Annotated in this window: 54 protein-coding genes (1 of these 54 only partly in view); 23 read left to right on the top strand and 31 right to left on the bottom strand. The window is 65.7% G+C overall.

Annotated features, from left to right (window positions below; genetic code table 11):
* From ugpC to ugpB, 4 genes are all read right to left on the bottom strand, one after another.
* Positions 1–739, bottom strand: a 739-nt coding sequence (gene ugpC, locus AC6LJW_RS03420; RefSeq protein WP_498086510.1) for a sn-glycerol-3-phosphate ABC transporter ATP-binding protein UgpC, incomplete at its 3' end; no start/stop codon positions are given.
* Between the two features lie 50 nt (positions 740–789).
* Positions 790–1,641 (bottom strand): sn-glycerol-3-phosphate ABC transporter permease UgpE, encoded by an 852-nt coding sequence (gene ugpE / locus AC6LJW_RS03425; protein ID WP_056561049.1) that lies wholly within the window; start codon positions 1,639–1,641, stop codon positions 790–792.
* Positions 1,642–1,662: 21 nt separating this feature from the next.
* A complete protein-coding gene (gene ugpA, locus AC6LJW_RS03430; protein ID WP_056561051.1) occupies positions 1,663–2,544 on the bottom strand; it encodes a sn-glycerol-3-phosphate ABC transporter permease UgpA in 882 nt (293 codons plus the stop codon).
* Positions 2,545–2,765: 221 nt separating this feature from the next.
* Positions 2,766–4,079 carry a sn-glycerol-3-phosphate ABC transporter substrate-binding protein UgpB gene (gene ugpB / locus AC6LJW_RS03435; protein ID WP_056561054.1) on the bottom strand — a complete coding sequence of 438 codons (1,314 nt, stop codon included), beginning with the start codon at positions 4,077–4,079 and terminating at the stop codon, positions 2,766–2,768.
* 129 nt (positions 4,080–4,208) lie between these two features.
* Here ugpB and AC6LJW_RS03440 point away from each other — a divergent pair, with 129 nt between their 5' ends.
* The 7 genes from AC6LJW_RS03440 to AC6LJW_RS03470 all read left to right on the top strand — a co-directional run bounded on the left by AC6LJW_RS03440 (position 4,209) and on the right by AC6LJW_RS03470 (position 10,552).
* A complete protein-coding gene (locus AC6LJW_RS03440) occupies positions 4,209–4,607 on the top strand; it encodes a hypothetical protein (RefSeq protein WP_498086511.1) in 399 nt (132 codons plus the stop codon).
* Positions 4,604–5,158, top strand: coding sequence for a queuosine precursor transporter (locus AC6LJW_RS03445; protein WP_056561057.1), 555 nt, complete (start codon positions 4,604–4,606; stop codon positions 5,156–5,158). The genes AC6LJW_RS03440 and AC6LJW_RS03445 overlap by 4 nt, the downstream gene beginning before the upstream one ends.
* A gap of 460 nt (positions 5,159–5,618) precedes the next feature.
* Positions 5,619–6,734: a high-affinity branched-chain amino acid ABC transporter substrate-binding protein gene (locus AC6LJW_RS03450; protein WP_056561060.1), complete on the top strand. Its 1,116-nt coding sequence runs from the start codon at positions 5,619–5,621 to the stop codon at positions 6,732–6,734.
* 191 nt (positions 6,735–6,925) lie between these two features.
* Positions 6,926–7,852, top strand: a complete 927-nt coding sequence (gene livH, locus AC6LJW_RS03455) for a high-affinity branched-chain amino acid ABC transporter permease LivH (RefSeq protein ID WP_056561063.1) — start codon at positions 6,926–6,928, stop codon at positions 7,850–7,852.
* Positions 7,852–9,087, top strand: coding sequence for a high-affinity branched-chain amino acid ABC transporter permease LivM (locus AC6LJW_RS03460; protein ID WP_056561065.1), 1,236 nt, complete (start codon positions 7,852–7,854; stop codon positions 9,085–9,087). The genes livH and AC6LJW_RS03460 overlap by 1 nt, the downstream gene beginning before the upstream one ends.
* Complete coding sequence (livG, locus tag AC6LJW_RS03465; RefSeq protein ID WP_056561068.1) at positions 9,084–9,851, top strand: high-affinity branched-chain amino acid ABC transporter ATP-binding protein LivG; 768 nt, start codon at positions 9,084–9,086, stop codon at positions 9,849–9,851. Before AC6LJW_RS03460 ends, livG begins: the two co-directional genes overlap by 4 nt.
* A complete protein-coding gene (locus AC6LJW_RS03470) occupies positions 9,851–10,552 on the top strand; it encodes an ABC transporter ATP-binding protein (RefSeq protein WP_056561071.1) in 702 nt (233 codons plus the stop codon). Before livG ends, AC6LJW_RS03470 begins: the two co-directional genes overlap by 1 nt.
* 518 nt (positions 10,553–11,070) lie before the next feature.
* Here the strand turns inward: AC6LJW_RS03470 and cuyB are convergent.
* From cuyB to AC6LJW_RS03485, 3 genes are read right to left on the bottom strand one after another with little or no spacing between them, the layout of a single operon-like run.
* Positions 11,071–11,814, bottom strand: a complete 744-nt coding sequence (cuyB, locus tag AC6LJW_RS03475) for a cysteate racemase (RefSeq protein ID WP_056561074.1) — start codon at positions 11,812–11,814, stop codon at positions 11,071–11,073.
* A 16-nt stretch (positions 11,815–11,830) separates the two neighbouring features.
* Complete coding sequence (locus AC6LJW_RS03480) at positions 11,831–13,282, bottom strand: N-acyl-D-amino-acid deacylase family protein (protein WP_498086512.1); 1,452 nt, start codon at positions 13,280–13,282, stop codon at positions 11,831–11,833.
* A gap of 9 nt (positions 13,283–13,291) precedes the next feature.
* Positions 13,292–14,269 (bottom strand): Bug family tripartite tricarboxylate transporter substrate binding protein, encoded by a 978-nt coding sequence (locus tag AC6LJW_RS03485; protein ID WP_056561092.1) that lies wholly within the window; start codon positions 14,267–14,269, stop codon positions 13,292–13,294.
* 119 nt (positions 14,270–14,388) lie between these two features.
* Here AC6LJW_RS03485 and AC6LJW_RS03490 point away from each other — a divergent pair, with 119 nt between their 5' ends.
* Complete coding sequence (locus AC6LJW_RS03490) at positions 14,389–15,345, top strand: LysR family transcriptional regulator (protein ID WP_427986991.1); 957 nt, start codon at positions 14,389–14,391, stop codon at positions 15,343–15,345.
* Between the two features lie 33 nt (positions 15,346–15,378).
* Here the strand turns inward: AC6LJW_RS03490 and AC6LJW_RS03495 are convergent, their stop codons facing one another.
* Entirely contained in the window at positions 15,379–15,990 is a 612-nt protein-coding gene (locus AC6LJW_RS03495; RefSeq protein WP_056561100.1) for a glutathione binding-like protein, read from the bottom strand.
* Between the two features lie 150 nt (positions 15,991–16,140).
* On the opposite strand from AC6LJW_RS03495, the gene AC6LJW_RS03500 reads away from it, so the two are divergent.
* Both AC6LJW_RS03500 and AC6LJW_RS03505 read left to right on the top strand, forming a co-directional pair.
* A complete protein-coding gene (locus tag AC6LJW_RS03500; RefSeq protein WP_082578803.1) occupies positions 16,141–17,304 on the top strand; it encodes a PQQ-dependent sugar dehydrogenase in 1,164 nt (387 codons plus the stop codon).
* A 5-nt stretch (positions 17,305–17,309) separates the two neighbouring features.
* The gene (locus tag AC6LJW_RS03505; protein ID WP_498086513.1) at positions 17,310–17,948 is read left to right on the top strand and encodes a glutathione S-transferase family protein; all 639 of its coding nucleotides are present in this window, start codon (positions 17,310–17,312) and stop codon (positions 17,946–17,948) included.
* A 24-nt stretch (positions 17,949–17,972) separates the two neighbouring features.
* Here the strand turns inward: AC6LJW_RS03505 and AC6LJW_RS03510 are convergent, their stop codons facing one another.
* Both AC6LJW_RS03510 and AC6LJW_RS03515 read right to left on the bottom strand, forming a co-directional pair.
* Positions 17,973–18,881: a DMT family transporter gene (locus AC6LJW_RS03510; protein ID WP_056561103.1), complete on the bottom strand. Its 909-nt coding sequence runs from the start codon at positions 18,879–18,881 to the stop codon at positions 17,973–17,975.
* A gap of 58 nt (positions 18,882–18,939) precedes the next feature.
* Positions 18,940–19,317, bottom strand: coding sequence for a DUF423 domain-containing protein (locus AC6LJW_RS03515; protein WP_056561106.1), 378 nt, complete (start codon positions 19,315–19,317; stop codon positions 18,940–18,942).
* 207 nt (positions 19,318–19,524) lie between these two features.
* Here AC6LJW_RS03515 and parS point away from each other — a divergent pair, with 207 nt between their 5' ends.
* Together parS and AC6LJW_RS03525 are read left to right on the top strand one after the other, a co-directional pair.
* Positions 19,525–19,995: a type II RES/Xre toxin-antitoxin system antitoxin gene (gene parS / locus AC6LJW_RS03520; protein ID WP_056561109.1), complete on the top strand. Its 471-nt coding sequence runs from the start codon at positions 19,525–19,527 to the stop codon at positions 19,993–19,995.
* A complete protein-coding gene (locus AC6LJW_RS03525) occupies positions 19,992–20,504 on the top strand; it encodes an RES family NAD+ phosphorylase (protein ID WP_056561112.1) in 513 nt (170 codons plus the stop codon). The genes parS and AC6LJW_RS03525 overlap by 4 nt, the downstream gene beginning before the upstream one ends.
* A gap of 73 nt (positions 20,505–20,577) precedes the next feature.
* On the opposite strand, the gene AC6LJW_RS03530 is transcribed toward AC6LJW_RS03525, so the two are convergent.
* Both AC6LJW_RS03530 and AC6LJW_RS03535 read right to left on the bottom strand, forming a co-directional pair.
* Complete coding sequence (locus AC6LJW_RS03530; protein WP_056561115.1) at positions 20,578–21,639, bottom strand: alcohol dehydrogenase; 1,062 nt, start codon at positions 21,637–21,639, stop codon at positions 20,578–20,580.
* A gap of 13 nt (positions 21,640–21,652) precedes the next feature.
* Positions 21,653–22,861 (bottom strand): ABC transporter substrate-binding protein, encoded by a 1,209-nt coding sequence (locus AC6LJW_RS03535; RefSeq protein WP_056561116.1) that lies wholly within the window; start codon positions 22,859–22,861, stop codon positions 21,653–21,655.
* A 224-nt stretch (positions 22,862–23,085) separates the two neighbouring features.
* On the opposite strand from AC6LJW_RS03535, the gene AC6LJW_RS03540 reads away from it, so the two are divergent.
* Positions 23,086–23,826, top strand: a complete 741-nt coding sequence (locus AC6LJW_RS03540; RefSeq protein WP_056561119.1) for an IclR family transcriptional regulator — start codon at positions 23,086–23,088, stop codon at positions 23,824–23,826.
* Between the two features lie 13 nt (positions 23,827–23,839).
* On the opposite strand, the gene rocF is transcribed toward AC6LJW_RS03540, so the two are convergent.
* On the bottom strand, positions 23,840–24,760 hold the full coding sequence (rocF, locus tag AC6LJW_RS03545) for an arginase (protein ID WP_156395176.1): 921 nt from the start codon (positions 24,758–24,760) through the stop codon (positions 23,840–23,842).
* Positions 24,761–24,839: 79 nt separating this feature from the next.
* Positions 24,840–26,075 (bottom strand): ornithine--oxo-acid transaminase, encoded by a 1,236-nt coding sequence (rocD, locus tag AC6LJW_RS03550; RefSeq protein ID WP_498086514.1) that lies wholly within the window; start codon positions 26,073–26,075, stop codon positions 24,840–24,842.
* A gap of 192 nt (positions 26,076–26,267) precedes the next feature.
* Here rocD and AC6LJW_RS03555 point away from each other — a divergent pair, with 192 nt between their 5' ends.
* Together AC6LJW_RS03555 and AC6LJW_RS03560 are read left to right on the top strand one after the other, a co-directional pair.
* Positions 26,268–27,059, top strand: a complete 792-nt coding sequence (locus AC6LJW_RS03555; RefSeq protein WP_498086560.1) for a MetQ/NlpA family ABC transporter substrate-binding protein — start codon at positions 26,268–26,270, stop codon at positions 27,057–27,059.
* Positions 27,060–27,156: 97 nt separating this feature from the next.
* Positions 27,157–27,612 carry an Lrp/AsnC family transcriptional regulator gene (locus AC6LJW_RS03560; RefSeq protein WP_056561122.1) on the top strand — a complete coding sequence of 152 codons (456 nt, stop codon included), beginning with the start codon at positions 27,157–27,159 and terminating at the stop codon, positions 27,610–27,612.
* Between the two features lie 46 nt (positions 27,613–27,658).
* Here the strand turns inward: AC6LJW_RS03560 and AC6LJW_RS03565 are convergent, their stop codons facing one another.
* From AC6LJW_RS03565 to AC6LJW_RS03600, 8 genes are all read right to left on the bottom strand, one after another.
* On the bottom strand, positions 27,659–28,828 hold the full coding sequence (locus AC6LJW_RS03565) for a metallophosphoesterase (protein WP_056561125.1): 1,170 nt from the start codon (positions 28,826–28,828) through the stop codon (positions 27,659–27,661).
* A gap of 135 nt (positions 28,829–28,963) precedes the next feature.
* Positions 28,964–30,205 (bottom strand): alpha-hydroxy acid oxidase, encoded by a 1,242-nt coding sequence (locus tag AC6LJW_RS03570; RefSeq protein WP_498086515.1) that lies wholly within the window; start codon positions 30,203–30,205, stop codon positions 28,964–28,966.
* Between the two features lie 107 nt (positions 30,206–30,312).
* Positions 30,313–31,182, bottom strand: coding sequence for an archaetidylserine decarboxylase (gene asd, locus AC6LJW_RS03575; RefSeq protein WP_056561132.1), 870 nt, complete (start codon positions 31,180–31,182; stop codon positions 30,313–30,315).
* 135 nt (positions 31,183–31,317) lie between these two features.
* Positions 31,318–32,949, bottom strand: a complete 1,632-nt coding sequence (locus AC6LJW_RS03580) for an ATP-binding cassette domain-containing protein (protein WP_056561135.1) — start codon at positions 32,947–32,949, stop codon at positions 31,318–31,320.
* A 241-nt stretch (positions 32,950–33,190) separates the two neighbouring features.
* Positions 33,191–34,060, bottom strand: coding sequence for an HpcH/HpaI aldolase/citrate lyase family protein (locus tag AC6LJW_RS03585; protein WP_498086516.1), 870 nt, complete (start codon positions 34,058–34,060; stop codon positions 33,191–33,193).
* 10 nt (positions 34,061–34,070) lie between these two features.
* The gene (locus AC6LJW_RS03590; protein WP_427986981.1) at positions 34,071–34,793 is read right to left on the bottom strand and encodes a response regulator transcription factor; all 723 of its coding nucleotides are present in this window, start codon (positions 34,791–34,793) and stop codon (positions 34,071–34,073) included.
* A gap of 318 nt (positions 34,794–35,111) precedes the next feature.
* Positions 35,112–35,606, bottom strand: a complete 495-nt coding sequence (locus AC6LJW_RS03595; RefSeq protein ID WP_056561145.1) for a hypothetical protein — start codon at positions 35,604–35,606, stop codon at positions 35,112–35,114.
* A 116-nt stretch (positions 35,607–35,722) separates the two neighbouring features.
* Entirely contained in the window at positions 35,723–36,856 is a 1,134-nt protein-coding gene (locus AC6LJW_RS03600; protein WP_498086517.1) for a 3-deoxy-7-phosphoheptulonate synthase, read from the bottom strand.
* Positions 36,857–37,135: 279 nt separating this feature from the next.
* On the opposite strand from AC6LJW_RS03600, the gene AC6LJW_RS03605 reads away from it, so the two are divergent.
* Positions 37,136–38,320 (top strand): EAL domain-containing response regulator, encoded by a 1,185-nt coding sequence (locus AC6LJW_RS03605; RefSeq protein ID WP_498086518.1) that lies wholly within the window; start codon positions 37,136–37,138, stop codon positions 38,318–38,320.
* A gap of 17 nt (positions 38,321–38,337) precedes the next feature.
* Here the strand turns inward: AC6LJW_RS03605 and AC6LJW_RS03610 are convergent, their stop codons facing one another.
* Together AC6LJW_RS03610 and AC6LJW_RS03615 are read right to left on the bottom strand one after the other, a co-directional pair.
* Positions 38,338–39,984: a mucoidy inhibitor MuiA family protein gene (locus AC6LJW_RS03610; protein ID WP_498086519.1), complete on the bottom strand. Its 1,647-nt coding sequence runs from the start codon at positions 39,982–39,984 to the stop codon at positions 38,338–38,340.
* 149 nt (positions 39,985–40,133) lie between these two features.
* Positions 40,134–41,033 (bottom strand): LysR family transcriptional regulator, encoded by a 900-nt coding sequence (locus AC6LJW_RS03615; protein ID WP_056561155.1) that lies wholly within the window; start codon positions 41,031–41,033, stop codon positions 40,134–40,136.
* 104 nt (positions 41,034–41,137) lie between these two features.
* Here AC6LJW_RS03615 and AC6LJW_RS03620 point away from each other — a divergent pair, with 104 nt between their 5' ends.
* From AC6LJW_RS03620 to AC6LJW_RS03630, 3 genes are all read left to right on the top strand, one after another.
* On the top strand, positions 41,138–42,418 hold the full coding sequence (locus tag AC6LJW_RS03620; RefSeq protein ID WP_498086520.1) for an MFS transporter: 1,281 nt from the start codon (positions 41,138–41,140) through the stop codon (positions 42,416–42,418).
* 99 nt (positions 42,419–42,517) lie between these two features.
* Positions 42,518–45,514, top strand: a complete 2,997-nt coding sequence (locus tag AC6LJW_RS03625; RefSeq protein WP_056561161.1) for a PAS domain S-box protein — start codon at positions 42,518–42,520, stop codon at positions 45,512–45,514.
* Between the two features lie 129 nt (positions 45,515–45,643).
* Positions 45,644–46,009 (top strand): hypothetical protein, encoded by a 366-nt coding sequence (locus AC6LJW_RS03630; protein ID WP_056561164.1) that lies wholly within the window; start codon positions 45,644–45,646, stop codon positions 46,007–46,009.
* Positions 46,010–46,240: 231 nt separating this feature from the next.
* Here AC6LJW_RS03630 and AC6LJW_RS03635 read toward each other — a convergent pair whose 3' ends face one another.
* Positions 46,241–47,683, bottom strand: coding sequence for an RNA polymerase factor sigma-54 (locus AC6LJW_RS03635; RefSeq protein WP_498086521.1), 1,443 nt, complete (start codon positions 47,681–47,683; stop codon positions 46,241–46,243).
* 157 nt (positions 47,684–47,840) lie between these two features.
* A complete protein-coding gene (locus tag AC6LJW_RS03640; RefSeq protein ID WP_056566476.1) occupies positions 47,841–48,761 on the bottom strand; it encodes a sigma-54 interaction domain-containing protein in 921 nt (306 codons plus the stop codon).
* 257 nt (positions 48,762–49,018) lie between these two features.
* Between AC6LJW_RS03640 and AC6LJW_RS03645 the strand changes: the two genes are divergently transcribed.
* Positions 49,019–50,404 (top strand): sigma-54-dependent transcriptional regulator, encoded by a 1,386-nt coding sequence (locus AC6LJW_RS03645; protein ID WP_498086522.1) that lies wholly within the window; start codon positions 49,019–49,021, stop codon positions 50,402–50,404.
* 6 nt (positions 50,405–50,410) lie between these two features.
* Here the strand turns inward: AC6LJW_RS03645 and AC6LJW_RS03650 are convergent, their stop codons facing one another.
* Positions 50,411–50,785, bottom strand: coding sequence for a hypothetical protein (locus tag AC6LJW_RS03650; protein WP_056561170.1), 375 nt, complete (start codon positions 50,783–50,785; stop codon positions 50,411–50,413).
* 151 nt (positions 50,786–50,936) lie between these two features.
* Here AC6LJW_RS03650 and AC6LJW_RS03655 point away from each other — a divergent pair, with 151 nt between their 5' ends.
* Positions 50,937–51,152, top strand: a complete 216-nt coding sequence (locus tag AC6LJW_RS03655; protein WP_498086523.1) for a hypothetical protein — start codon at positions 50,937–50,939, stop codon at positions 51,150–51,152.
* Between the two features lie 96 nt (positions 51,153–51,248).
* Here AC6LJW_RS03655 and AC6LJW_RS03660 read toward each other — a convergent pair whose 3' ends face one another.
* Together AC6LJW_RS03660 and AC6LJW_RS03665 are read right to left on the bottom strand one after the other, a co-directional pair.
* Positions 51,249–51,593, bottom strand: a complete 345-nt coding sequence (locus AC6LJW_RS03660) for a DUF378 domain-containing protein (protein WP_082578806.1) — start codon at positions 51,591–51,593, stop codon at positions 51,249–51,251.
* Between the two features lie 61 nt (positions 51,594–51,654).
* A complete protein-coding gene (locus tag AC6LJW_RS03665) occupies positions 51,655–51,921 on the bottom strand; it encodes a hypothetical protein (protein WP_056561174.1) in 267 nt (88 codons plus the stop codon).
* 181 nt (positions 51,922–52,102) lie between these two features.
* Here AC6LJW_RS03665 and AC6LJW_RS03670 point away from each other — a divergent pair, with 181 nt between their 5' ends.
* Both AC6LJW_RS03670 and AC6LJW_RS03675 read left to right on the top strand, forming a co-directional pair.
* Positions 52,103–52,693 carry a hypothetical protein gene (locus tag AC6LJW_RS03670; protein WP_427986967.1) on the top strand — a complete coding sequence of 197 codons (591 nt, stop codon included), beginning with the start codon at positions 52,103–52,105 and terminating at the stop codon, positions 52,691–52,693.
* Positions 52,694–52,726: 33 nt separating this feature from the next.
* Positions 52,727–53,347, top strand: a complete 621-nt coding sequence (locus AC6LJW_RS03675) for a DUF4142 domain-containing protein (protein WP_498086524.1) — start codon at positions 52,727–52,729, stop codon at positions 53,345–53,347.
* Between the two features lie 45 nt (positions 53,348–53,392).
* Here the strand turns inward: AC6LJW_RS03675 and AC6LJW_RS03680 are convergent, their stop codons facing one another.
* The gene (locus tag AC6LJW_RS03680) at positions 53,393–54,283 is read right to left on the bottom strand and encodes an SDR family oxidoreductase (protein ID WP_056561180.1); all 891 of its coding nucleotides are present in this window, start codon (positions 54,281–54,283) and stop codon (positions 53,393–53,395) included.
* Between the two features lie 83 nt (positions 54,284–54,366).
* Positions 54,367–54,501, bottom strand: partial view of an ElaB/YgaM/YqjD family protein gene (locus tag AC6LJW_RS03685; RefSeq protein ID WP_056561182.1) — the final stretch only. The gene runs 207 nt beyond the window's last position; only the last 135 of its 342 coding nucleotides appear in the window; its start codon lies off the right edge, out of view; the stop codon is at positions 54,367–54,369.

Raw genomic sequence — 54,501 nt, forward strand, 5'->3', positions numbered from 1 at the left:
CCTGCACTTCCATCAGGTTCATCGGGGGCGAGCCGATGAAGCCGGCGACGAACGTCGAGGCGGGTTTTTCAAACACTTCCATCGGGGTGCCGATCTGCTCGGGAACGCCTTGGTACATGACGATCATGCGGTGCGCGAGCGTCATGGCCTCGACCTGGTCGTGCGTCACGTACAGGCTGGTCGTGCCAAGGCGGCGATGCAGCTTCATGATTTCCAGGCGCATCGCCACGCGCAGCTTGGCGTCCAGGTTGGACAGCGGCTCGTCGAACAAAAACACCTTGGGTTCGCGAACGATGGCGCGGCCCATCGCGACGCGCTGCCGCTGGCCGCCCGAAAGCGCGCGCGGACGGCGGTCGAGCAGGTGGCCCAGTTCCAGGATCTGCGCGGCAATGTCGACGCGCTTCTTGATCTCGTCCTTGGAGAACTTGCGGATCTTCAAGCCATAGGCCATGTTTTCGAACACGGTCATGTGCGGGTAGAGCGCATAGTTCTGGAACACCATCGCGATATCGCGCTCGGCGGGTTCCAGCGTGTTGACGACCTTGTCGTCAATGACGATTTCGCCGCTGGTCACGGTTTCCAGGCCGGCGACCATGCGCATCAGCGTGGACTTGCCGCAGCCCGAGGGGCCGACGATGACGATGAATTCACCGTCCTTGACGTCCATGTCGATGCCATGGATGACCGGCACGTTGCCGGCATAGGTTTTCTTGACGTTACGGAAGCTGAGAGTAGCCATGAGTTATTCGTGTTCGGAGTCGTGTTCGGGTGGGCGCGCGGGGGGGGCGATCATTTTTCAGTGTCGACCAAACCCTTGACGAACCATTTCTGCATCAGGATGACGACCAGCGCCGGCGGGATCATCGCGAGCATGGCGGTGGCCATGGTGATGTTCCATTCGGTCACGCTGTCGCCGCCGCTGATCATCCGCTTGATGCCGATGACGACGGGGTACATGTCTTCCTGCGTGGTGACGAGCAGCGGCCACAGGTATTGGTTCCAGCCGTAGATGAACTGGATCACGAACAGCGCGGCGATGCTGGTCTTGGACAGGGGCAGCAGCACGTCGCGGAAGAAGCGCACGGGGCCCGCGCCGTCGATGCGCGCAGCCTCGATCAGCTCGTCCGGCACCGTCAGGAAGAACTGGCGGAACAGGAATGTGGCCGTGGCGGACGCGATCAGCGGCAGGGTCAGGCCCGCATAGCTGTTGAGCAGGCCCAGATCGGCCACGACCTTGTAGGTGGGCGCGATGCGGACTTCGACCGGCAGCATGAGCGTGACGAAGATCATCCAGAAAAAGAACATGCGGCCCGGAAAGCGGAAGTACACGACCGCGAAAGCCGACAGCAGCGAGATCGCGATCTTTCCGATCGAGATCGCCAGTGCCATGATCAGGCTCACGTACATCATGCGGCCGACGGGCGCGCCCGACGAACCGCCCGACGATCCGCCGAAAAGCGCCTGCATGTAGTTGTCCACGAAATGCGGACCGGGAATCAGCGACATCGGCGCCTGAGCGACTTCCTGCGCGGTCTGGGTGGACGCGACGAAAGTGACGTAGAGCGGAAATGCCACCATCGCCACGCCGCAGAGCAGAATGACGTGGGCCAGAATATCCAGCCAGGGACGGCGTTCAACCATTGTTATCAGCCTCGGACAAAATCAATACTGCACTTTGCGGTCGACGTACCGGAACTGTACGACCGTCAAGGCAACCACAATGAACATCAGGACGACGGACTGGGCGGCGGACGAACCGAGATCCAGGCCGCGGAAGCCGTCGCTATACACCTTGTAGACCAGGATCGAGGTCGACGTGCCCGGGCCGCCTTGCGTCGTCGTGTCGATCACGGCAAACGTGTCAAAGAAGGCGTAGATGATGTTGACCACCAGCAGGAAGAACGTGGTGGGCGACAGCAGCGGGAAGACGATGGTCCAGAAGCGGCGCGCGGGGCTGGCGCCATCGATCGCGGCGGCTTCGATGAGCGAACGCGGGATCGATTGCAGGCCGGCCAGGAAGAACAGGAAGTTGTACGACACCTGTTTCCAGACGGCCGCGATGATCACCAGGGTCATCGCCTGATTGCCGTCCAGGCGGGGATTCCAGTCCACGCCCGACTTGCGCAAGGCCACGGCCAGGATGCCGACCGAAGGCGAAAACAGGAACAGCCACAGCACGCCGACGACGGCGGGCGCCACGGCATACGGCCAGATGAGCAGGGTCTTGTAGAGCCCGGCGCCGCGGATCACGCGGTCGGCCATTACGGCGAGCACCAGCGACACGCCAAGGCCAACACCGGCCACCAGCACCGAAAACACGGCGGTGACGCGGAAGGAGTCCAGGTAGCTCTGTTGCGAGAACAGTTCCATGAAGTTGTCCAGGCCGACGAACTGCGAGGACAGACCGAAGGGATCTTCAAGGCGCATGGACTGCCACATGGCTTGTCCGGCGGGCAGGAAGAAGAACACCACGGTAATGATCAGCTGCGGCAGGAGCAGCAGATAGGGCAAGGTCTTGTGCCCGAATACAACGCGTTTTTCCATAGGGGGAACCCAAGGTACAGAAAAGCGGCGGTTGAAATAACCGCCGCCTGAAACCGCCATCGCGCATGCCGCGCGTGGCGCCCGGAGCCCGAAAGCACCGGCACTCATAAAAACACGATAGGCTTAAAGCCCCAGAAAAACCAGGGCTTTAAGCCTCGTAAGTCCTTGTCGCAACATGGAAAATGCCGATTGACAAGGCGGTCAGATCACGCGAAAGGGCGTTACTTTACACTCTTCTCGAACTTTTCCAGCAACTCGTTGCCGCGCTTGACGATGTTCTCGGCGCCGTCCTTCGGAGCAACCTTGCCCGAAACGATGCGTTCGATTTCAGCGTCTTCGATTTCGCGGATCTGGGGCAGGAAGCCCAGGCGCAGGCCGCGCGATTGGGCGGTCGTTTCGACGTTCAATTGCTTCACGCCGACTTCGGTGCCCGGGTTCTTGTCGTAGAAGCCTTCCTTCTTGGTCAGCTCGTACGCAGCCTTGGTGACGGGCACGTAGCCGGTCTGCTGGTGCCAGCGGGCGGCGATTTCGGGGCTGGCCAGGAACTTGAAGAACGCGGTCACGCCCTTGTAGGTTTCGGGCTTCTTGTTGGCGAAGACCCACAGCGAGGCGCCGCCGATGATGGTGTTCTGCGGCGCGCCTTGCACGTCGGCGTAGTAAGGCAGCGTGGAGGTGCCGAACTCGAACTTGGCGTTCTTGGCGATGTTCGCGCGCAGGCCGGACGAGCCGGTGATCATGGCGCACTTGCCGCTGATGAACAGCGAGTTGGGCTCGTCGCCGCGGCCGCCATACATGAAGATGCCTTCCTTGCCGAGCTTGGCCAGGTTTTCCAGGTGGCGCACGTGCAGCGGGGTGTTGATGGCGATGCGCGCATCCACGCCGCCGAAGCCGTTGTCCTTGGTGGCGTACGGCACGTTATGCCAGGCCGAGAAGGTCTCGAGCTGGGTCCACGACGGCCACGACGTGGTGTAGCCGCATTCCTGGCCAGCGGCCTTCAGCTTCTGGCCGGCAGCGGCCAGCTCTTCCCAGGTCTTGGGGGGATTGTCGGCGTCCAGGCCAGCCTTCTTGAAGGCGTCCTTGTTGTAGTAAAAGACGACGGTCGAGCTGTTGAACGGCATCGACACCAGCTTGCCGTCGGCCGACGAGTAGTAGCCAGCCACCGCGCCGATGAATTCCTTGGGATCGATCGGATTGCCGGCTTCTTCGGACATCTGCTGCACCGGCTTGATGGCGCCCTTGGCGTACATCATGGTGGCGGTGCCGACTTCGAAGACCTGCAGGATGTCCGGCGCGTTGCCGGCGCGGAACGCGGCGATGCCGGCGTTCATGGATTCACCGTAGTTGCCCTTGTAGATGGCCTTGACCTGGTAGTCGGGGTTCTTCTTGTTGAATTCCTCGACCAGGCCGTTGACGCGGTCGCCCAGCGCGCCTTCCATCGAATGCCAGAACTGGATCTCGGTGGCTGCTTGCGCGGAAGCGCCGGCGAAAGCCGTCATGATGGCGGCAAAGGTCAGTGCAATACGATGGGATCGCATAAAGGGTTCTCCAGTTGGGCGTGTTGCGAACGGGTTGTCCGGGCGCATGAAACACGACACCTTATGAATTGTTTGTGACAAAACCGTGACTTTCACATCACTACAAACGCCTGTCAAATTGCGCGTTTCATGCGCGAACGAACATTTCTGGGGTTTTTGCTGCCCGGAAGTGACCGTTTACAATTGCCGCCTATGAAAAACGAACTTTCGATTGCGTTCATCGGCGGTGAGGGCAGGGTGAGAGCCCTGGCCGCGCGCCCGGCCGGCAAAGTATGCGCCGCCAGGGACGTTCATGTCATTGACATAAACCAGCATGCAACGCGCGCATCGCAGGCGGGGCGGCCGACGGGCGCGCGAGCCCGTAATGGCCGCATGGTGCGCACCGCCGGGGCACTGTTCGCGCGCGCGACACGGAACATGCAAGGTGTTGCGGCTTCGACACGTCAATGGATGCAAGACAACGTCGCGATTGCGCGAATGGCTGCAGTTGGCGCAGTGCGCGGGCCGATCGGAGCGTGCCGCCAATGACACCGTCCGCCGCGCGCTTTCCGGCCATGACCCGCCTGCAGTTCGGCATTTCGGTGCTGTGCATGCTGGCTGTCGTGGTCGGCTCCAATATCCTGGTGCAGGTGCCGCTCAATGACTGGCTGACATGGGGCGGGCTGTCCTATCCGGTGGCGTTCCTGGTCACCGATGTGCTCAACCGCCGCTTCGGCCCGGGCGCCGCCCGGCGCGTGGTGTGGTTTGGCTTTGCCGCCGCCCTGGCCGTGTCCGTCTGGGTGGCCTCGCCGCGCATCGCGCTGGCCTCGGGGCTGGCGTATATCTGTGCGCAGCTCGTCGACATCCAGGTGTTCGACCGCCTGCGCGACCAGCGCTGGTGGCGTGCGCCGCTGGCGTCCGGGGTGCTGGGCGCCATATTGGATACGGCGGTGTTCTTCAGCGTGGCATTCGCCGCATCCGGGGCGCCGTGGGTCACATGGATGCTGGGCGACCTGGCGATCAAGCTGGTCGTCAATATCAGCATGCTGGCGCCGTTCCGTGCCCTGATGTGGAACCTGGCCAAGCCCGCGAACGCTTAGCCGCGTTCCGCTCCGTCTGCGCGAGGCCATGACTACGCGCGTCCGATGCTGTTTTAAGCCGGACGCGCGTTTTTTATTAATCCGCCAGACATTATTTGCGCGGTACGCAGTAAGTCCGGCGTAAGCACTGTATTTAAATGCGTTCTTAAACGCCGTATTAATGCGTTTTCATATAAATAGCCTAACCATAAATTCCAGCAAAGCGCCAGCGGACAACGCAGCCGGAATTGCGTTTTCTCCAACGAATTCACCGCATTACGCGAGCTATCCGTCACGAATAAAAGCCCCAATTGAAATATTGGGGATTACACGCAGTGACAGTATGACGGCTTGCTTTCAGAATACCGGCCACACCGTGTTTTTGCCCAAGAAGCCGGCGACGGGCAATGCGGACGAAGGGGTACTCTCCCGATAAGCCGTGTTGGACAGAGCCGCTCAAAACCTCGCTGGAGAACTCCGCATGAAGTTTCTGAATCGCCTTACCCCGGTAGCCATGGCGCTTGGGGCACTTGCCTTGGCTGGCGCCGCGCACGCCGCCGACACGATCAAGATCGGCATTCCCCAGCCCATGACCGGTCCCAACACGCAATACGGCGACCAGATCCAGGCCGGCGCGCTGACCGCCATCGAGACCATCAACGCCAAGGGTGGCGTCAAGGGCAAGAAGCTCGAACCGATCCTGATCGACGACGGCTGCGAACCCAAGCAGGCCGTGCCCGCCGCCAACCGCGTGGTCAACTCTGGCGCCAAGTTCGCCGTGGCCCATGCATGCTCGGGCGTTACGGTCGCCGCCGTGAAGGTCTACGAGGAAGAGGGCATTGTCGGCATCACCCCGGGCGCCACGTCGCCCCTGGTCACCGACACGATCAAGCCGCATTTCTTCTTCCGCACCATCGGCCGCGACGACCAGCAAGGTCCGTACGCCGCCGGCTACATCGCCAAGACCTTGAAGCCCCAGAAGGTTGCCGTGCTGCACGACAAGCAGACCTACGGCTCGGGCGTGGCCACGCAGGTCAAGGACGCGCTGGCCAAGGAAAAGGTCAACGTCGCGCTGTTTGAAGGCATCAACGTCGGCGACAGCGACTACTCGGCCATCATCACCAAGCTGAAGTCCGCGGGCGTGGACCTGGTCTACTTCGGCGGCTATCACCCCGAGCTGGGCCTGCTGCTGCGCCAGGCACGTGAACAGGGCCTGAAGGTTCAGTTCATGGGTCCGGAAGGCACGGCCAACCAGGATCTGGTGGCAATCGCCGGTCCGGCCATCGACGGTCTGCTGGTCACGCTGCCGGCCGACTTCACCAAGCTGCCGGGCAACGAAAGCATCGTCAAGGCCTTCAAGGACGCCAAGCGCGATCCGGACGGCGCCTTCCAGATGCCGGCCTACGCCGCGGTCCAGATCCTGGCTGACAGCATCAACGCTGTCGGCGAAGATCCGGCCAAGGTCGCCGACTACATGCACAAGACCACGTTCAACACCGGCATCGGCAAGGTCGAATACGATGCCAAGGGCGACCTGAAGGACTTTGAGTTCGCCGTCTATAAGTGGGACAAGGACGGAAAGAAGACCCAGCTGTAAACTCGCGATCCCGCCGGCGTGTCGCCGGCGTGTAGGGCCTGCTGTCTCCGTCTTGCCGTAATCCGCGTAGCGATGCGCCAAAAGCGCTGTGCGGCCGGCAAGGCGGCGCCGGCAGGCCCTTATAAAATACGCCCAGGTTTCCGGCTCCGGGTCTCGCTACCGGAGCCGGAACTATTTGGAGCAATGGAATCATGTCCGACCTCATACCCCAACTTACCCAGCAATTCTTCAATGGATTGTCCCTGGGAGCGATCTACGCGCTGATTGCCATCGGCTACACAATGGTCTACGGCATCATCGGCATGATCAATTTCGCCCACGGCGAAATCTATATGATCGGCGCCTATGTGGGCCTGGTCACCTTGACGGCAATCGGCACCAACAGCGGCTTGCCGACCCCCTTCATCATCGCGGCCATGCTGCTCGTTGCCATTACGGTTACCGGCATCTACGGCTTTTCGGTCGAACGCGTGGCGTACCGGCCGGTGCGCGGCAGTCCCCGTCTGGTGGCGCTGATTTCCGCCATCGGGATGTCGATCTTCCTGCAGAACTGGGTGGCCCTCGGCCAGGGCGCACGCGACATGGCCGTGCCCTCGCTGGTGTCGGGCGCCGTGCAGTTCCACATGGGATCGGACTTCGACGTGACCGTGCCGTATTCGCGCCTCATGATCATCGTGGTGACGGTGGTGCTGATGATCGCGCTGACGCTGTTCATCAAGTATTCCCGCATGGGCCGCGCATCGCGCGCCTGCTCGCAGGACATGCACATGGCCAACCTGCTGGGCATCGACACCAACCGCGTGATCTCGTTCACGTTCGTGATGGGTGCGATCCTGGCGGCAGTGGGCGGCGTGCTGATCGCCATCACCATCGGCAAGCTCAATCCCTTCATCGGCTTCCTGGCCGGCATCAAGGCCTTCACGGCGGCGGTGCTGGGCGGTATCGGCAGCATCCCCGGCGCCATGCTGGGCGGCGTGCTGCTGGGCCTGGCCGAGACCTTCGCGGCCGCCTATATATCGTCGCAGTACAAGGACATCGTGGCGTTCTCGCTGCTGGTCCTGATTCTGCTGTTCCGTCCCACCGGGCTGCTGGGCAAACCTGAGGTGGAAAAAGTCTGATGTCGACCAACAATCTCAAAAACGCCACGATGGCGGCCGTGCTGACGGCGGTCATCGTCACCCCGGTCTTCGGTCTGCAGCTTATCCGCCAGGGCGCGCGCACGTCGATGGAATCGAACTGGTCGCTGGTGGCGCTGGCCGCGGCGGTGGTGTTCGTTTTCCAGCTGCTGCGACCGTGGCTTGCCATACCGTTCAAAAAGTTGAAGACCAGCCTGCCGACGCTGTCGTCGGCGCCCGCCCGCAACCATAAGCCGCTGATGCTGCTGCTGCTTGCCGTTGCGGTGATCTGGCCGTTTTTCGCGGGCCGCAGTTCGGTGGACATCGCCACGCTGGTGCTGATCTACGTGATGCTGGGCCTGGGCCTGAACATCGTGGTGGGTTTTGCCGGGCTGCTGGATCTGGGCTTCGTGGGCTTTTACGCCGTCGGCGCCTACACGTATGCGTTGCTCTATCACTGGGGCGGCTGGAGCTTCTGGGAAGCGCTGCCGTTCGCGGGTGCAATGTCGGCGCTGTTCGGTTTCGTGCTGGGCTTTCCGGTGCTGCGGCTGCGCGGTGACTATCTGGCCATCGTGACGCTGGGCTTCGGTGAAATCATCCGCCTGCTGCTGATCAACCTGAATAAGATGACGGGCGGTCCTGACGGTATTTCCGGCATTCCGAAGCCGACGTTCTTCGGCCTGGAAATGACGCGCCGCCCCAGCACCGAGGGCGGAACGACATTCCATGAGTTCTTTGGGCTGACGTTCCAGAACCAGGACATGGTGATCTACCTGTACATGATGGCGCTGCTGCTGGCGCTGGTGACGCTGTTCGTCTCCACGCGCCTGATCCGCATGCCGGTCGGCCGCGCCTGGGAGGCGCTGCGCGAGGACGAGATCGCCTGCCGTTCGCTGGGCCTGAATCCCACGCGCATCAAGCTGTCCGCGTTCACGCTGGGCGCCATGTTTGCCGGCTTTGGCGGCGCGTTCTTCGCGGCGCGCCAGGGCATGGTGAATCCGGAGTCCTTCACGTTCATCGAGTCCGCGCTGATCCTGGCCATCGTGGTGCTGGGCGGCATGGGTTCGCAGGTGGGTGTGATCCTCGCTGCCATCCTGCTGACCGTGCTGCCCGAACTGGCGCGCGAGTTCGCCGAGTACCGGATGCTGATGTTCGGTCTGGTGATGGTATTGATGATGATGTGGCGTCCGCAGGGGTTGTTGCCCATGAAGCGTCCCCACGTGGAGCTGGCTAAATGAGCGAGGCATTGCTGAAAGTTTCCGGCCTGACCATGCGGTTCGGCGGCCTCCTGGCCGTCGACAGCGTGGGTTTCGAGGTCATGTCCGACGAGGTCTTTGCCATCATCGGCCCGAACGGGGCGGGCAAAACCACGGTGTTCAACTGCGTGGGCGGCTTTTATGCGCCAACGGCCGGTGAAATCGTCATGGACGGCAAGCCCATCACGGGTCTTGCCAGCCACAAGGTGGCGCGCCATGGGCTGGTGCGCACGTTTCAGAACGTGCGCCTGTTCAAGCAGCTGACGGTGCTGGAAAACCTGCTGGTCGCGCAGCATACGCAGGTCGAGTCCCGGCTTCTGCCGGGTCTGCTGAAGACCAAGGGCTATCGCCAATCCGAATCCGAGGCGCTGTCGCGTGCGGCGCAATGGCTGGATTTCATGGGCCTGCGCGAGTTCGCCAACCGCGAAGCCGGCAACCTGGCCTATGGCCACCAGCGGCGCCTGGAAATCGCGCGCTGCATGATCACCAAGCCGCGCCTGCTGATGCTGGATGAGCCGGCCGCGGGTCTGAATCCTCAGGAAAAACGCGATCTGCAATCGCTCATCGACCAGCTACGCCGCGAATTCGGCGTGGCGGTGCTGCTGATCGAGCACGACATGAGCCTGATCATGGGCATTTCGGACCGCATTCTGGTCATGGAACACGGCAAGCCCATCACGACCGGCACCCCCGAGCAGGTGCGCAACGACGAGCGCGTCATCAAGGCGTACCTGGGGGAGGAATGATGCTGAAGCTGGAAAACATACACACGTACTATGGCGCCATCCAGGCGTTGAACGGCGTGTCGGTGGACGTCAACCAAGGCGAGATCGTCACGCTGATCGGCGCCAACGGGGCGGGCAAGACGACGCTGCTGATGACGGTCTGCGGCAATCCGCGGGCGCGCGAAGGCAAGATCACGTTCGAAGGCGAGGACATCACGAACAAGGACACGCACCACATCATGCGCAGTGGCATTGCCATTTCGCCTGAAGGACGGCGCGTGTTCAAGGACCTGACGGTCGCCGAGAACCTGATGATGGGCGGCTTCTTCTCCAAGCGCGACCAGATTGAGGCCGGCATTGACCACGTCTACGGTCTGTTCCCCCGTTTGAAGGAGCGCGCCAGCCAGCGCGCGGGCCTGATGTCGGGCGGCGAACAGCAGATGCTGGCCATCGGCCGCGCGCTGATGACCCGGCCGCGCCTCTTGCTCCTGGACGAACCGACGCTGGGCCTGGCTCCGCTGGTGATCGCCCAGATCTTCGACATCATCCGCGAGATCCGCGAGCAGGGCGTGACCGTGTTCCTGGTCGAGCAGAACGCCAACAAGGCACTGGGCGTGGCGGACCGCGGCTACGTGCTGGAAAACGGCCGCGTGGTACTGCAGGACACCGGCGCCAACCTGCTGGTCAACGACAAGGTGCGCAAGGCGTACCTGGGCGGTTGACCTCTTCCCCGCGAAGGAAGCAGGCGCATCGAAAGATGCGCCTTTTTTTTGTTTGGCGGTGGGAATGCGTAGCGGCCGGTGTCTGACACCCTCGAAGCACGGCGGCTGACCCGGGGTTATCGCGCTTGGGTGTCAGACACCTCGTTCAGCGGCACTTCGCGTAGCGGCCGGTGTCTGACACCCTTGAAGCACTGCGGCTGACCCGGGGTTATCGCGCTTGGGTGTCAGACACCTCGTTCAGTGGGACTTCGCGTGGCGGCCGGTGTCTGACACCCTTGAAGCACTGCGGCTAACCCGGGGTTATCGCGCTTGGGTGTCAGACACCTCGTTCAGCGGGACTTCGCGTGGCGGCCGGTGTCTGACACCCTTGAAGCACTGCGGCTAACCTGGGGTTATCGCGCTTGGGTGTCAGACACCTCGTTCAGCGGCACTTCGCGTAGTGGCCGGTGTCTGACACCCTTGAAGCACTGCGGCTAACCCGGGGTTATCGCGCTTGGGTGTCAGACACATCATGCCCCTCACGCGGCGATCCGTTCCGCGGGCTGGTCGGCCTGGTAGTGCGCGATGGCGGCGCGGGCAAGGGCGTCGATGGAGTCGGTGAGGGTCACGCCCAGGCTGGGGCGCAGGGCGTGGGGGACGGCCAGGGGCAGTTCCGTGCAGCCCAGCACCACGGCGTCGGCGCCGCGGGCCTTCAGGCGGGCGATGCATTCGGCGGCGGGCGCGAAAGCGTCTTCGAGCTGGTTTCCCTTGACGGCGCGGATCGAGCCCATGCAGAAGCGTTCGACTTCGTCGTCGTCAGGCACGATGCACTCGTAGCCTTGGGCTTCGAGGTGCCGCTGGTAGAGACCGAGCTTGAGCGTGGCAGCGGTGCCCATCAGGCCGATGCGGCCGCTGGGCAGGCCGAGCCGGCGCAGGTCTTCGATGACCGCCTGGATGATGTGCAGCACCGGCAGTTGCGTGGACGCGGCGATCTCGTCGAACCACAGGTGGGCGGTGTTGCACGGAATGGCGATGAGCTGGGCGCCGGCCTGTTCCAGGAAGCGCACGCCATCAACCATGTGGGGCAGGGGGCTTTCTCCGCCGGCCATGTAGGCGCTGGACCGGTCAGGAATGCGGGGATCGTTGCGCAGCAAGGTGGGAATGTGTTGCTGGTCAACCGTGGCGGGCGTCAGCGCCGCCAGGCGAAGGGCAAAGGCCGCGCCGGCCATGGGGCCCATTCCGCCCAATACACCCAGGTAGCAGCCCTGGGAAAACGTCTTCACTTTAGGTACTCCGTGCTCATGCATCACCGGGCGTCAGGACATGGCCCGGGCGTTCGGTGCCCGTCCGTTCCCCGTCCCAGACCTGCCTGCCGTTGACCCACACGGCGTGGATGCCCCGGCTTGCCTGAATGGGCGCTGAAAAAGTGGCCGCGTCGGTGACGGTGGCGGGATCGAACAGCACCAGGTCAGCATGATACCCCTCCCGGAGCAGGCCGCGCCGGGCGACGCCGTACTGGGCCGCGGCCAATCCCGTCATCTTGTGGATGGCGGACTCGAGCGACAGCAGGTTCTGTTCACGCACCATGGTGCGTAGCACGTTCGTGAACGTGCCCCATTGGCGGGGGTGCGGATGCGGGTCGAAGGGCAGACCGTCCGAGCCAACCATGGTCAGCGGATGGGCGAAGATGCGTTTGACGTCCGACGGGTCCATCAGGAAATAGATGGCGCCGGCCGGGGCCAGCCGGGCGACGGCGGCTTCGTCGTCCAGGCCCAGTTCGGCCATGACGTCGCTGAAGTCGCGGCCCGTGGCCTCGGGATAGCCTTTGGACCAGGTGATCATCGTGCGGCTGGCGAGCCGCGCGCGGTCCAGCCGCAGCATGGTCGACGTCGCGGGGTAGGGATGGCAGTCCAGGCAGACGGGCTGAGCGGCCGCGGCGCGGCTGATGAGGTCCAGCGTTTCGCGGGTGCGGCCGTGATTGCGTTCGCCGGCCAGCTTGTGATGCGAGAACACCACGCGGGATTCGGTTTCGCGGCCGATGAGCAGCGCCTCTTCCATGGCGGGCACAATGTGGTCGGCCTCGTCGCGCAGGTGCGTGGCGTAGATGCCGGCGCGGCCGCGCAGCGGTTGGCACACGTCGATGATCTCGTCCGTGGGCGCGGCGCTGGCCGGCGGATAGAAGGTGCCGGTCGATACGCCGAACGCGCCGGCGTCCAGCGCTTCCTGCATCAGGTCGCGCATGGCGGCCCGTTCGGCGTCGTTGGCCGCGCGCGAGGTGTCGTCCATGACGGCGACGCGCAAGGTGGTGTGACCCACCAGCGGAATCACGTTGACGGCCGCCGGCGTGTCGCGCAGGGCGTCCATCCAGGCGCGGAAGGTGCCAAAGCGGAACAGCGCTGGCGGACCCAGCAGATCGAGCGGCTGCGGGACCTGCGTGCGCGCGAGCGGCGCCAGGCTGATGCCGCAGTTGCCGGTGACGACCGTGGTGATGCCTTGCGACACCTTGGGCAGCATGTCGGGATGCGCCAGCAGGTAGCCGTCGTCGTGGGTGTGCGAGTCGATGAATCCCGGCGCCAGGACCTGGCCCCGGCCGTCGATGACCGGCACGCCTGCGGGATGGGCAAAGCTGCCCACCGCCGCGATGTGCCCGCCGCGGACAGCCAGGTCGCCGTGGGTGGCGGGCCCGCCCGAGCCGTCGATGAGCGCGGCGCCCGCGACGATGAAGTCAGCCTGCAAGGTGTCTGCCGTCATGAAGAATGCTCAGTCCAGTTTTTCGATGCCGGCGGTGTCGATGATCTGCTGCCACTTGGCGGTTTCGCGATCGATCAGCTTCTTGAAGTCCGCCGGGGAGCCGGTGGCAGGTTCCGCTCCCAGCGTGGCCAGGCCCTGGCGCACTTCCGGCGCTTGCAGCGCCTTCTGGATGGCGGCGTTCAGCGTCGCCACCACGTCGTCGGGCGTGCCCTTGGGCGCGACCACGCCGCCCCAGGCGACGGTCTCGTAGCCCTTCAGGCCGGATTCGTCCAGCGTGGGCACGTCGGGCATCAGCGACAGGCGCTTCAGGCTGCTGACGCCGATGGCGCGGACCTTGCCGCTCTTGACCAGCGGCGCGGCCTCGGACGTGTTGACGAACAGGTAGTCCAGGCGGCCGCCCAGCAGATCCTGGATGGCGGCGGGGCCGCCGTTGTACGGGATGAACATCACGTCCAGCTTGGCCATGCTCTTGAAGAGCTCGCCGCCCATGTGGCCGGTGGTGCCGACGCCCGATGCGCCATAGGACAGACGGCCCGGCTCCTTGCGGGCGCGGTCGATCAGTTCCTGCACGCTGTTGACGGGCGAATCGGCCGGGACGATCAGGGCGTTGTACAGGTCGAACATGTGGGCGACCGGCGTCAGGTCCTTGTCCACGTCGTACGGCAGGCGCTTGAACAGCGAGCGGTTGACCGCCAGCGTATTGATGTTGCCGTAGCCGACCGTGTAGCCGTCCGGGGCTGCGCGCTTGATGAGCGCAATGCCGATGTTGCCGGCAGCGCCAGGGCGGTTTTCGACGACCATCGTGGCGCCGGTGTCCCGGGCGATCTGCGTGGTGATCAGGCGCGACAACACGTCGGGCGAGCCGCCAGCGGCGGAAGGCACCACGAAGGTGATCGGCTTGTCGGGATAGCCGGCGGCCGAGGCGGCGCCGGCAAAGGCGACGCTGAGCGCCGCCATGGAAAGACTGCGAAGGAGCGCGCTGCGCATGGTGGATTTCCCCTGGTTTTGTTTTGTGGAGCGGGCAGATTACACCCGGCCATGCGGCACTGCGTCATCGAAAAATGTCTCAAACCTATAATCCCCCGTTATTGGAAAAGGGGAAAAAAATGGAAGCCGATGGGTATGCCGACGAGGTCGGGCCGAGCGCCGGGCGGCCGCTGAACCTGCGCCAGATCGAGGTGTTCCGAGCCATCATGATGGCCGGCTCGATCAGCGGGGCGGGGCGCATGCTGCATGTGTCGCAGCCAGCGGTGAGCCGGGTGCTGGCCCTGACGGAAAACCGCCTGGGCTACCGGCTGTTCGAGCGCGTCAAGAGCCGGCTGTCGCCCACGGCCGAGGCCCGGCGCCTGTATGCCGAGGTCGAGCAGGTGTATGGCGGTATCCAGCGCGTGAACGACCTGGCCGCCAGCCTGGGGCAGTCGGGCGCGGGCATGCTGAAGATCGTGGCAAGCGCCAGTTTCGGGCAGCGCCTGATCCCCATGGCGCTGGAGCGGTTTCGCGGACGCAATGCGGGCGCGCGGGTCGATTACCGGAGCGTGACGTTCGACGAGCTGGCGGCGTACTTTCTGTCGGGACAGGCGGACATCGGCATTTCCATGCAGCCGCCGGATCATCCGAACCTGACGTCGGTCCGGCTGGCGCGCGTGCCGGTGGTGTGCGTGCTGCCGCCCGGGCATCCGCTTGCCAGCCACGACGCGGTGCGGCCGGAAGACTTTTCGTCGGCGGCGTGGATCGGCTACCCGCGCGATACGCCGCTGGGACGCGCGCTGCAGCCGTTCTTCGGCGAAGGCCCGCACTGCGCGGCGGCGATCGAGGTGCATTCGCCTGTGACCGCCTGTTCCTTCGTGCAGCAGGGCCTTGGACCGGCGCTGGTGGATGCCTGGTGCGTCACGCCGGATCAGGCCGCGCACATGGCGCTGCGTCCGATCACGCCCGAGGCCAGCGTGGAGATCTGGGCGACGCATTCCAATCTGAGCGCGCCGCCCTTGCTGGCGCGGCGCTTTCTGGCTGCGGTGAAGAAGATCCTGGAGAGCGACGCGCTGCCCGGGGTGACGCCGGAATAGGACTTCCGTGCGTCAGCCGGGCAGCGCAGCCGCTTACAGTCCTTCGGCCTGCAGCGCGGCCTTGACGCCGGCGTTGGCCTGCATGCGCTCGAAGAACGCGGACAGGTTGGAAAGGCCGGACAGGTCCACTTCCTTGGCGTGCGCCCAGCGCAGCACGACGAACAGGTAGGCGTCCGCGACCGAGGGCGCGGCGCCTGCCAGATAGGACTTGCCCGCCAGTTGCGTGTCCAGTTGCGCGAACAGCTTGGTCAAGAGCGCCGAGGCCGAGGCGGCCAGTTCCTTCTGCGCGCCTTCGTCCTTCAGGTAGCGCTGCGCGCCGAAAAGCAGCGAGAACGTCTTGTGGACGTCGGAGTTGATGAAGCCGACCCAGCGGCGCACTTCGGCGCGTGAACGCGCGGTGCCGTCGCCCAGCAGCGTGCTTTCGGGCGCCTGTTCGGCCAGGTACTCCAGGATGGATACGTTCTGCGTGATGGCCCAGTCGCCATCGGTCAGTGCAGGCACGGCGCCCAGCGGATTGATCCGCAGAAACTCGGGCTCCTTGAGCGCCTCGCGGCTGAGTTTGTGCGTTTCATACGGCTTGCCGATCCACTCGAGCACGATGTGGGAAGCGAGCGAGCACGCGCCGGGCATGTAGTACAGTTTCATCTGTCGGAGACTCCTGGAAGGAAGAACGGGAGATCTCCCGTCCGTGGGCGCTATGGTACGCCAACCGGGTATGCCATTCGCGAGTGGTCCCGCGTCTCTCCGTCATGCCTTCCGCGCCCGCTTTTCAATCTGTCGCCGCCGGAGATGTCCATGCAGTCACGCACCGCCGCGAGCACGCGCGCAATTCCCTTTCTCTTGTCCTTGACCCTGGTTTGCGCCGCCGCGCCCGCGATCGCGCAAGCCTCGCAGGAACCGCCCTCGGCGCCTGCGCGCGTGATGCCCGTTGTCGGTGGCCTGGACCATCCCTGGTCCATGGCGTTCCTGCCCGACGGCGGCATCCTGATCACCGAACGACCGGGGAACCTGCGGCTGTTGCGTACGCCCGGCGGGTTGTCCAAGCCGCTGACCGGTGTGCCCAAGGTCGCCGCGCGCGGCCAGGGTGGCCTGCTGGACGTGGTGCTGTCGCCGGACTTTGCGACCGATCGCTACGTGTATCTGTCGTATGCGGAGTCGGACGGAGACAAGAGCGGCACGGCCGTGGGACGCGGCCGGCTGGCCGACGATGCCAGCGGGCTGGAAGACTTCAAGGTGATCTTCCGCCAGGAGCCCAAGCTGTCGTCCGGGCTGCATTTCGGATCGCGCCTGGTGTTTGACGGCAAGGGCTATCTCTACATTGCGCTGGGCGAGAACAACCAGCGGCCCACGGCGCAAGACCTGGACAAGTTGCAGGGCAAGGTCGTGCGGCTCAAGGCCGACGGCGCTCTGCCAGACGACAACCCCTTTGTGGGCAAACAGGGCGCGCGGCCCGAGATCTGGTCGTACGGCCATCGCAATCCGCAAGGCATGGCGCTCAACCCGTGGACCGGCGAGCTCTGGGAAAACGAACACGGGCCGCGCGGCGGCGACGAAGTCAACGTGGTGCAGCCGGGCAAGAACTACGGCTGGCCGCTGGCGACCTACGGCATCAACTATTCGGGCCTGAAGATTCCCGAGGCCAAGGGTGAGACGCTGCCGGGAATGGAATCGCCGATCTACTGGTGGCCGAAGTCGCCCGCCATCAGCGGCATGGCGTTCTATGACGCCGACCGCTTTCCGGCCTGGCGCAATTCGCTCTTCATCGGCGCGCTGGGCAACCAGAACCTGATGCGCCTGACCGTCGACGGCAATCGCGTGGTCGAGAAGGAAAGGCTGCTGGTTGACCGCAAGCGCCGGATCCGCGACGTGCGGCAGGGGCCGGACGGTTATGTGTATGTGCTGACTGACGCTTCGCCGGGCGAACTGCTGCGGGTGGCGCCGGCTGAAACAGGAGGGTGATCGTCATGAAGACGTATGAACTCATCGGGTCCGCGGGCTGCGGCTCCGCCATCGTCGAGATGGCGCTGGTGCTGGCCAATGTGCCGCACGTGCTGACGGACGTGCCTTACTTGAAACCCGGTCCCGAGCGGGACCGGTTGCTGCATCTGAATCCGCTGGGGCAGGTGCCTACTTTGATCCTGCCCGACGGCGAGGTCATGACCGAAAGCGCGGCGATGATCCTGCACCTGAACGACGTGGCGCCGCAGGCAGGTCTTGCGCCCACGGCGGACAAGCCGGAACGGGCGCGCTTTCTGAATCTGCTGGTGCGGATCGTGGCGGCGGTCTATCCCACCTTCACATACGGCGACGATCCCGCGCAGTGGACGACGCCAGGCGATGCGGTTGACCTGCTGCGCGAGCGCGTCCACACGCGCCGCGCCGAGCTATGGCAGGAACTGGAACGCCAGGCGGGCGCGCCGCACATGCTGGGGCGGCGGTTTTCGGCGCTGGACCTGTATGTGACGGTCATGACGCATTGGCGCCCGGGTCCCTCGTGGTTCAGTGCGATGTGCCCGGCATTGACTGCGGTGGCGCGCGAAGCCGCGATGGAACCCAATGTGGCCAAGGTGTTGCAGCGGCACTTTCCGCCGCCCAGCGAATAACGCGGGCGGCCGGGCAAGGCAGCGTCAGGTGGCGGCACGCCGGCGCGATTTGCCTCGCGCCTCGCGCAAGGCGATGTACACGCCGCTGCCCGCAATGAAAACGGCGCCCAGATACGCATAGGCGTCGGGCGCCTCGCGCCAGAATATCCAACCCAGGATCGTCGCCCAGACCAGGCCCGTGTAGTCGAAGGGCGCCACGACAGAAGCCGGGCCGATGCGGAATCCCTGCGTGATCAGCGCCAGCCCCAGCGTGCTGAACAGCGCCACGCCACCGAAATAAGGCAGGTCTTCGACGGCCGGCGCGCGCCACACCCACGGCAGTCCGATCGCGCTGCACACCAATTGCCCCAGCACGATGTAGAACGTGGTGGTCAGCATGCCTTCGGCGCGGTTGATACCGCGCGCCGTGATCATCATGACGGCGTAGAGCAGGGCGGTGGTCAGCGGCAGCAGGGTGGCGGCCTGGAAGGCCTGCGTGCCCGGGCGCACCACGATCAGCACGCCCGCAAAGCCCGCCAATACCGCCAGCCAGCGCTTGCCGTCGACGCGTTCCTTAAGGATCAGCACCGACAGCGCGGTGACGAACAGCGGCGCGGCAAACGCGATGGCGGTGGCTTCGGCCAGCGGCAGCGCCTGCAATCCAAGATAGAAGCAACAGGCCGAGACCACGTTGATGGCGCCGCGCGTCAGGTGCAGGCCGGGATGCGTCGTGCGCAGCACGCGGCGTCCACCCAGCCACAGCGCCAGCGCGGTCACGAAAGGCAGCGCGATCAGCGCGCGCAGGAAGAGAATCTGCAGCGGGTTGTAGCTGGCGCCCAGCCACTTGGCGTTGGCGTCGCTGAGCGTCAGAAAGAAAATGCCGCCCGCCACGCAGGCGATGCCTGCGGCTGCGGAATGTTCACGGACGGCGGGTAATGCGGTGCTTGGGGACATCTGAAACCTGCAAGGGCGGCGGTTCCTGCCACCGGTGGATGAAGAACGGAAGACTTTTTCAGCTTTGCGCGCGGTAGGCGGCAATGGCGACCATCGCCCAAGCGGCCAGGAAGGCCGTACCGCCGAACGGCGTGACCGCGCCCAGCCAATGCGTGCCGGTCAGCGTCAGCACGTACAGGCTGCCCGAAAACAGCACGATGCCGACGAACATCACGACGCCCGCGGCCGACAGCAGCGGCGACCCGAAGCGGGCGCCCAGCAGCGCGATGATGAAGATGCCCAGCGCGTGGACCAGGTGGTACATGACGCCGGTCTGCCACACGGCCAGCATGTCGGGCGTCAGGATGCGCTTGAGCCCATGCGCGCCGAACGCCCCGGCGCCCACCGCCACCATGAGATTGATCGCCGCGAGTATCGTGAGCTGCCGGTCCGTCATTGCGTGTCCTTGAGAGAAATGCGAGGGGGGATTTTGCCGCCGCCTATGATAGGCCCAAATATGGTGCATGATCGGCCGCCATGGTTCCCGCCTTGCGCGTCAATTTCCAAATGGGATATTATAAATTCAATTTGGTAATTCAGCCGCCCCATGCGCTGGCCGGGTCCTCCGGTTGGCTGTTCGTCCAAGCGGCGCCCGGAGCAGATCATGACCATAGCCCTGACCGATAAATCTCTCGCCAAGCGCGGCGCCACCACCAAACGTCCGCCGCGCCCCAGGCAGCTTTTTCGCGGCCTGATCGACAGCCCGCTCACCGACATTGCCCGGGACGTGCACCGCGGGCTGCCCGCGCAGATGGTCGACGATGCCGCCGATTACCTGCAGGTGCCCAAGTCGGAAATCATGGCGATCACCGAGGTCAAGGCGGCGTCGCTGTCGCGTTGGACGCGCGAAGGCCAGGCGCTGCCGCTCGGTGAATCCGACCGGCTTGCCCGCGTCGCCCGGGTGGTGCGCGTTGCCCGCCAGGTGCTGGGCAGCGACGAGGAAGCGGTGCTATGGCTGAACACGCCCGTGCCCGCGCTGGGCAACGTCAAGCCGTTGTCGCTGCTGACCTCGGACGCCAGCAGCCGCATTGTCGAAGACACGCTGGCCCGCGCCGCCGCGGGCGTTTACGCATGACCGACTACGTTTCGCTCTGGCGCATTGGCACCACGGCGGGCAAGTACCGGGCGGACGACCTCTCCGGCGCCGGGGCGGCCGCGGTGGGCGGACGCTACAACAGCCCGGGCACGCCGGTCGTGTATGCCTCGGCCAGCGTGGCGCTGGCGGTGCTGGAAACGGTGGTGCATTTTGCCGCCCGCGCGTCCGAGCACGCCAACCGCTACCTGATCGAACTGGCCGTGCCCAACGGCATCTTCGAGGCACGCCAGTCGCTGTCGCTGGTGCAGTTGCAGGACGACTATCCGTTCTGGGACGCGGTGCCCTTTGCCGAGGCCTCGCAGGCCGTGGGCGACAACTGGGTGGCGTCGGGCGTGTCGGCGCTGCTGGAATTGCCCAGCGCCATCGTCCCGTACCGTGGCGTGCCGGACTGCAATTTCCTCATCAATCCGGCGCATCCGGACGCCGAGGATATCGTGGTGGTGCGGCGTGAACGCTTCATCTACGATCCGCGATTGCGGCCGGCGTAAGCATCCAAAAGCAGGCGTCAAAGCAAACGCGCCCGGTGCCGGGCGCGTTTGTTTTTTGATTGCAACGCTGGCGTCAGTCGACCGTCAACACGGCCCGGCCCACGACCTTGCCTTCGCGCAGCGAGGTCAGCACGCGGTCCGCCTCGGCCAGCGCGTGGCGGTGCACCGGCATCGGCGGCACCTTGCCCGCCCGCACCAGTTCCATCAATTCCTTCAGTTCGGCCAGGTTGCCCACATAGCTGCCGATGATGGACAGCGCCTTCATCGGAATCAAGGCGATGGGCCAGGTGGAGCCGCCGCCGAACAGGCCGACGATGATGAGCTTGCCGCCCTTGGTCAGGAAGTCGAACGCCAGCGAGGTGGTGGCCGGCGCGCCGACCAGATCGATTGCGGCCCGCACCGGCTTGCCGCCGGCGGCCTGCATGATCTGCTGCGCGGCATCGGGTGCGGCGCCGTCAATGGCCGCCAGCGCGCCCGCGTCCAACGCCGCCTGGCGCTTGGCCGGGTCGATGTCGACGACGATGGCGCCCGCGCCGCCCAGCGCCTTGATCAGCGTCAGGCTCATCAGGCCCAGGCCGCCCGCGCCGAAGATCACGACGGGATGCTCGCGGTAGATGTCGGCGCCTATCTTCTGCAATGCGGAGTACGTGGTGAGCCCCGAGCATGCGTACGGCGCGATCTGCGCGGGGTCCAGGTCGCCGATGTCGATGAGGTAGCGGGGATGCGGCACCACGATGTGGTCGGCATAGCCGCCGGCGCGATGCACGCCCAGGCAGGCGGGCGCCGTGCAGTGGTTCTCCATGCCGGCCGCGCACGACGCGCATTTGCCGCAGCCGATCCACGGATAGACGAGGTAATTGCGGTCGGTGGCGAGGCCTTGCGCGTCGGGGCCGGCCGCCACGACGGCGCCAACCGTTTCGTGGCCCATGGTCAGCGGCAACGATACGCCACGGTCCTTGAGCGACAGGGTCCGGCCCTGGCCGAGGTCGTAGCCGCCTTCCCACAGATGGATGTCGCTGTGGCACACGCCGGCCGCGCGGACCTTGAGCAGCACCTGCGACCCCTGCGGGGTGGGCGTGGGCTGGTCCATCTCCTGCAGCGGTTCGCGGAAATTGACGACGCAATAGCACTTCATGGTTGTCTCCTTTTTATTTCTTGACCAGGGGGCATTCGCTGTCGGCGAGCGACACGAAGACCTTTTCGCCCGGCACCGTGGACAGGATGCGGTAGTAGTCGTTCGGATGCTTGGATTCGGCAGGCTTTTTCACCTCGACCAGGTACAGGTCCATGATGACGCGGCCATCTTCGGGGCGCACCCGAGCATTCTTGATCAGTTTGGTCGTGATGGGCAATTCGCGCATTTTCTGGTTGACCACCGCCGCGTCGAAGGTGCCTGCGGCCTGCGCGGCTTGCAGGTAATGCGTGGTGGCTACGTAGCTCAGGGCCTGCACGATGGACGGCGCGCGCGTGACGCCCATCTTCTTTTGCCAGCGCTGCGTCCAGGCGCGCGTGTCCTCGTCGGCGTCCCAGTAAAAGCCGGTGGGGAAGGTCAGCCCCTGCGCGACCGGCAACCCCATCGCGTGGACGTCGTTGATGAAGGTCAGGAACGTCAGCATCCGCTGCTTGCCGCCCGCCAGACCGAACTCCTGCGCCTGCTTGATGAGGTTGACCAGATCGCCGCCTGCGCTGGCCAGGCCCACGACGTCAGCCTTGGAAGACTGGGCCTGAACGAGGAACGACGCAAAGTCCATGGCGCCCAGCGGGTGGCGCGTGCTGCCCACGACCTTGCCGCCCGCACCCTGCACGAAGCGCGACGCGTTGGTTTCCAGCGATTTGCCGAAGACGTAATCGGTGGTGATGAAGTACCAGCTCTTGCCGCCGCTCTCGACGACGCTTTTGACCACCGCGTTGGCCAGCGCGTAGGTATCGGGCGCCCACTGCGTGCTGAGGTTGCTGCATTGTTTGCCGCTGAAGTCTCCGGCAAAACCGCCGCTGATCAGCGCCGTGCCGCCTTTTTCGCGCGCCACGCCCTGCGCGGCCAGCCCGGCCGAGCTGGCGCCGCCGTCCACCACCGCGACCAGATTCTGGGTGTCGAACCAACGGCGAACCAGCGCGGACGCCACGTCGGCTTTGTTCTGGTTATCCGCGCCGACGACCTCGACGGTCTTGCCGGCCACCTTGCCGCCGAAATCCTCCACAGCCATGCGCACGGCTGTCTCGGACCCGAGGCCGCCCAGGTCGGAATAGATGCCGGAGCGGTCGTTGGATACGCCCAACCGCACGACGTCGGTCTGGGCTTGGGCCGCGCAGGCGGCCAGGGTGGCGGCCAGAGCCGCCAACACGGGTTTGATACGCATCTTTCTGTCTCCCAGCCCTGAAACGGACCGTTTTAATGAACGTTATGGATGACGCGACAACTCGGGAAGGCGGCGCCGGTGCTCCAGCCGGCTGAAACTTATTTCACATTGGTGAATGCAAATTCCTGTGCAAGAATTTAGGTACCTGCACATGAAAAGTCAACACGGTGGAACACCCTAGTGCGGGTGCCGAAACCCCGTTGCCACGAAGGAGGGCCGACGCCGTGGAAGTGAAACTTGTCGCTCGCACACTGGAGTTGCTGGAGCTGTTTGCGCAGACGAAACGGCCCATGCCGCTGACCGAACTGGCCCAAGGGCTGGGCGCGCCGATGTCGAGCTGCCTGGCGTTGGTGCGCACGCTCGTGGCGCGGGGGTATCTGTACGAAGTCCGGCGCCGCGCCGGGTATTACCCCACTGGCAAACTGCACGGTCTGGCGGCGCAGATCCTGGCGGGCGACCCCTGGCTGGATCTGGTGCGGCCGCGTCTTTCCGCGCTGCGCGACGCAGCCAACGAAACCGTGATGCTGGGCAAGATCCAGGATGGCGCCGTGGTGTTCCTGGACGTGGCCGAGTCGACGCAGCCCGTGCACTACGCGGCGCGGCCGGGCGAACGCCGGCCGCTGCACACCAGTTCGGTCGCCAAGGCCATCCTGGCGCGTCTGCCGGCCGCCGAGCGCGACCACGTGCTGGCGGCGGCGCAATACACGCGCTACACGGATCGCACACTGACAACCCGCGAAGACCTGCTGGCTGACGTGGACAGAGCTGGCGAGCGGGGTTGGGCGTCGAACGTGGGGGAGAGCGTTGCGGACCTGACGGGCTTGGCCGTCGCACTGGATCTGGGCGGCGAATGGTACGCGCTATGCCTGGCGGGGCCCACGCCGCGAGTGTGGGCGCAGCGCGAGGAGAACCTGATGCATCTGCGCGAAGCGGCCGAGGCGATCCGGCGCGATCGGGAGGGATAAGCGGACGGCGATATCAGGGCCCGCGGCGCACCAGCGTGGATTTACCGAACAAGCTCTCGATCAGATCCACCGCCAGCTCCGCTGTCCGGTTGCGCACGTCGAGCGCGGGATTCAGTTCCACCACGTCCAGCGAACGCATGAGGCCGGTGTCGGCAATCATTTCCATGCAGAGCTGGGCCTCGCGGTAGGTGGGGCCGCCCATGACCGTGGTGCCCACGCCCGGCGCGATCTCGGGATCCAGGAAGTCCACGTCGAAACTCACGTGCAGGTGCGTGTCGGCGTCCAGGCCAGCCAACGCGGCCTGCATGGTGGCGCGCATGCCCATCTCATCCAGATACCGCATATCGAAGACCTCGAGGCCGGCGTCGTGCAGCAGGCGCTTTTCGCCGGGGTCGACGCTGCGGATGCCGATCTGGCGCACGCAGGACGGATCGATGTCCGGGCACTCGCCCGACATGCCGGTCAGCGGCGCGGGGCCGTTGCCGCACAGGCAGGCCACCGGCATGCCGTGCAGGTTGCCGGTGGGCGTGAGCAGGTGGGTGTTGAAGTCGGCGTGCGCATCCAGCCAAAGCACGCGCAGCTTTTTGCCGGCGGCGCGGCAATGCCGCGCGACGGCGCTGACCGAGCCGATGCCCAGGCTGTGGTCTCCGCCCAGCAGGACGGGCAGACGGCCTTCGGCCAGTTCTTCGTACACGGCATCGTGCACTGCCTGATTCCACGCGGTCACTTCTTCCAGGTGACGATAGCCGTCCACCGGCGGCAGCCAGGGATTGGCGGGGCCGTACAGGTTGCCGCGGTCGCGGACCTGAAAGCCCTGGGCCTCGATGACCGGTCCCAGATCCGCGACTCGGAGCGCTTCAGGTCCCATCGACGCGCCGCGCGCGCCGGCGCCGATGTCGGTCGGTGCGCCGATGAGGGTGACTTGGGTAGGCAGGGTGGGGGTGTTAGCCGAGTCGTTCGTCAACGCGTTCGTCAATTCGCATGCTCCGTATTGCGGTGTTCAGAGTGGGGGATCAGGCGGCGGACAGCACCGCCGCCAGTTGGTCGCACGCCCAGTCCACCTCGTCCCGCGTGACGATCAGGGGCGGCGACAGGCGCAGGGTATGACCGTGGGTGTCCTTGACCAGCAAGCCTCGCGCCTGGAGCCGTTCGCACCAGAGGCGGGCGCCGCCAGCGTCCGGCTCCAGTTCCACGGCCAGCATCAGGCCGCGTCCGCGCACCTCGCGCACGGGGCCGGGCAGCGCGCGCAGGCGCTCCAGAAAGTGCGCACCCACGGAGGCGGCGTTCTCGATCATGCCTTCCTCGGTCAGCACCCGCAGCGCGGCGCGCGCGATGGCGCACGCCAGCGGATTGCCGCCGAAGGTGCTGCCGTGCTGCCCGGGCTGGAAGACGCCCAGCACGTCGGCATTGGACAGCACGGCGGACACGGGATAGAAGCCGCCGGACAGCGCCTTGCCGACAAGCGTGACATCGGCTTCGATGCCTTCGTGCTCCTCGGCCAGCAGCTTGCCCGTGCGCCCCAGGCCGGTCTGGATCTCGTCCAGGATCAGCGTGATGCCGCTCTCCGTGCAGCGTCGGCGCACGCGGCTGAAGTACCCGGGGGGCGGCATCACGACACCGGCTTCGCCCTGTATCGGTTCGACCAGAAACGCGACCGTGCGGTCGGAAATGGCGTCATTGAAGGCGTGGAAGTCGCCAAAAGGCACAACCTTGAAGCCGGGGGCGAACGGGCCGTAATGGCCATAGGCGTCGGGGTCGGTGGAAAACCCCACGATGCCCAGCGTGCGGCCATGGAAATTGTTGGCGCACACGATGATCTCGGCCTCGCCCTCGGGCACGCCGCGCACCTCGTAGCCCCACTTGCGCACGGCCTTGATGGCGGTTTCCACGGCCTCGGCACCGCTGTTCATGGGCAGGATCTTGTGGGCGCCCGTGAGGCGCGCCAGATCTTCGTAGAAGCCCGCCATCTGGTCATGGCGGAAGGCGCGCGACGTGAGCGTGAGCTTTTGCGCCTGCTCGGTCATGGCGGCCAGGATGCGCGGGTGGCAATGGCCCTGGTTGACGGCGGAATACGCGGCCAGGCAGTCCAGGTATTTGCGCCCGTCGACGTCATAGACCCAGACGCCGCTGCCGCGCGCCAGCACGACGTCCAGCGGATGGTAGTTGTGCGCACCCAACTGATCTTCGATGTGGTCGCGGCGGCTGGCGGCGGACTGCGCGCCGGGCTGGGGGGTCATCACGGCATGCATGCACGTCTCCCAAGGGCGTATTGGGGCCATCTTAGCGCCGCCAGCACGGCTTGGCATTGCCATTGCATGACAAAGGCCTTTCCGGGGCTGGTGCGCCGGGTGCTGCACAATAGCGCCTGTGCCGGACCGTCGTCCGGCGTTCCGATTCTGTGGATGGCTGACATGCTTGTGCACCAATTGCTTAACAAACTGATGCGCGGCGCCGCGGTGGCGGCGCTGGGATTGGCGGTGGTTGCGCCGGCAGGGGCGCAGGAACAGCCCCTGCGCATCGGCGTGATTGCCAGCGTGGCCAACGAAGCCACCGAACTGGCGATTGCCCAGGCCAAGCAGCAGGGATTGGACGTCAAGCTGGTGGAATTCAATGATTGGGTGCTGCCCAACATTGCCGTGGCCGACGGCTCGGTGGACGCCAACTTCTTTCAGCATGCGCCGTTTCTAGAGCTCTTCAACCAGCGGCGCGGCGCCAACCTGCAGCCGATTGCGTACGGCTATTCGACCACCATCGGGCTGTTTTCCAAGAAGCTGAAGAAGGGCGACCCGGTGCCCGAGGGCGCGACCATCGCGGTGCCGAACGACCCGGTCAACACCGGCCGCGCCTTGCTGCTTTTGCAGTCGATGGGGCTGATTACGCTCAAGCCGGGCGTTGCCCATCAGGCCAGCCTGCAGGACGTGGTGGCCAATCCCAAGAAGCTCAAATTCGTCCAGATCGAAGGCTCGCAGTCGGCCCGCACGTTCGATGATGTGACGGCGTCGGTCACCTACACGACGTTCGCCAAGCAGGCGGGGCTGAACGAAAAGGATGGGCTGGCCTTCGACAATACCGATCCGGACAGCATCCGGCGCTACGCCATCCGCTGGGTGGCCAAGCCCGAGAAGGCGCAGGACCCGCGCCTCTTGAAGTTCATTGCCATCTATCAGAACTCGCCCGAAGTGAAGGCGACGCTCAAGCGGCTGTATGGCGATCTGATTTCGTTTCCCTGGTAGGGCGTTAACCGGTCGGCAATCGGAATAAAATCAGGGTTTGCCCCGACAAACTCTTCTTATCAAAGGCCGGCCGCGCTGCGTGCCGAACCTGATTCCAATGTCTGACCTCGATGACCGCGACCGGAAACTCTTGACGCTGCTGGCCGACGACGCCACGCCCAGCTATGCGGAGCTGGGCAAACAGCTCAACCTGTCGGCGCCCGCGGTGCACGAGCGGGTCAAGCGGCTCAAGCGCGACGGGCTCATCAAGGGCATCGCCGCCAAGCTCGATGGCGCAAAGATGGGCCGGCCGCTGCTGGCCTTCGTGCATGTGGACACGATCAACTGGACGATCACTCAGCAGGTGCTGGGCCTGGCCGAGTTGAACGAGGTCGAGGAGATTCACACCATTACCGGCAAGAGCGCCATGCTGCTGAAGGTGCGCGTGCGCGATACCCAGGCGCTGGAACTGCTGCTGGCGCGCATCCACCAGATCGAAGGCATCTCCAACACGACCAGCGATATCGCGCTGACCAGTTATCTGGAGCGCGGGCCGCTGCCTGAGGCCGCCTGATCGCAGGCCGCCTGATCGCAGGCCGCCTGAACGGCAGCCCCGCGGTTCAACGGGCAGGGGCGGCGCGCAGCCGCAGGCGCGTGATTTCCGACGGCGCCCACAAGCGCTTGGGCGGGCCCCAATAGCCGGTGCCGCGGCTCGTGTAGACCCACATCTGTCCCAGCCGATGCAGCCCCGCCGTAAACGGTTGCTGAAACCGGACGAAGAATCCCCACGGAAAGAACTGCCCGCCATGCGTATGGCCGGAGAGCTGCAGCGTGTAGCCGGCCGGCTCGGCCGCCGCCGCGCTGCGCGGCTGATGGGCCAGCAGGATGCGCGGAAAGGCGTCGGCCGGCGCGCCGGCCAGCGCCGCGCGCGGATTGCTGCGTTGCTGCGGGTCGAAGGCGCCGGCGCTGAAGTCCGTGACGCCGGCCACCACCACCGGCAGCCCCGACGGATGGATCACGGCATGCTCGTTCAAGAGAACGCGCAGCCCAAGGCGGCGGAATTCCGTAATCCACGGGCCCGCGCCCGAATAGTATTCGTGGTTGCCGGTGACCAGATACACGCCGAACGGCGCGCGCAGATCGCCCAACGGACGGGCTTGCGCGGCAAGCTGCTCGACGCTGCCGTCCACCACATCGCCCGTGATGGCGATCATGTCGGGCAACTGGTCGTTGACCGCGTCGACAATGGCTTGCACATAGCGGCGCTTGATGGTCGGGCCGACATGGATGTCGCTGATCTGCACGATGGAAAAGCCGTCCAGGTCTTGCGGCAGGCCGGCGATCGGCACGTCCACGTCGACCACGCGGGCGCGGCGCCGCGCGTTGTAGAACCCCGCCAGCGTGCCGGCCAGCGCAAGCCCGATGACCGTCCACGCGCTGGCGCGCCGCAGGGCGATCCACGGCAGATCGGCGCCTGCTGCCAGATTGCCCAGCCACAGCAGCAGCATGAGCGCGTCGCGCAGCACGGTCAGCACAAAGAGCGACGAGAACAGTCCCATGGCCAGCAGACCGACCCAGGCGATGCGGTCGCCCCACGGCGGGTTGACGGAGGACCGCGCCAGCATGCCCATCGGGATCAGCACGCACGAAAGCACCAGAAAGAGGATGGCGGCGGCAGTGCCTTCACCGCCAAGCAGCAGGTCGGGGATCAGGCGGGCGCCGACGTACACATGGGCGAGGGCGCCCAGGGTCAGAAAGCGCAGGAAGAATGAAGATTGGCGCAGGGACACGGCGGCGGGCGGGCGCGCCGTAGCCGACGCGCAGGGAATCAGGGAACCGCCATTCTATGCTCCGCCGGCGCCTGGACTGATAAACGCAGCGCTGCGCGTCCGCCTGGCGCAGCACCACCGCCTGGCGCGGGACCCTCAGACCGGCAGCTCGCCTTCCCGGCAGATCAGGCTGGCGTCCATCTCGTCAAGGCGGTTGATGCCCAGCATGGCCATGTTGCGATCGACCTCGGCGCGCAGCAGCCCGATGGCATGCGCCACGCCTTGCTGGCCGCCCACCGCCGCGGCGTAGTTGAAGGGACGGCCCACAAACACGCAGCGCGCGCCCAGGGCCAGCGCCTTGAGCACATCGCCGCCGCGCCGCACGCCGCTGTCCATCATCACCGTCATCGCACCGGCCTGGGCGACCACGCCCGGCAACGCGCGCAGCGGCGAGATCGCGCCGTCGAGCTGGCGCGCGCCGTGATTGGACACGATGATGCCGTCCGCGCCATGCTGCCGCGCCAGTGCGGCGTCGCGTGGATGCAGGATGCCCTTGATGACGAGCGTGCCCGGCCATTGCCGGCGGATGTGCGCCACGTGTTCCCAACTGAGATGGTCGCGCGCCGAGAAGTCGCGCAGCACCGACGCGGAGACGATGGGTGCGCCGCGCGTGGCGAAGGAATTCTCGAAGTGCGGCATGCCATGCGCCAGCAGCGTGCGCAGGAACGTGCCGGCCAGCCAGCGCGGGCGTGCCAGTCCGTCCAGGGCCAGGCGCAGGCTGGGCTTGAGCGGCGTCGAGAATCCGGTGCGTACGTTGTTCTCGCGGTTGGCGGACACGGGGATGTCCACGGTCAGCACCAGGGTCTCAAAGCCCGCGCGGCGCGCGCGTTCGATCAGCGCATCGATCTTGGCGGGGTCGCCGGGCAGGTACGCCTGGAACCAGGTGCCGGGCGCTTCGGCGATGACGGCTTCGAGCGGGATCAGCGACGTCCCGCTCAGGATCGCGGGCACGTTCTGCTCGCGCGCCGCGCGGGCCAGCACGATATCGCCGCGGTAGGCCGACAGCGCGCTGATGCCCATGGGCGCGATGCCGAAGGGCGACGCGTAGGTGCGGCCAAACAGGTCGGTCTGCTGCGTGCGGCGGGACACATCCACCAGCACCCGCGGGGTGAACGCGTACTGCGCGAAGGCCTCGCGGTTGCCGTTGAGCGATTGGTTGTCTTCGGCTGCGCCGGCGATGTAGCCGAAGATCGGACGTGGCAGCCGGCGGCGCGCCGCGGCTTCGAAATCGTCCAGGGACAGCATGCGCCCAAGCGCGCGGGGCAGCTTGGCGGCGGCGCCAGGGGTGACGACGGGGGTGGCGTCAGGGGATGCGGCGGGCAGGGCGGTGGTAGTCATGGCGGGCCGGTAAAAGCCCGTAATCTAGCAACGCCTGTTGAACGCAGAAAGCGAATAAAACAGAAGCAGCCCGTTCGCTTGCGGCGAACAGGCTGCGATACGGAGGTCTAGGCCTGCGTGGGCAGCGCCAACAGCTCACCCATGCGCACCGGGCCCAGCACCGAGGGCGTGTCGGCCCAGCGGATCTTGTCCGGTCCGAACAGGACGATGGCCGTGGAACCCAGCTTGAACCGGCCCATCTCGGCGCCCTTTTCAAGAAAGATGGGGGCGCGGGCGGCGGCGTCGTAGCGCACGGATTTGACCCGGCGCTTGAACGGCGTCACCAGACCGGCCCACACGGTTTCGATGGACGCCACGATCATCGCGCCCACCAGCACGACGGCCATGGGACCGTGTTCGGTGTCGAAGATGCAGACGACACGTTCGTTGCGCGCGAACAGGCGCGGCACGTTGCGGGCGGTCAGCGGATTGACGGAAAACAGGCGCCCGGGTACGTGGACCATTTCGCGCAGCGTGCCGGCGACGGGCATGTGGACGCGGTGATAGTCCTTGGGCGACAGGTAGATGGTGGCAAACTGGCCGCCCTGGAACGGCGCGGCGCGTTCGGTGTCGCCGCCGAGCAGGTCGGCGAGCCCGTAGCTGTGGCCCTTGGCCTGGAAGATGCGGCCTTGTTCGATGGCGCCCATCTGGCTGATGGCGCCATCGGCCGGACACACCACCGAGCCCGGTTCTTCATCCAGCGGCCGCGCGCCGTCTTTCAGCGCACGCGTGAAGAAGTCATTGAAGCAGTCGTAGGCCAACGGGTCTTCTTGCAGCGCCTCGCTCATGTTCACGCCGTACTTGCGGACGAAACGCGAGATCATCCAGTTCTTCACCGCGGGTTCGCGGCAGTCCGATGCGTATCCGAAGAAGCGCGACACCAGGTGGTGCGGCGCGAGATACTGGCTGGCAAGAAATAGTTGGTCTTTGATAGGCATCTATGGCGCTAAAAAACGCGTCCCGCATACAGCGGGACGTGGTTGATGGTTGCCGCGCGGGCCAGGTCGACGCTGGAGTCCGGCAATTCGCCGCGATTGTAACGCGGTTGGACGCGCGCGGCGCGCAAAAACGCGTCAGGCCGCCTTGGCCGCCAGCTTGGTCTTGTAGAGCCAATCCTTGTAGTCGTCCAGGTCGCCGTCGAACGGGTTGACCTTGCCATCGGCGACGATGATGAACTGGTCGGTGGTGGCGCGCAGCAGGTGACGGTCGTGCGATACCAGCACCAGCGTGCCCTCGAACTGCGCCAGCGCATCCGTCAGCGCCTCGCGCGTTTCCAGATCCAGGTGGTTGGTCGGCTCGTCCAGCAGCAGCAGATTGGGGCGTTGCCACACGATCAGCGCCAGCGCCAGCCGCGCCTTTTCTCCGCCAGAAAACGGCGCGATCGAGCTGGTAGCCATGGCGCCGTTGAAATTGAAGCTGCCCAGGAAGTTGCGCAGTTCCTGTTCGCGCACGGTCGGCGCGATCTTGGTCATGTGCCAAAGCGGCGATTCGTCGTGGCGCAGCATTTCGACCTGATGCTGGGCGAAGTAGCCGATGGACAGTCCCTTGTTGAACTGCGTGTCGCCGGCCAGCGACTCGATCTCGCCCGCGATGGTCTTGATGAAGGTCGACTTGCCCGCGCCGTTGATGCCCAAGAGGCCGATGCGCTGGCCCGCCTGCAGCGAGAAGTTGATACCCGACACGATGATCTTGTCGGACACGGCTTCCGTGACCTCGTCCTCGATGCGATAACCCGCGCTGACCTTGTCCATCGTGAGCAGCGGATTGGGCGCGCGCAGCGGCTCGCGGAATTCGAACGAGAATTCGGCGGCAGCGCGCAGCGGCGCGACTTCTTCCATGCGCGCCAGGGCCTTGATCCGGCTCTGCGCCTGGCGTGCCTTGCTGGCCTGCGCCTTGAAACGGTCGATGAACGATTGCAGGTGCGCGCGCTGGCGCATCTGCTTTTCCATCATGCCCTGCGCCAATTCAAGCTGGGCGGCGCGCTGGCGTTCGAAGGACGAATAATGGCCCGAGTAACGCTTGAGCTTGCGCTCGTCGATGTGGACGATGACGTTGACCACGCCGTCCAGGAAATCGCGGTCATGCGAGATGACGATGAGCGTGCCCGGATAACGCTTGAGCCAATCTTCCAGCCAGATGATCGCGTCCAGGTCCAAGTGGTTGGTGGGTTCGTCCAGCAGCAGCAGATCGGACGGGCACATCAGCGCCTGGGCCAGGTTCAGGCGCATGCGCCAGCCGCCCGAAAAGCTGGTGAGCGGCAGGTGCATCTGCGCCTGCGTGAAGCCCAGGCCGGTCAAGAGCTGCTCGGCGCGCGAGTGGACCGTGTAGGCGTCGGCGTCGGCCAGCGCCGCATAGATCTCGCCCATGCGCAGACCGTTCTCCGCGCTTTCCGGTTCGGCTTCCAGCGCGGCCAGTTCCGCTTCCAGCTTGCGCAGCGTGGTGTCGCCGTCAATGGCGTACTCGATGGCTGGGCGGTCGAGCGCGGGCGTTTCCTGCGCGACGTGGGCCACGCGCCAGGATGCGGGATAGTCGAGGTCGCCCTGGTCGGCGTGCAGCGTGCCGCGCAAGAGGCCGAACAGACTCGACTTGCCCGCGCCATTGGCGCCGATGAGGCCGATCTTGTCGCCGGGATTCAGAAGCAGGTCGACCTTGTCGAGCAACGGCTTGACGCCGCGCATGAGTGAAACTTGTTGGAAACGGATCATGGATGTAGGGCTGGATGGCGCGGTGCGCGCGCGGCAAGGCACCCGCGAAGGGCGCGGTGCGGGAAAGCGGAAACCGGGGCGGGATGGCGCGCGCAACGTGCGCGCCGGCGCGAGGAGGATCGGATGAAAGCGAACCCCATCCGAACGAAGGGGGGGATTGTACTCGGCCGGACAGGTCCGGGCGGGGAGCTTCGGCCGGACAGGTCCGGGCGCGGAGCTTCGGCCAGGAAGCTCCGCCTCCCTATGGCGCCTGAATCGCCGCAGCCAGGGCCAGCACGCGTTCGGCCTCGCTTGCGTGCAGGTTCTCCACCAATGCCCCGTCGACCACCGCCACGCCCTTGCCCTCGGCCTGCGCGGCTTGCCACGCGTCCAGGCGCTTGCGCGCCGTGTCGAGTTCTTCAGGCGTCGGCGCAAAGGCCGCATTCGCGGCGGCGATCTGGCGGGGATGGATCAGCGTCTTGCCATCAAAGCCCTGGTCGCGTCCTTGCCGGCAGGTGTCCTGCAGGCCCGCGTCATCGTTCAGGTCCAGATGCACGCCGTCCAGCACGGCGAGGCCGTGCGCCCGCGCCGCCATCACGGCCAGCGAGCGCGCCAGCAGGGTCTCATTGCGCGAGGGCGTGTGGCGGGCATGCAGGTCCTTCACCAGATCCGACGTGCCAACGACGATGGCGGCCAGCCGCGGGTGGCCGCCGGCGATGGCATCGAGCCGTAAAAAGCCCAACGGCGTCTCCGCCATGGCCCACAGTGGCAGGTCCGCGGGCGCGCCGGCCGCATCGAGCGCCTGCGCCAGCGCCGCCAACTGGGCGGGGGTCTCGACCTTGGGCAACAGCACGGCATCGGCGCCGGCCTGTGCGATGGCGCGCACGTCGTCGAGTCCCCAGGGCGTGTCCAAGGCGTTGACGCGCACGATGCACTCGCGCCGTCCGTAGCCGCCTTCGCGCAGCGCGGCGGCGACCTGGCCGCGGGCCTGCGCCTTGGCGTCGGGCGCCACCGCATCTTCCAGGTCGAGGATCAGCACGTCCGCATCGAGCGTACGCGCCTTGTCCAATGCACGCGCATTGGCGCCGGGCATGTAGAGAACGGAACGGCGGGGGCGGATAGGGGCATTCATGCGGGCGGTCTCAGAGTTTGGGCAAGCTGCCAACTATGGTGACGGGCGTGGTGCAGACGTAGCCCACGCCATAGACGGTGCGGATGCCCAGGTCGCCGCCGGCCAGCTCGCGCAGCTTGCGCCGCAACCGGTGCATGTGGGCGTCCAGCCGGTGCGTGTCGTAGGCCTCGGCGCTGGCGCCCAGGGCTTCAACGAGGCGGGCGCGCGACAGCGGCAGCGGCGCCGCCTGGATCAGCGCGCCGATCAGGCGGCTTTCGGTGTCGGTGATGTCGACGCTGACCTGGCTGGGCGAGGTCAGCGTGCGGCGCGCGGGGTCGAAGCGCCAGGCGTCCGATTGCGCGTCCTCGGCGTTGGCGGCCGGCACGACGCGCAGGCGCCGCGATAGCGCCACGAGCGTGGCGCCCAGCTCGGCCAGGTTGACGGGCTTGGTCAGGTAGTGGTCGGCGCCCAGGCTCAGCCCCGACACCTTGTCTTCGCTCAGCAGCCGTCCGGTGAGCATGATGATGCCCATGGACGGATAGGTGGTGCGCAGATGCGACACGCGCGCCAGCCCGTCGCCGTCCGGCAGCATGGCGTCCAGCACAAGGATCGCGGGCGTGACGGTGAGCAACAGCTTGTCCAGCTCGGCCAGCGAGCCCGCAGTGAGGATGGCTTTGTCCAGGCCCAGGTCCTGGATGTACTCGGCGATGGAATCGCGCCAATCCCCGTGGTCGTCGACGACGATGATCGTCACGGCGCGGCGCGCTCTCGCGGTCCTTGGGCGAACAGGTGTGTTCTCGTCATGCTGTGAATTCTTTGAGGGCCGCGTTCGCGCGGAAAATCGGGGGACGACGTTATGCGTATCTGATCTGCGTGCGCGCAGAATATCATTCCCGCCGATGCGGCGGCGCGGCATGGATCAAGGATGTGATCCAAGCGATGGGCAAAAATCGATTGGTCAAAAATTGCGCAGCCCGATGCGCATCGCCCGAAAGGCCATCAGCCGGGCGTTTCGGTTTTTCTTATCCACAAATTCTGTGGATAAGAAAAACCAGCCCGGATACCGTCCCACCTACGAAGGGAGTAATTCCACCGGCACGCCATCGGGCACTTTGCGCATCCGATCGCGCTCAATCCGGGCCGGCGCAAAGCGCGTTTTGCGCGCAGCAGCATTTTGCAGCAGCACTGACAGCACCGAACCCTTATCCTGGATCCATCGCGTCTTGCCACGCAGCAGCTTGGCCGCGTTCTCCGCGGTGCCCAGCCGGTACGACATGGCGTTGATCTCGATCGAGGACTTGCCGTTGAACAGCGACTCGTCGATCTCGGTGATGGCGGCCGCGTCCAGGTTGTTGCTTTCGTGGTCGATACGGTAGACGTACTTCAGGCTATGGAAGGGGTCTTCCACGACGATGAGTTTTTCCGACCCGGACACGTCGGACATCATGCCGATCACGCGCGACTCGACCATCTGGTTGCCGCGTTGTTCTTCGGTGTAAATGAAAATGCTGTGCCGCACGGGGGCGGACTGGGCCGGCGCGGCCCCTACAAGGCGAGAACGATCCATACCTGAACGAAAAGAAGCGGGGAGGGGGCGCAAAGGCCCCCGGAGATGCGCATGATACCAATTGTTTCAGGTGCGTGCTGTAACAACTGACGTTGGCGGCCCCCGCCTGCGGGAAATCAGGCGTGCGTGGCCAGCTTTTCGCGGCGCTGGCGGACGGCAAGGGCCAGGGCGGCAAGCACGGGCTCGGTCTGCGTCCAGCCCAGGCAGGCATCTGTGATGGAAACGCCGTGACGCAGCGGCTCGCCGGGCTTGAGGTCCTGGCGGCCTTCTTCAAGATGGCTTTCGATCATGACGCCCGTGATGCGGCTGTCGCCTTGGGCCAGCTGGGCGGCGATGTCGTTGGCCACGTCGATCTGGCGCAGGTGCGACTTGTTGGAGTTGGCGTGCGAGCAGTCGATCATGACCTGTTCGCGCTGGCCTGCCTTGCGCAGGGCGTCGCAACAGGCTTGCACGCTGGCGGCGTCGTAGTTCGGGCCTTGCTTGCCGCCGCGCAGGATCACGTGGGTGTCCTGGTTGCCGCGGGTTTCGAAGATGGCTGCCATGCCCATCTTGGTCATGCCCATGAACGCGTGCTTGGCGCTGGCGGCGACCATCGCGTCGGCAGCGATCTGCACGCCGCCGTCGGTGCCGTTCTTGAAGCCCAGCGGGCAGCTCAGGCCGGAGCTCAACTGGCGGTGGCTGGGGCTTTCCGTGGTGCGCGCGCCGATGGCGCCCCACGCGATCAGGTCGGCGATGTATTGCGGGCTGAGCAGGTCGAGGAATTCCGTGGCGATGGGCAGACCCAGGCCGCCGATGTCGAGCAGCAACTCGCGGGCGCGGCGCAGGCCTTCGTTGATGCGGAAACTGCCGTCCAGGCGCGGGTCGTTGATGTAGCCCTTCCAGCCGACGGTGGTGCGGGGCTTCTCGAAGTACACGCGCATGACGATCAGCAGGTCCTTCTTGTGCTCGTCGGCGGCGATGCGCAGCTTGCGCGCGTATTCCATCGCTTGCGCGTGGTCGTGAATGGAGCACGGGCCCACCACCAGCACCAGCCGGTCGTCGCGGCCATGCAGCACGTCGGCGATCTGCGCGCGGCTTTGCTCGACGAGGTTCTGGATGCTGGCCGACACCGGCAGTTCATCCTGCAGCAGCGCGGGCGAAATCAGCGGGCGCACGGCGCTGATGCGGGTGTCGTCGGTGCGCGTGTTGTCCTGGGTGGCGTCGGCGGCGCCGACCTCGCGGTCGTGCAGGGGATCGTCAATGCGGGTCAAGGGAAGCTCCGTGCCGGTAAATGCGGGAAAGTCCGCCATTATCGCACCCGCGGACGGTGGAGGCGGATGGGTGGTCTCGGCAAGCGAATTAACCCGTTATCGATAAAGACATGTTTTGCGTGGATGCCTTAGCATTGATTCACGCTCTCAGTTGGCCGGCGCAACCGGCTCGCGGCAGGCGCAGGCGGGGGCCGTGTGCGGCTTCTTTCCGTGTGTACAGGTCCAGGACGGTCAGCAATGCCAAAACCCGATGCCGGAGCGTCCCGACGGATTCTTCTCGTGGAAGATCACCCTGTCGAACGCGCCTACCTGCAGAACATGCTGCTGGCGTTGGGCTACCGCCGCGTGGCGGGCTTGGCAAGCAGCATCGAGGCGGTCGGCGCGATCACGCGTCAGTACCACGATGTGTTGATCAGCGACATCGTGATGGGCGAAGGCGACGGCACGCGCCTGCCCAACGATCTGCGCCGGCTGGTGGATGCGGGGCGTCTGAAAAGCATGCCGCCCATCATCTGGATCAGCAGCCTCAGCGACGAGCTGCTGCAGTCGCATGTCCGGCTGGCCCTGCAGGCCGGCTGCCCGTCGGCGCAGGCGCTGTCCAAGCCCGTGTCGCGCCTGGCGATGCAGCAGGCCATCAAGAATGCGCTGCACAGCATCGACGACGAATCCGCGTCGCCGGACAAACCCAAATCCGTGCGCCGCGAGGTCATGGAAGCGGCGCTGAGCCAGGCGCTGCTTTCCGGCAACGGCATGAGCGTGGTGCTGCAACCCCAGATCAGCCTGTCGACCGGGCGCGTGGTCGCGGCCGAGGCGCTGTCGCGCTGGGTCGACCCCAAGCTGGGCGCCATCTCCGCCGCCGACTTCGTGCCGGCGGCGCATCGGCTGGGCATGGACCGCATGCTGTTCAGCCGGGTCACCGACCGCGTGCTGAGCGTGCTACGCCAGATGCAGGACCTGGACATCGCCGTGCCGATCGCGATCAACGCCTCGGCGTCCACGCTGTGCTCGCGCGACCTGCCGGGCTTGCTGGAACAGAAGGTGGGGCAGGCGGGTCTGCCTGCCCGGCTGATCAAGGTCGAGCTTACTGAGGACGAGCCGGTGAACGACTGGCTGGCGCTGTCGTCGACATTGAACCTGTTGCGGGTGCGGGGTTTTGAATTGGCGATGGACGATTTCGGCGCGGGCATTGCGTCGATGCGCCTCTTTTCGGCCATGCCGTTCAACGAATTGAAGATAGACCGCGACTTCATCGTGCATATGCACCGCGAGCCCGCCTCGCGCGCCGTGGTGGCCGCAGCGATTGAAATGGGGCGGGTGCTGGGCCGGCGCGTGGTGGCCGAAGGCGTCGAGCAGGAGCGCGATGTGCAACTCCTGAGCGAACTGGGCTGCGATGTGGCGCAGGGCTACGGCATTTCCGTGCCCCTGGAACCCGATGCGTTCATCGAGTTCTGCCGCACGCACTGAGGGTCATGGGTTGAACGTCACAGACCGAACACGGCGATGTCACCCGGATAGTCGACCGAGAACTTCAGCACGGTCTCGCGCGACTTGCCCGGCTCCAGTTCCCATTCCCACACCAGCTTGCCGTCTTCTTCCCGCTTGATGTCGCGCTCGGACGGCGACAGCAGCTTGACCACGATTTTCTCGTTGCGCGAAATGGGCAGGCGGTCCGTGAAGGACACCTGTTCCTTCGTGGCCTTGTTGTTCTTGACGGTGATCTTGTACTCGTAGGTGACGCGCTTGCCGCTACCCGAAAATCCGGTGCTTTCGGTGTAGCGGTTCACCAGTTGGCGCTTGATGGAGATGCCATCGTCGGCGCCGAGGGCCAGTTCCAGTTTTTCGCCGGGCATCACCGCCTTCATGGCGCCCGACGCCACGAAGGCATCGTCCAGGAAGGTATTGAGCGGTCCCGCCAGGAAGGGAAAGTCGGTGTTGTTGCTGGCTTGCGCCGTCAGGTAGACGGTCTCGCGAAGACCCGGCGTGGATTGGTATTGCAAGGCGGCGGGCAGTTTGGCCGTGGCAATGGCGACGCGCTGCGTGGTGTTGTCCGACAGCAGCGTGGCGGGATTCTTGATCTGGAACGACGCACTGGTCGCGGCGTTCTGGACCTGGGCGGTCGAGACCTCGATGACTTCGGCCTCCGGCTCGGGCAGCACGGCGCTGTCTTCCATTGCGCTGGCGCGCGGCGCGCGCTTGGCATGCATCTCGGCCTGCACGGCGGCGGGAGCGGGCGCGGCGACGGGACGGGGCGGCGGGGGTGGCGCGGCCACGTCGATGATCCATGGGCGCAGCGTGGGCGCGCCGCCGCCCAGCGACGGCCGGGCGGTGGACAGCGTCAGCTTCACGTTCTTCCAGTCTTCGCCCGTGTTCTGGCGGATGACGCCAAAGTAGCCCAGATCGACATTGCGATCGGCCGGGCGCAGCCGTGCATCGTAGGCAGGCGTCCAGCGCGCGCCGGCCACTGCGTATGACAGCGCCAGATCCAGCTTGCCCGCCCGCGCCATGTTGACCCGCAACGTTACGGTCTTGGTGCGGCGGCCCGATTCGCCGCGTACCAGGCCAAGCTGGGTCTGCAGCGCCGTCATTTCGCGCTCCAGCTCGGTCTTCTGTTCGGCCACGCGCCGCAGGCCCGCCAGCGTGGTGGCCAGCGACTCGGCGCTGAGCGTCTGGATCGCCTTCAGTTCGTCCAGCGTGAGACGGGCGCCGTCCTTGGCCGGCTCCGTGGCCCCGCGCTGCATCATCAGGATGAGTTCGCGCTGGTTGTCCAGCACCGCAGCTTCGTCGTCCAGCGCGGCCTGGCGGCTGACCAGCTTGTCGATCTGCGCCTCGATCTGCCTTACGCGTTCGTTCGCGGTCGCGGCCTGATAGACGTCGCTGACCTTGACGTCGAGCAGCGTGGCCTGGCCGGTGCTCTTGGCGGACACCTGCAACGAGTTTTCCTGCAGCGACGCCGGCAGGTTTTCCAGCACCAGCTCGTGTTCGCCCGCGGCAAGCTCGCTGTTGGCGGCGCGGGTGACGACGGCGCGGTCCTGGTAGACGGTGACGGCGCCAATGGAGGAGGGCAGCGCGGCGGCGGCAGCCAGGCCAGGAATCGTTGAAAAAGCCAGGGCCAGAAGGGTACGTCTCACGGGAGCACCTTTATAAAGTTGAGCGCGGCTGACACCGCGTCTCCCACGGGGACGCATCGCCGGCAAGGGCGTGAGTCTAGCCCCGGCGCCGCCGGGACGGTTTACAGAAAATGACAAACGCGACAGGCGGATACGGGCTGCTGCGGGCCTTACTCGCGTTCGGGATGTGCCAGCCGGCGCAGCATGCCGACGGCGTTTTCCGCGGCCACCGATCGGTCATGGCGGCGATAGGCCATGTCCAGCAGCGCGTGCGGCGCATCGCCCTTGATTGGGCGGTACTCGATGCCTTGCGCGCCCATGTGGCGCATGGCGGCAGGCACGATGGAAATGCCCACGCCCGCCGCCACCAGGCTGACGATGGATGCCATCTGCGGCGCCTCCTGGATGACGCGCGGCGCGAACCCTGCACGCTGGCAGGCGGACTGGATGGCGTCGTACAGGCCCGCGCCGATGGGCCGGGGATAGAGGACAAAGTCCTCCTCGGCCAACGCCGAGATGGGGATGGCGCGCTTGCGGCTGAGCGGATGGTCGGGTGGCAGGGCGATCAGCATCGGCTCGTCCAGCACGCGTTCGGATTCGAATTCGGCGTCCAGGACGTAGGGCGGGCGCACGAAGGCGACATCCACCTCGCCGGCGCGCAGCCCGCGCAGCAGCGTGACGGTATTGCTTTCGGTCAGTGTGATGCGCACGTCCGGATAGCGGTCGCGGAAGGCGCGGATGGCGCGGGGCAAATAGGGGTGGAATACAGCCGACGCCGTAAAGCCGACCGTGATGGCGCCACGTTCGCCGCGGCCCAGCCGCCGTGCCATATCGACGGCGCGGTCCGCGCTGGCCAGGATGGCGCGCGCGTCGTCCAGGAACTGGGCGCCGGCCTCGGTCAGCGCAATGCCCCGTGGCAGGCGCAGGAACAGCGGCGTGCCGATCTCGCGCTCGAGTTGCTGGATCTGCTGGCTGAGCGGCGGTTGGCCGATGCCAAGGCGGGCGGCCGCGCGCGTGAAGTGCAGTTCTTCGGCGACGGCGGTGAAGTAACGCAGGTGGCGCAATTCCATCGTTTTTAAATATGAGCTAGTCCGGTTTCATATATTGGACATATGCAGGGGAAAAGTCTACTTTGTCTTCACGGGCTCATGCCCGGCGTTTTTCGAGAATCCTGATGTCTACCCCTTCTGCAAGTCCCGCCACGAAACCCGGCGCCCCGGCGCCCGATTATCTGGCGCGCGGCACGCCGGGGCTGCGCCGCGCCCAGTGGGCACTCTTCGCCGCCGGCTTTTCCACCTTTTCCCTGCTGTATTGCGTGCAGCCGCTGATGCCGTTGTTCACCCACGCGTTCAACGTATCGCCGGCCCAGAGCAGCCTGGTGCTGTCGCTGTGCACAGGGTTGCTGGCCATCGCCATCTTCTTCGTGGGCCTGTTTTCCGCCGCCTTGCCGCGCAAACGCGTCATGGCGTGGTCGCTGTTCGCGTCTGCCGTCCTCGGCACCATCGCGGCCGTCGCGCCGGACTGGCAAAGCCTCTTGGCGCTGCGTGCCCTGCAAGGCGTGGCGATGGGCGGGGTGCCAGCAGTGGCCATGGCCTACCTGGCTGAAGAGGTCGAGCCCGGCACGCTGGGCTTCGCGATGGGGCTGTACATCAGCGGCAGCGCGTTTGGCGGGCTGTCGGGGCGGGTCATAACCGGCCTGGTGTCCGACCATTTCGGATGGCGCGCGGCGATGGGCACGCTGGGACTGCTGGGCATCGTCGCGGCCATGCTGTTCGTGTGGCTCCTGCCGGCCTCGCGCCGCTTTACGCCGCGCCGCGGCCAGGGATGGGCGGGCGTCTGGGCGGATGTGCGCGAAGGCGCCAGCGCGCACCTGAAGAATGGGCCGCTGTGCGCGCTGTTCGCCATGGGCGGGCTGCTGATGGGGGCGTTCGTCGCGGTCTACAACTACGTGGGCTTTCGCCTGCTGCTGCCGCCGTTTTCGCTCAGCCAGACCTTCATCGGGTTCATCTTTGTCGTTTACCTGGTGGGCATCTTCGCCTCGACCTGGTTCGGCCGTCTGGCCGACCGGCACGGGCGCGGCGCGATGCTGGCCGCGGGCGCGGGCCTGGCGCTGGCGGGCTTGCTGCTGACGCTCTCCAATTCGCTACCCGTGCTGATCGCCGGGATCGTCGTCTTCACCTTCGGCTTTTTCGCGGCGCACGCCGTGGCTAGCGGCTGGGTCGGACAGATGGCGCGTGGCTACAAGGCGCTGGCCGCCTCGTTCTACCTGCTGGTCTATTACGTGGGATCAAGCGTGCTCGGGGCGCTCGGCGGCCAATTCTGGACGGCCGGCGGTTGGCACGGCGTGGCCGCGATGGCGGGTGGACTGCTGGCCGCTGCACTGGTGATCAGCGCGGGCCTTGCGTGGCGCACGGGACGGCGGCATTCCACGGCCGGCGTCGCCGGTCCCGCCTGATCGCGCCCTTTTTCCCCAGGAAGGGTAGCGTCGCGTTACGGAGGGTTGCGCCACGTGTGCTTCTATCGCGATACATTCTGTATTGCGATAGGGGGAACCATGCTGACCAAGCAAGACCGCGTGTCCCTGCCATGGACCGACACGCTAGCTCGTCTTGAAGACGAACGCATCATGCTGGAGCGCATTGCTGCCGGCGTACCGATCCGGCAGGTGCTGGAGCACGTGCTGCACGCCATCGAGGCGCAGTCGAGCGTGACGCTGCGCGCGTCCATCGCGCTGGTGGACGACGCAGGGACCGAATTGCGGCATGGCGCCGCGCCCAGCCTGCCGGACGCGTTCAATGCCGCCGTGGATCGGGTGGCCATTGGGCCGATGGCTGCCTCGTGGGGCGCCGCGGCGCACTCGCGCACGCCCGTCTACACGGACGACATCGCCAACGATCCGCGGTGGGCGCGGTGGCGCGACCTTGCCTTGGCCAATGGCCTGCGCGCATGTTGGTCCACGCCAATCAAGGCGCCTGACGGGCGGCTGCTGGGCGTGTTCTCCAATTACTACGACGAAAGCCGGCTGCCGTCCGCGCAGGATATCGACGCGATCGCAATGGTCACGCGCAGCGCGGCGCTGGCAATCGAACGGCATCTGCTGGACGTCGCGCTGCGCCGCAGCGGCGAACGCTGGCGCGCGATGTTCGACGGCATGCAGGAAGCCTTTTTCCTGGCCGAAGCCCTGCGCGGCGAGGATGGCCGTATCGCGGACTTCCGCTTTCTAGAGGTCAACCCCGCTTTTGAACGCCAGAGCGGCATGCGCGAAGGCGATACGCTGGGCCACACGCTGCGGGAGATGATTCCCGGGGTGCCCAGTCAGATCCTGGATACGTTCGCGCAAGTCGTGGAAACGGGCGAGCCTACCCAGTTCGAGTTCGCGGTGCCGGCGCCCAAGGATGCCTGGTATGAGGCGCGGGCCCGCAAGGAAGGCCCCGATCGCGTGATGGCACTGTTTCTTGACGTCACCGCGCGCAAGGCCGCCGAGACCGAGCTGTGGGAAGGCCAGCATCGCAAGAATTTCCTGCTGGCGCTTGGCGACCGCATGCGTGAACTGCATCTGCAGCCTGCAATCGAGGAGACCGCCTGCGCGGGACTGGGCCAGCATCTGTCGCTGGGACTGGTTGCGGTCCTGGATTGGGCCGGTGATGGCGCGGCGCCGGTGGTGTCGACGAGCTGGCGGTCCGAGACCGACCTGGCGAGCCAGGACGCCCTGGCCACGCAAGAGCTGGGAGAAGATTTCGTTGAAGCGGTGCGCAAGGGGCGCACGACCTATTTGCAGCCGCTGGTGGCGCAAGAGGGCGGCGACATCCGCCCGTCGGCCATCGTCGTGCCGATGCGCCGCTGGGCGCGGCAAGGCGGTGCGCTGTTGGTCCGCCCCTTGTCGAGCAGCCGGCTCAAGCCCGCGGATCTGGCGTTTATCGAGGAAGTCGCCGAACGGATGTGCGACGCCGTCGAGCGCTCGCAGTATGCGCGCATGCTGGAGCAGCGTGTCGAACACGCCATCGCCGAGCGCGACCGCATCTGGCGGATGTCTCCCGAGCTGCTGGCCGTGATCGACGGCCGGCGCCGGTTCGCCAGCGTGAATCCCGCCGTGCAATCCATTCTGGGATGGAGTCCCGATCAGTTCCTGTCGATGGGACTGGCCGAACTGATCCACCCGGATGACCTGGACGCCACGCGCGCCGCCTGGTCGCATCAGGGGCAGGCGGAGGGCGGGCAGCCCGCCCGCCACCTGGAAAACCGGGTCCTGCGCCGCGAGGGCGGCTACAGCTGGATCACGTGGAGCATGTCGTGGTCGCAGGACAGCCTGTACGTGGCGGGGCGGGACGATTCGGACTTGAAGGCGCAGGCCGAGGCGCTGGCCGACACCGAGAACGCGTTGCGCCAGGCGCAAAAAATGGAAGCGGTGGGACGCCTGACCGGCGGCATCGCGCACGATTTCAACAACATGCTTCAGGGCATCACGGGCGCGCTGTACCTCATTCAGCGCAAGTTGTCGGGCGGCGTGCCTGAACAGGCGCAGCGCTTCATCACGGTGGCCATGGACTCGGCGAACCGCGCGGCGCATCTGACGCAGCGGCTTCTCACTTTTTCGCGGCGCCAGCCGATCGATCCCAAGCCGTTCAGCGTCGAGGGCACGCTGCATTCCATGACGGATCTGTTCCATCGCTATACCGGCGAGGGCGTGAAACTGGTCTTCGATCTGGAGCCGGGCCTGTGGCCCGTCAACTGCGACAAGAACCAGTTCGAGAACGCGATGCTCAACCTGGTGATCAACGCCTGCGACTCGATGCCCAACGGCGGCATTTTGACTGTTGCGGCGGCAAATACGCATCTCGATGCGACGTCGCTGCGCCAGAGCCCGGGCGTCACACCGGGCGCCTTTGTCGAGGTCACTGTGTCGGACGTGGGGTGCGGGATGTCGCCCGATGTGCTGGCGCACGCGTTCGATCCATTTTTCACCACCAAGCCCCTGGGCGAGGGCACGGGGCTGGGCCTGTCCATGACCTATGGCTTCGCCAAGCAGGCGGGCGGCAGCGCCGTGCTGGAAAGCGCGGAGGGCGTCGGGACGTCGGTCCGGCTGTACTTGCCGCGGCATCAGGGCGTGCCGGAAATGGCGGCCGATACGCCGCGTGCGACGGGCACGCAGGCGGCGTCTGCCGGCCAGGCCTTCGTCATCGTCGTGGAAGACGACACGAACGTGCGCGAAATGGTACGCGAGTCGCTGGTCGACATGGGTCTGCACGTGTTGACGGCCGGCGACGGCGAGGCGGGTCTGGAGCTGGTGACGTCCACCCGCAACCTGAGCCTGCTGGTGACTGACGTGGGACTGCCCAACCTGAACGGCCGCCAACTGGCGGACGCGGCGCGCGTGGCGCACCCCGGCCTGCGTGTCCTGCTCATGACGGGCTATGCGGAAAGCGCGGCCAGCGCGGGCGGATTTCTCGAAGACGGGATGGAACTCATCGTCAAGCCGTTCTCGTTGGACGCGCTGGGTGAGCGAGTGCAGCGCATGCTGGAGCAGAGCGCAGGCCCGCAGCGCGCCAAGTAGGGGTCAAGTGTTTCAACGGCAGGTAAAAAATGCCCCGCATGGCGGACTACTTCGGGGGGAGGAGAGGCAGCAGGGGTCAGGCACGGGGCTTGCGACTAGGTCTGGGCATTTCAACCAAGGAGCTCCGCTATGAAACACCGTGCCATGACTTGCGCGTTTGCTTTGATTGCCGGCCTCGCGACTGCCGGCGGCGCCTATGCCCAATCCACGGGCCGCAGCACCCCCCCGACCTCGCCGTCCACGACGCCGAATGACGGGGCTGCCGTGCCGCCGAACACCAAGGTGCCTCCGGGCCAGATTCCTCCTGCCCCGAACGCGGCGCCCAATACGGGCACCACGCCTCCGAACCTGGACAAGAGCGGTCACATGAAGTCCGACAAGAGCCATTCGGAAATGCCCAATCGCAAGCGCGAAGCCAATGACAATGTGCCGAATACCCCGGCCGGCGGCGCCTCGCCTCCTCCGGGATATCCGAACACGGGCGGCAGCAAGTAAGCAGCCCACGCAAAAAGGCTTCCGCGAGGAAGCCTTTTTTTATGGGACGTAGGGGCTGTGGGGTCGGTGTCAGACACCCTTGGGGCGGCTTGGCAACTTGGCGGTTGCGTCTAACGGGTGTCAGACACCTTAGGTCCGAGGTGTCTGACACCCCCTGCGACGCTGTTACGCGCTGACGACGCTGTGCCCGGGGTGTCTGACACCGTCACCGGACGCCAATACCGCCGCGCTTCAATGCTGGCGGCGCAGTTCGGCCGGCGGCACGCGCAGCTGGCCGCGGTACTTGGACACCGTGCGGCGGGCAAGCAGAATGCCGTTGGACGCCAGTTGCTGCGTCAGCGCCACGTCGGAAAGCGGCATGGACGGGTCTTCGGCTTCAACCATTTCCTTGATCAACGCGCGGACTGCCGCGGCGGAACACGAGCCCCCCGATTCCGTGGCGAGCTCGCGCGAGAAGAAGTGGCGGAACTCAAAGACGCCGCGCGGGGTGGTCATGTATTTGCTGACGGTGGCGCGCGACACGGTGGATTCGTGCATGTTCAGGTCGTCGGCCACCTCGCGCAGCATGAGCGGGCGCAGCGCCACTTCGCCGTATTCAAAGAACATCTGCTGGCGCTTCACGATCGCCTCGGCCACCCGCTGGATGGTCGTATAGCGCTGCTCGACATTGCGCACCAGCCAGCGCGCCTCTTGCAGTTCCTGCGCCATGGGGCTGCGGTCGTCCAGCCGCGCGCGGCGGAAAAGGTCGGCGTAGGCGCTGTGCAAGCGCGCGCGCGGCATGGCGCTGCGGTTGGGCAGCACGCGCCAGCGTCCCTGCCATTTGTCGACAAACACATCCGGCACGACGTAGACCGGCGCATCGCCGCTGTAGCGGCCGCCGGGCTTGGGATCCAGGTGCCGGATGAGCGTGCAGGCGTCGCGCAGGTCGTCGTCCGAACACCCCAGCGCGCGGCGCAGGCCGGCGTAATCGTTCTTGCCCAGCCGCTCCAGATGATCCTGCACGATGCGCTGAGCCAGCGCCCGGATGCTTTCGTCTTCGTCGGGCAGCGCCGCCAGTTGCAGCGTCAGGCATTCGCGCAGGTCGCGCGCCGCGATGCCGGGCACATCCAGCTGCTGCACCAGGCGCAGGGCCGCCATCCATTCGCTTTCGTCGGGAATCGGGTTGATATCTTCATCGGCCGCAGTGCAGAGCGTGTCCAGCGGCGAGCGCAGGTAGCCGTCGTCGTCCAGCGCGTCGACGATGAATTCGGCCAGCAGGCGGTCGCGCGGCTGCAGGTGGTAGTTGCCCAGTTCGAAGGACAGGCGATCGCGCATCGACACATTGGCGCAGGCCCATTGGCCGAGGTCGCTGTCCCCGCCGGACGGGGCGTGCGTGGGGTAGTCGCCGGAGTAGGCGGGGGCATCGGGCGGGGGCTCATCCACGTCGGGGCTTTCCGAAGCCGCGACAGGCTCCGGGGCGGACTGTCCATCGGTCTCAGTCATCTCGCCGCGCACGCCAGGCGCGGTCGAAGCCGCCTCGGGCTCCGACTCGTCCGGATCTTCAAGAAAGGGGTTGGTGGCCAGCGCGTGCTGCACGGCCGTCGTGAACTCCAACGCCGACATCTGAAGCAGCTTGACGGATTGTTGCAGACGCGGCGCCAGCGTCATTTGCTGGCGCAGGCGAAGTTCTTGCATCGGGTGGCCCAATCGAGTCTCCTGAAGGGGCAGCCGCCGGAAGGCGGCTCATTCCTCTTCTATACGCAAAGATCGTGCCAGCCTTGTGCGCGGGGCGAAGCCGCGTCGGGAACGCGGCATGCTGGGAGAGTATTACAAAGGGGGTGGTAAGAACTGCTCAGGCGGCCGCGCCGGGTTCGTCCTTTTCATAGACATCCAGGCGGTTGTATAGCGTCTTCAGACTGACGCCGAGCGTCTCGGCAGCCAGCCGTTTGTCGCCCGCATGATGCGCCAGCGTGGCCAGGATGAATTCGCGCTGGGCGCGCCCGAGCGGCATGCCCACGGGGAAGTTCAACGATCCTTCGCGCATCTGGGCCTGGTTGGGGCCTCGGTTGCGCGACAGCAGTTCGGCGTCCAGCTCGGTGTCGGCCATGATGTAGGCGCGCTGGATCACGTTGCGCAGCTCGCGGACGTTGCCCGGCCAGTCGTGCGCCTTGATCGCTTCCAGCATGTGCGGGGAAAACGTCTTTTGCGTGCCGTGCTGGGCATTGAGCGTGTCCAGGAATTGCTTCGCCAGCAGCAGGGCATCGTCGCCGCGCTCGCGCAAGGGCGGTACGCGCAGTGGAATTACGAGCAGGCGGTGCAGGAAATCCTGGCGCAGCCGGCCGTCCGCGACCGAGGCGGCCGGATCCCGGTTGCTGGCACAGATGACACGCACATTGGCGCGCAACACGTCCGTGCCGCCCACGCGCTGATACGTACCCACTTCCAGCACGCGCAGGAAATGCACCTGCATGTCCGGCGGCATTTCCGTGACTTCGTCCAGGAACAAGGTGCCGCCGCTGGCAAACTCGAAATAGCCGGCATTCTGGGATACGGCACCGGTGAAGCTGCCTTTCTCGTGGCCGAATAGTTCCGCATGCGCCAACGATCCGCTGATCGCGCCGCAATTGACCGCCACGAAGGGCTGGTCGCGGCGATCGCTCGCATCGTGGATGGCGCGCGCGACAATTTCCTTACCCGCGCCACTTTCACCGATAATGAACACGCTTGCATCGGTGGCTGCGGCAAGGGAGATCTGACTCCCCAGCTTGCGCATTTGCGGCGACATGCCGCTGGTGTCTGCGAAAACGGAAGTGGGGGAAGGCGCGGTAGCGCGCGTAGCGGTATTTCGACTAGCCATACTTGATCCCTAGTCCCGGAAGCGGGCCTGCAGCTCCATCGTAGAGGGCCGGCTGCCGTCTGATTGCGACGAGTTGCAAGTATTGGAAAACGTTGGTCGAAACGGGCGAATATTTGCGCCGGCCGACCCCATAGTGACTATTCTCACAGTTATAGAAGGGATACGGAGATAGCATGCCTCACCTGCTGATCGTCGATGACGACGATGCGATACGGGAAACACTGGCCGAAATCGGCCGCGATAGCGGGTTTTCGGTGGCCCTGGCGGCCAGCGTCAAGGACGCCCTGATCCAGCTCGAACGGCAAGCGCCGGACCTGGTGCTGACGGACGTCCGGCTGCCGGGTGGCAGCGGCATGGACATCTTCAAGAACGTTGCCGCGAGCAGCGCCGAAGTGGTGGTGATGACCGGCCACGGTACTGTCGACAACGCCGTCCAGGCCTTGCGCCTGGGTGCGACCGACTATCTGGTCAAGCCGATCTGCATGGAGCGCCTGGAGGAAATCCTCAAGCGCATCATGATCAATTCGGGCGGCGAGATGCCCGGCACCCCATTCGAGGAACCGGGCCGTTTTGGCAAGCTGTTTGGCAAGTCTGAACGGATGCAGACGCTATACCGCCAGATCGGGCGCGTGGCGCCCACCACGGTCACCACCTTGCTGATTGGCGAAAGCGGCACCGGCAAGGAACTGGCCGCCCATGCCATCCACGAACTCAGTCCGCGCCGTCAGCGGCCGTTCATCGCGGTCAACTGCGGCGCAATTTCGCCCAACCTGATCGAAAGCGAAATGTTCGGCCACGAGCGCGGCAGCTTTACCGGCGCCGATCGCCAACACAAGGGTTACTTCGAACGCGCGGACGGCGGCACGCTGTTCCTGGACGAAGTCACGGAGATGCCGCTCGACTTGCAGGTCAAGCTGCTGCGCGTGCTGGAGACCGGGCAGTTCATGCGCGTGGGCACCAATCGCGAAATCGCCTGCGACATTCGCGTGGTGGCCGCCACGAACCGAAATCCGGAACAGGCCGTGCAGGAAGGCAAGCTGCGCGAGGACTTGTATTACCGCTTGAGCGTATTCCCCATCGAGCTGCCGGCGCTGCGCGATCGCGGCAGCGACATCCAGTTTCTGGCGCAGCGCTTCCTGCAGACGCTCAACGAAGAGTCCGGCAAGTCCAAGGCGTTTTCGCCTGAGGCGGCCGCGGCGCTCGAGCAATACGAATGGCCGGGCAACGTGCGCGAGTTGAAGAATTTTGTTCGTCGCGCGTTCATCATGGCGGATGGCGACGTGCTGGATCTGGACATGCTGGTGCCACATGTCTCGCCCGGTGGCGAGTCGGCTGGCGGCCAGGTCAGCGTGCCCGTCGGCGAGACGCTGGCCGAGGCCGACCGGCGTCTTATCCTCGCGACGCTTGAACGGTGCAACGGCGTCAAGAAGCAGGCGGCTGCCGTGCTCGGCATCAGTCCCAAGACGCTCTACAACCGTCTGGAGGAATACGCGGCAGCGGGCTATGCGCTGCCGGGCGAGAATCCCCGGACGGGCGGGCCGTCCCGGGAATCCGCTTAAGACCGCTTATTTGTTGTAGCGGGTCTTCAGGTCGGCCATGCAGGCGTCCTTGGCATTACCGGACATGGCATCGCACTTTTCCTTGCCGACTTTATAGTCGGCATCGTTGCGCGTCTTTGCCGCGTCATGCGAGGCCTCGGCCTTTTCCTTCGCGGCCTTGGTGTCTGCCTTGGCCTTGTCGCGCGTGGCTTCGGCCTGTTGCTGGCAGACGTCCTTCTGGTTGCCCTTCATGCCGTCGCATTGCTTCCTGTCCATCTTGTATTGGTTGTCGATCTGATCGTTCGTGCGAACGCCAGCGGTGCCAGTCTGCGCGGAGGCTTGGAACGCGAGGACCGAAAAGCAGAGGGCAAAAGCGGGGCAAATCGTTTTGGACAGCTTCATGACTGACTCCTTTGGAAAGTGGTCCGATAGTTGGCGGACCCGACAGGGGTCAGAGCAAGCGCCGTGCCCAGCGCCTTCAGGCACGGCGCTTGCGCGGGGTACGGCGGCCCGGCCGCCATTCTCGGCTGGGCGCGTTTCAAGGAGAGCATTCATGACGACCCCACACGAACAACAGCCCGGAAAGTCCAAGGCCAACACCCCGAAGGACGACACGGAAGCGTCGAACCAGAGCGGGCAATTCGGGGCTGACAAGCCGACCGATAAGGAAGAGCCGTACAAGCGCGAATCGGACAAGGCGCCGAACACCAAAGGGGCCGAGTATGAAGAGGGCGGCCAGTATCCGGGCAAGCGTCCCGGAGGGAAGTGACGCCGTTGTCCCAGCGCCGGCAGTCCCGGCGGCGCGGTTTCGCGCCGCATAAACGGTACCGGCGGTGCACCCTGCGGGCGCCTTCGTTGAATGCGTTCAGCGGGGCGCTTCGTTCAGGTCATCGGCCAAGCGAAACAGCAGCACGACGCAGTACAACGCGGCGATGCCGATCAGGCCGTAGACGACGCGCGCCGCCGCAGCATGCGGCAGGATTTTTGCGATCACATCCAGATTGACGGCGGCGATCAAGCCGCTGTTCAAACCGCCCGCCACCACGGCGATCAGCGCCGTCCAGTCCAGCGCGGACAGGCTGCACGTGGGGCTGTCGCGGCCATCGTCCGACACTGCCAGGGATACCGGCTGTGGCAACACGTCTGACAAGGGCTCCGGCTCATCGGGACCAGGACCGGCAAACAGCTCCTCGCTACGGGATATTTCCATCGTCTTTCCTCATTGGGGCGGCGCGGGTCGTTCAGGGATCCGCGACGCCGATACGTAGGGGCTAGCCGCCGTTGCGGACCGGGTCGGGCGCATCGCGCGAGATGCCGGCCTCGTCCGCGTCCGTGATGCGATCGGTCGCGACGTCCGCGCCGTCGTCGTCCTCAAAGTCCGGTTCCACGCTTTCGCGTTCGCCGGTGGCCTGGGAATCGCTGTCGGTGTGCCGGCGGTCGAACGGCAGGTCGCTGGCGGAATCCGAGGAGTCACTGGGACCCAGATCGGGTCGGCCGCTGTCGTCGGGGTTCAGATCAGTGTCGGGAATACGGGGCATGGCAATCTCCGGATAGGACGGGGTGCGGATACGGAACGGCGCGAGGACGCCGCATGTGGTCGCGGATTGGCAGCAAGCGCCATGCCGAAGGCGCGGATCAACGGGGCGAGTCGGACGGGGTAGGAGCAGGGCAGGTATGGAAGTTGCTCCTGATGGGTGAATTTTCTACCGGGAGATTGTCATGTCCTTGATTGTCGCTGCACGGTTCCAGACCTTCGACGAAGCCACGCTGGCCGCCCAGAAGCTGTTTGCCGAGGGCTATACCGAGGACGACATCCACACCTTCTACGTCAGCATCGCCGGCGAGCACGGGCGCTTTCCGCTTGGCGGCGACCGCGTCGCGGACCCGGACGCCAAAGGCGGGCATTTCGGTGCGGTCGCCGGCGCGTCGCTATTGGGTCTGGTGTTTGCCTTGGTGGCGGGGGTGATCGCCGCGCAATTTGCCGCGTCGATCTTCATCACCATTGCGGCGGCCGGCGTGGGCGCCTATATCGGGGCGCTGGCGGGCGCCATGTGGGTGATCGGCCGCAAGAAGCGCGTGCGCACGGCGCCCGGCGAGCCCGAGAAATCCCACCCGCCGGTACGCCAGGCTGGTGTGATGCTGGCGCTGCATGTGGACATCGGCCGCGAACAGCAGGCGCGCCAGCTTCTGCGCGAGGCGGGCGGCACGGATATCGAGCGGGCGAATGGCCGTTGGCAAGACGGCAAGTGGCAGGACTTTGATCCGCTGGATCCGCCGCGCCGCGTTGAAGCGCCCACGACCGCCAATTGAATGCCAATAGGCCCTCAGCACGGAGACATAACAATGAAGCCATTTTCAATTTCCTCGATGGCGGCCGTCGCTGCGGCGCTCGTCCTGGCGGGTGCCGGCCCGCTGAGCCAAGCCGCCGAACTTGACGCGTCAGACGCGCGATTCCTGCAGGCGGCGTCGGGCGCCGGCATGTTCGAGGTGCAGGCGGCCGAGCTGGCCGGCAAGCGCGCGCAGGACGCGCAGGTGCGCGCCTTCGCGTCCAAGATGCTGGAACAGCACACTGCCGTGAACAAGGAACTGAAGGCGCTGGCCGCCGCGAAGAATGTGGCGTTGCCGGATCAACCGGCCGAGCCTGAGCGCGCCACGCTGCACGAACTGCGTGGCAAGACCGGCGCGGCGTTTGACCAGCTCTACATCCAGAAGGCGGCCGTGGATGCCCACGCCACCGCCAACCGCCTGTTCGAGACGGCCGCGAAGGAGTCGGAGGATGCGCAGGTGCGAGACTTTGCGGTACGCACCTTGCCGATGCTGAGCGACCACTATGCAATGAGCCGGGCGCTTCAGCGCGAACCCGCTGTCAATGGAGACCGGATCCATCCCGCTCCCAAGGGCGAGGCGCCGCCGGTGTCCCCGGCATCCCGATCCGCGCCGGCGTCGGTGGTGCCGGAAAAGTGACGTGCGTAGCGGGGCGCGGAGGGGCAGTGCGCGGCGCGCCCGCGCTCAGTCGCCCGCGCTGCCGGTGATGGGCAGCACGATGCCGGTGATGTAGCTCGAGCATTCAGGCGAAGCCAGAAAGACATAAGCCGGCGAGATTTCCTCGGGCTGCGCTGGGCGTTTGAAGTCCGTTTTTTCGCCAAACGACTTGATCTCTTCGGCGCTTCGGTCGGCCGGATTCAGCGGCGTCCACACGGGTCCAGGCGCCACCGCGTTCACGCGGATGCCTTGCTCGGCAAGATTGGCGGCCAGCGATCGGGTGAAGGCATGGATCGCCCCCTTGGTGGACGAATAGTCAAGCAGCTTGGCGCTGCCGTTCAGGCCTGTGACCGAGCCCGTGTTGATGATGGCGTCGCCCGCCTTCAGGTGTTCAAGCGCCGCGCGCGCCATGTAGAAATAGCCGGTGATGTTGGTGCGCAGCGTCTTGTCCCATTTCTCGTCGCTGATTTCCGGCAGCGTTTCGGTGTGCAGCTGGTAGGCGGCGTTGTTGACCAGGATGTCGAGTTTGCCGAAGTGCTTGGCGACCTGCGCCACCGCTTCGTTGCAAAAGGCCGCGTCCTGCACATCGCCCGGAATCAGCAGGCATTGGCGGCCCTCGGCTTGCACCGCGCGGCTGGTCTCCTTGGCATCTTCGTGTTCGTCCAGGTACAGCACCGCGACGTCGGCGCCCTCGCGGGCAAACAGAACCGCGACGGCGCGGCCGATGCCGGAGTCGCCACCGGTGATGATGGCAACCTTGTCCTGCAGTTTGCCGCTGCCTTTGTAGCCGGGCGCCTGGTACTGCGGTTTGAGCAGCATGTCGGCTTCAACGCCTGGCTGTTCGTCCAGATGCTGGCCCGGCATGGGCGGCGTGGGATGCGGGCGGTCGCCGGTCTGGGCGCTTTTGGGTGTGCTCATGTTTTCTCCCATTGGGCGGCGCGGGATGCGCCTTGCGCCCGGGAGTCAAGCAAACGCCGTGCCCGGCGGCCGCGTCGAACCGTCTACTGGCGCCCGACAATGATGCCGAGCAGAAACGCCGCGCCCGCCGCAAGCCCGACCGCCTGCCAGGGGCGCGCGTGGATGTATTCCTCGGTGCAATCCAGAGTTTCGCGCATGAGGTCATGCGCGTTGTCGGA

The sequence above is a fragment of the Achromobacter sp. 1012554356 genome (assembly GCF_059760815.1).

What these genes read in the sequence shown, in the direction of transcription:
- ugpE (WP_056561049.1), bottom strand. Translation starts at nt 1,641, where the DNA reads ATGGTTGAACGCCGTCCCTGGCTGGATATTCTGGCCCACGTCATTCTG.
- ugpA (WP_056561051.1), bottom strand. Translation starts at nt 2,544, where the DNA reads ATGGAAAAACGCGTTGTATTCGGGCACAAGACCTTGCCCTATCTGCTG.
- ugpB (WP_056561054.1), bottom strand. Translation starts at nt 4,079, where the DNA reads ATGCGATCCCATCGTATTGCACTGACCTTTGCCGCCATCATGACGGCT.
- AC6LJW_RS03440 (WP_498086511.1), top strand. Translation starts at nt 4,209, where the DNA reads ATGCGCGAACGAACATTTCTGGGGTTTTTGCTGCCCGGAAGTGACCGT.
- AC6LJW_RS03445 (WP_056561057.1), top strand. Translation starts at nt 4,604, where the DNA reads ATGACACCGTCCGCCGCGCGCTTTCCGGCCATGACCCGCCTGCAGTTC.
- AC6LJW_RS03450 (WP_056561060.1), top strand. Translation starts at nt 5,619, where the DNA reads ATGAAGTTTCTGAATCGCCTTACCCCGGTAGCCATGGCGCTTGGGGCA.
- livH (WP_056561063.1), top strand. Translation starts at nt 6,926, where the DNA reads ATGTCCGACCTCATACCCCAACTTACCCAGCAATTCTTCAATGGATTG.
- AC6LJW_RS03460 (WP_056561065.1), top strand. Translation starts at nt 7,852, where the DNA reads ATGTCGACCAACAATCTCAAAAACGCCACGATGGCGGCCGTGCTGACG.
- livG (WP_056561068.1), top strand. Translation starts at nt 9,084, where the DNA reads ATGAGCGAGGCATTGCTGAAAGTTTCCGGCCTGACCATGCGGTTCGGC.
- AC6LJW_RS03470 (WP_056561071.1), top strand. Translation starts at nt 9,851, where the DNA reads ATGCTGAAGCTGGAAAACATACACACGTACTATGGCGCCATCCAGGCG.
- AC6LJW_RS03480 (WP_498086512.1), bottom strand. Translation starts at nt 13,282, where the DNA reads ATGACGGCAGACACCTTGCAGGCTGACTTCATCGTCGCGGGCGCCGCG.
- AC6LJW_RS03485 (WP_056561092.1), bottom strand. Translation starts at nt 14,269, where the DNA reads ATGCGCAGCGCGCTCCTTCGCAGTCTTTCCATGGCGGCGCTCAGCGTC.
- AC6LJW_RS03490 (WP_427986991.1), top strand. Translation starts at nt 14,389, where the DNA reads ATGGAAGCCGATGGGTATGCCGACGAGGTCGGGCCGAGCGCCGGGCGG.
- AC6LJW_RS03495 (WP_056561100.1), bottom strand. Translation starts at nt 15,990, where the DNA reads ATGAAACTGTACTACATGCCCGGCGCGTGCTCGCTCGCTTCCCACATC.
- AC6LJW_RS03500 (WP_082578803.1), top strand. Translation starts at nt 16,141, where the DNA reads ATGCAGTCACGCACCGCCGCGAGCACGCGCGCAATTCCCTTTCTCTTG.
- AC6LJW_RS03505 (WP_498086513.1), top strand. Translation starts at nt 17,310, where the DNA reads ATGAAGACGTATGAACTCATCGGGTCCGCGGGCTGCGGCTCCGCCATC.
- AC6LJW_RS03510 (WP_056561103.1), bottom strand. Translation starts at nt 18,881, where the DNA reads ATGTCCCCAAGCACCGCATTACCCGCCGTCCGTGAACATTCCGCAGCC.
- AC6LJW_RS03515 (WP_056561106.1), bottom strand. Translation starts at nt 19,317, where the DNA reads ATGACGGACCGGCAGCTCACGATACTCGCGGCGATCAATCTCATGGTG.
- parS (WP_056561109.1), top strand. Translation starts at nt 19,525, where the DNA reads ATGACCATAGCCCTGACCGATAAATCTCTCGCCAAGCGCGGCGCCACC.
- AC6LJW_RS03525 (WP_056561112.1), top strand. Translation starts at nt 19,992, where the DNA reads ATGACCGACTACGTTTCGCTCTGGCGCATTGGCACCACGGCGGGCAAG.
- AC6LJW_RS03530 (WP_056561115.1), bottom strand. Translation starts at nt 21,639, where the DNA reads ATGAAGTGCTATTGCGTCGTCAATTTCCGCGAACCGCTGCAGGAGATG.
- AC6LJW_RS03535 (WP_056561116.1), bottom strand. Translation starts at nt 22,861, where the DNA reads ATGCGTATCAAACCCGTGTTGGCGGCTCTGGCCGCCACCCTGGCCGCC.
- rocD (WP_498086514.1), bottom strand. Translation starts at nt 26,075, where the DNA reads ATGCATGCCGTGATGACCCCCCAGCCCGGCGCGCAGTCCGCCGCCAGC.
- AC6LJW_RS03555 (WP_498086560.1), top strand. Translation starts at nt 26,268, where the DNA reads ATGCGCGGCGCCGCGGTGGCGGCGCTGGGATTGGCGGTGGTTGCGCCG.
- AC6LJW_RS03560 (WP_056561122.1), top strand. Translation starts at nt 27,157, where the DNA reads ATGTCTGACCTCGATGACCGCGACCGGAAACTCTTGACGCTGCTGGCC.
- AC6LJW_RS03570 (WP_498086515.1), bottom strand. Translation starts at nt 30,205, where the DNA reads ATGACTACCACCGCCCTGCCCGCCGCATCCCCTGACGCCACCCCCGTC.
- asd (WP_056561132.1), bottom strand. Translation starts at nt 31,182, where the DNA reads ATGCCTATCAAAGACCAACTATTTCTTGCCAGCCAGTATCTCGCGCCG.
- AC6LJW_RS03580 (WP_056561135.1), bottom strand. Translation starts at nt 32,949, where the DNA reads ATGATCCGTTTCCAACAAGTTTCACTCATGCGCGGCGTCAAGCCGTTG.
- AC6LJW_RS03585 (WP_498086516.1), bottom strand. Translation starts at nt 34,060, where the DNA reads ATGAATGCCCCTATCCGCCCCCGCCGTTCCGTTCTCTACATGCCCGGC.
- AC6LJW_RS03595 (WP_056561145.1), bottom strand. Translation starts at nt 35,606, where the DNA reads ATGGATCGTTCTCGCCTTGTAGGGGCCGCGCCGGCCCAGTCCGCCCCC.
- AC6LJW_RS03615 (WP_056561155.1), bottom strand. Translation starts at nt 41,033, where the DNA reads ATGGAATTGCGCCACCTGCGTTACTTCACCGCCGTCGCCGAAGAACTG.
- AC6LJW_RS03620 (WP_498086520.1), top strand. Translation starts at nt 41,138, where the DNA reads ATGTCTACCCCTTCTGCAAGTCCCGCCACGAAACCCGGCGCCCCGGCG.
- AC6LJW_RS03625 (WP_056561161.1), top strand. Translation starts at nt 42,518, where the DNA reads ATGCTGACCAAGCAAGACCGCGTGTCCCTGCCATGGACCGACACGCTA.
- AC6LJW_RS03630 (WP_056561164.1), top strand. Translation starts at nt 45,644, where the DNA reads ATGAAACACCGTGCCATGACTTGCGCGTTTGCTTTGATTGCCGGCCTC.
- AC6LJW_RS03635 (WP_498086521.1), bottom strand. Translation starts at nt 47,683, where the DNA reads ATGCAAGAACTTCGCCTGCGCCAGCAAATGACGCTGGCGCCGCGTCTG.
- AC6LJW_RS03640 (WP_056566476.1), bottom strand. Translation starts at nt 48,761, where the DNA reads ATGCGCAAGCTGGGGAGTCAGATCTCCCTTGCCGCAGCCACCGATGCA.
- AC6LJW_RS03645 (WP_498086522.1), top strand. Translation starts at nt 49,019, where the DNA reads ATGCCTCACCTGCTGATCGTCGATGACGACGATGCGATACGGGAAACA.
- AC6LJW_RS03650 (WP_056561170.1), bottom strand. Translation starts at nt 50,785, where the DNA reads ATGAAGCTGTCCAAAACGATTTGCCCCGCTTTTGCCCTCTGCTTTTCG.
- AC6LJW_RS03655 (WP_498086523.1), top strand. Translation starts at nt 50,937, where the DNA reads ATGACGACCCCACACGAACAACAGCCCGGAAAGTCCAAGGCCAACACC.
- AC6LJW_RS03660 (WP_082578806.1), bottom strand. Translation starts at nt 51,593, where the DNA reads ATGGAAATATCCCGTAGCGAGGAGCTGTTTGCCGGTCCTGGTCCCGAT.
- AC6LJW_RS03665 (WP_056561174.1), bottom strand. Translation starts at nt 51,921, where the DNA reads ATGCCCCGTATTCCCGACACTGATCTGAACCCCGACGACAGCGGCCGA.
- AC6LJW_RS03670 (WP_427986967.1), top strand. Translation starts at nt 52,103, where the DNA reads ATGTCCTTGATTGTCGCTGCACGGTTCCAGACCTTCGACGAAGCCACG.
- AC6LJW_RS03675 (WP_498086524.1), top strand. Translation starts at nt 52,727, where the DNA reads ATGAAGCCATTTTCAATTTCCTCGATGGCGGCCGTCGCTGCGGCGCTC.
- AC6LJW_RS03680 (WP_056561180.1), bottom strand. Translation starts at nt 54,283, where the DNA reads ATGAGCACACCCAAAAGCGCCCAGACCGGCGACCGCCCGCATCCCACG.